The organism is Amycolatopsis solani (genome assembly GCF_033441515.1).
GTDB lineage: Bacteria > Actinomycetota > Actinomycetes > Mycobacteriales > Pseudonocardiaceae > Amycolatopsis > Amycolatopsis solani.
Window position 1 is genome coordinate 1,078,422 of record NZ_JAWQJT010000002.1, and the last position, 57,386, is coordinate 1,135,807.

The window sequence follows — 57,386 nt, forward strand, 5'->3', positions numbered from 1 at the left end:
TCGTCATCACGACGATAAGAGGAGGGCCCATGGCCGACATCGACCGCCGCTTCGGGTTCCGGCACCTGCGGGGCGCCCCGACCGTGCACATCCGCCACTTCCGCCGCGGCAAGCTCGCGCACGACGGCGTGGGGCTGTCGTTCTGGTACCGGCCGCTCACCGCGGTCATCTCGGAGGTGCCCGTCGACGACCGCGAACTGCCGCTGCTGTTCCACGCCCGCACGGCCGACTACCAGGACGTCACCGTCCAGCTCGCGCTGACGTTCCGGATCGAGGACCCGGCGCTGGCCGCGCAGCGGATCGACTTCTCCGTCGACCCGGGCACGGGCCGCTGGCGGGGTGATCCCCTCGCCCAGATCAGCGGGCTGCTCACCGAGAACGTCCAGCAGTACGCCGTCGAGGTCCTGACGCGCACGCCGCTGGAAATCGCGCTGGTCGACGGCGTGAGCGCGGTCCGTGACCGGATCCGCGCCGGGCTCGCCGAGGGCGACACCCGGCTCGCGCAGACCGGCTCGGCCGTCGTCGACGTCCGCGTCGTCGCCATCCGCGCCGAGCCGGAGGTCGAGAAGGCGCTGCAGACGACCGCACGCGAAAAGGTCCAGCAGGAGGCCGACCGGGCGACCTACGAGCGGCGCGCCCTCGCCGTCGAACGCGAACGCGCGATCGGCGAAAACGAGCTGCAGAACCAGATCGAGCTGGCCCGGCGCGAGGAGCAGCTGCTCACCCAGCGCGGCGCGAACGCCCGGCGGCAGGCCGAGGAAGCCGCCGCGGCCAGCCGGATCGAGACCGAGGCGCAGGCGTCGCGCAAGGAACGCCTGACGCAGGTCGAAGCCGACGGCAAGCGGGCGCTCGGCGAGGCCGAGGCGGCGGGCGAGGCCGCGCGGCTGGCCGCGTACCGCGACCTGCCGGAAGGCGTGCTCACCGGGCTGGCGCTCAAGGAACTGGCCGGGAACCTGCCGAAGATCGACAGCCTCACGGTGACCCCGGACCTGCTCGCCCCGCTGCTGACCAAGCTCGGCGTCCGGTCGTGAGCCTCGCCCCGCGCGTCGTGCTGGTGCACCGGCGCACCGAACTCGACGAACTGCTGGCGCGGCACGGCACGCGCGGCCAGGCGGAGTTCTTCCTGCGCACGCGCGGCCGCGACCTCGCCGAGGTGACCGGCGCGGACGCCGCCCTGCGTGCCGCGCTGAAGACGGCGTCGGCGGCCATTCCCCTGGACTGGCGCCGCGGCGAGGTCGAACGCGCGGACCTCGACCGGTTCCTGTTCACGCCGGAGGACATCGTCGTCGTGGTCGGCCAGGACGGGCTGATCGCCAACGTGGCCAAGTACCTCGACGGGCAGCCGGTGATCGGGGTGGCGCCGGCGCGGCCCGGCGTCCTCGTCAAGCACCCGCCGGCCGCGGTGGCGGATCTCGTGCGGGGCACCGGGGACGTCGAGCACCGGACGATGGCGGAGCTCACCGCCGACGACGGGCAGCGGCTGCTGGCGCTCAACGAGATCTACCTCGGGCACGCCGGGCACCAGACGGCCCGCTACCGGCTGGGGGTCGGTGGCGGGCCGCGGGAACGCCAGGCGTCGTCGGGGATCCTCGTCGGGACCGGCACCGGGGCGACCGGCTGGTGCGGCTCGGTGTGGCGCGAACGCCACAGCGGGCTGCGCCTGCCCGGCCCCGGCGAGGCCCGGCTGGTCTGGTTCGTGCGGGAAGCCTGGCCGTCGCCCTCGACCGGCACCGAGCACACCGAGGGCGAGCTGACCGGGACGCCGCTGACCGTGGAGGTCGAATCCGACCGCCTGGTCGCGTTCGGCGACGGCCTCGAAGCCGACACGGTCGCCCTCACCCGGGGCCAGACCGCCACGTTCGTCCCGGCCGCGAAGACCGTGCGGCTGGTGCGGTGACCGCCGGTCCGGCACACCGAGGGGGCGTGCCGGACCGGCGGATCTCACGTGCCGTAGCGGGTTTTGACGATCGACGGCGTGTCGAGGTTGCGGCCCGCGTCCATGCTCTGGGCCAGCCGGAGGTACTGCCCTTCGGCCCACATCAGCGGACCGGCGCTGCCGGTCGGGCGGCCGAGCCCGAAGCACCCGACGTCACCGCGGTCCCAGACCTGTTCGGGCACGAAGTACCCGTCGTTGGCCGAATCCGCCATCGACTTGAGGTACACCGCGGCCGAGCGGCCGTTGGCCAGTTCGTACTGGCCGCGCTCCCCCGACAGCACCGGCCACAGCCGCCCGAACCGCTGGCTCCCGCCGGCCGGCCACCCGTTGCAGGTCGCGGTGCTCTCGCCGTAGTTGTCGTGCGGGTAGCGGTGGAAGTAGACGTCGCCGTTGGGCAGCGTCACCTGCATCGCCGAGTTGCCGTCGGACGCCGCCGCGGTCGGGGCGAGCGAGTTCGCGATCGTGGCGTCCCCGGCCGGGCGGATCCCGAGCCGCACGAGGTCGAGGAAGCCGAAGTCGGTCACGTCGTGTTCGTAGAAGCAGCCTTCGTCGAAGCAGATCGTCGCGCCGTCGTTGGGGTTGCCGGCGCGGTCGAGTCGTTCGTAGTAGGTGTGGCCGCCCCAGTAGCCGGACGTCGTCACCGTCCAGCCGGCCAGGGAATTGCGCCAGGAGTCCGCTGTGGACTCCCACGAGGACGCGCTCGCGGTGTCGCCGTTGGCCCGGGCGATGGCCCCCGCGGCGATCAGCCCGGCGACCTCGGCCGCCACCGACGACGGCGACTTGCCGTACTGCTCCTCCCACCGTTCGGTGGTGTCGGGGCCGGTCGCGACGATGTGGTTCGCGGTCGTCTTGACCTTGGCGTAGGTCGAGCTGTCGGTGAGGCCGGTCAGCCAGGCGAGCAGGATGGCGTCGGCGTCCTGGTCGAGCTGTTCGCAGCAGCCGAGCTGCTGGGCGCTCGCGCCGGCGACGCCGGAAACGGGGCTGTAGCGCGGGAACGAGCCGGCCGGGTAGGTCGTGCCGTCGCCCGCGGTCGGGCTGCCGATCCACTGGGAGTTCCAGAGGAACTGCGCCATTCGCTTGGCCTGCGCGCTGTCGCCGGCGGCCAGCAGGCCGGTCGCCTGCTGGTAGAGGTCGCGGCCCCAGACGCGGTGGTAGCCGTCGTTGAGGTGATCGCCGTTGGTGAAGTTGCCCCACGGCGTCGCCAGGCCCGCGACGCTCGCGCCCGGGTGCTGCTTGTCCTCGGCGGTCTTCAGGGCCATCGCGGCGACGTAGTACGCGCGCCGCCGTTGCGTGTCCCCGGAAACGCTCGCCGGGGCGGGCTTCAGGCCGGCGACGTAGGAGTTCCAGCCACCGCGGTAGGACGCCGAGACGCTGGAGAACCCGCTGCCCAGCGACCCGCTCGCCGCCGAGGACGCGGCGGCCGAGGTGGCGCCGAAACCGAGTGCGACGGTGAAGGTCGTGTCCGCGCCGACCGGGATCTGACCGCATTGGACGACGTTGCCGGTGCCGGAGACGTTGTCGAACTGGTTGGTCAGGTTCTTGTCGGCCCGCAGGTCGGCCAGGCAGTCGCTGGCCGCGCCGGCGTAGCCGTTGTCGTGCGCGGTGAAGCCGGTCGAGACGCGCAAGGCTTGCACGACGGTGGTGGAACTGCCGCCGAACAGCGTCTCGGTGCCGCTCGCCAGCAGGCCGCTGCCGTCCCACCACGCGTTGTCGTTCGCGCCGCCGCCCGCCATCGACGGGTTGGCCAGCAGGTACAGCCGGTAGCTGCCGCCGTCGAGCGACTGGAACCGCGTCCTGGTGACCAGCGTCGAGCGGGCCGGGTCGGTCACGTAGTCGGTGGTGATCCGGTACTTCCCGCTCTTGGCGGTGTTGGTGACGGTGTACTGCAGCGCCTTCTCGTCGGGCATGGTGACGACGTGGTTCGTGTTGTCGCGTTCCAGGTCGACGAAGGTCGAACCGTCGGTGACGACGAACTGCATGTCCTGGGTGTTCGGGACGTCGGCGCGGGGGTAGAAGACCTCGGAGGTCACGCCGTCGGCGACGGTGAACCACACCGGGCTGCCGGCCGTAGTCGAGGTGCCCAGCGCGGACTTGTTGCCGGTCGCCCAGGACGCGCCGCCACCGCAGCAGTCGGTCGCGGTGCCGCTCGCCAGAGCCGTGCCCTGACCGAGCCCGGCGAGCAGCACTGCCACTCCGGCGCAGGCCAGAACCGCTTTCCACCTGATCATTTACGACCTCCGACGGCGTTGTCGTTAATATGTTGTGGGCCGCAACATATTGAGCCACCGCGTGGTGACAAGCAATGTCCGATCGGACTGAACCGATCCAGCCCTCCACCGGACGGCTCAGCACGGACGGGCGCTACCGGAGATTTGTTACCATTGGAACCATGGTGACGAAGACGGCGGTCAGCCCCGCGGCGGAGACCCGCGAGCGGATCCTCAAGGCGGCGGCCGCGCTGCTGGTGGCGGAGGGCCGCGACGGCCTCTCGACCCGCGCGGTCAGCGCGGCGGCCGGCGTCCAGCCCCCGGCGCTGTACCGGCTCTTCGGCGACAAGGACGGCCTGCTCGACGCGGTCGCGGCGTACGGGTTCGACGAGTACCTGACCGACAAGCGCGCGCTGGGCTCGACCGGCGACCCGGTCGAGGACCTCCGGCGCGGCTGGGACCTGCACCAGGAGTTCGGGCTGTCCCGCCCGGAGTTCTACGTGCTCATGTACGGCGACGCCCGCGCGGGCCGCACCTCGCCCGCCGCCCGCGAGGCCGAAGGGATGCTGCGCGAGATCCTCGAGCGCGTCGCGGCCGCGGGCCGGCTGCGGGTGAGCGTCGAGCGCGCGGCCCGGCTGGTCCACGCGACGGGCATGGGTGTCGTGCTGTCGCTGATCGCGACTCCGGAACCGGAGCGCGACCTCGACCTTTCGGCGACGGCGCGGGAGACGGTGCTGAGCCGCATCCTCACCGACGCCGCCGAACCCGCGGGGTCGGCCCTGCCCGAGCGCGCGATCGCCCTGCGCGCGGGATTGCGGGACGCGACCACGCTCACCGACGCCGAGCGGGTGCTGCTCGCCGAGTGGCTGGACCGCATCGCCGACGCCTGATCACCGCCACCGCGGGCGCGGAGGTCGCGAATGACTCATTCGGGACCTCCCACGCCCCGAATGAGTCATTCGCGACCAGCGCAGCGCCCACCTCGGTCCCCCACGCGGGGTAGCCGAGCCGCATCGCCGACCCCGGCCTCCGCCACCCCCGCACGTCTTGAATGAGTCATTCAGGACCTCCGACGACCTGAATGACTCATTCAAGACACCGGCGGGCGCCCGTCACCGGCCGAGGTGGTCGGTCGCGATGTGGCGGGACAGGCGGCGCAGCAGCGGTGCCGCCTCGGCCATGCAGCGGGCCGGGTCCGGCTCCAGGTCCGTCAGCGCGTACGCCGCCGAGATCCCCGCCTCCGCCAGCTCGGCCGGGGACAGCAGGCACCGCCCGGACACCGCGACGCACGGGATCCCCGCGGCCGCCGCTGCGCGCGCGACGCCGGCCGGGGCCTTGCCGGACAGCGTCTGCCGGTCGAGCGATCCTTCGCCGGTGACCACCAGCGACGCTCCCGCCAGCGCGGATTCGAAGCCGAGCAGGTCCAGCAGCAACGCGATCCCCGGCCGCATCCGCGCGCCCAGCACCGCCATCGCCGCGAACCCCACTCCCCCGGCGGCCCCCGCCCCGGGCCGCGACGCGAACTCCGGACCGGCCACCGAAGCCCAGTGCCGCAACGCCGCGTCCAGCGTCTTGACGTCCTCAGGCGACGCACCCTTCTGAGGCCCGTAAACGAAAGCGGCACCCCGCGGCCCGTACAGCGGATTGTCCACATCGCACGCCAGCTCGATGTCCACTTCGGACAATTCAGCCACGTCCAGCGAAGCGACCTGGGCCAACGCCGCGCCACCGAACGGGAGTTCGCGGCCAGCGGCGTCCGAGAGCCGGGCGCCCAGCGCGGTCAGCATGCCCGCACCACCGTCGGTGCACGCGCTGCCGCCCACGCCGAGCACGATCCGGCGGCAGCCCGCGGCCACCGCCGCCGCGATGACGTCGCCCGTGCCCGCGCTCGTCGCCGTGAGCGGTGAAAGCGGGCCGGGCAGCCGGTGCAGCCCGGACGCCTCGGCCAGCTCGACGACTGCAGTGTCCCCGCGGACCGCGTAGGACGCCATCACGAGCGCGCCCGTCGGTCCGCGGGCCGGGACCCGCACCCGCTCGAACCCGGCGGCGACGGCGGCGTCGACCGTGCCGTCGCCGCCGTCCGCCACCGGCAGGGCCTGCACCGCGACGCCGGGGTGGCCGTCGGCGAGGCCCGCGGCCACCGCCGACGCCACCTCGGCCGCGGTCAGCGACCCCTTGAACTTGTCCGGCGCGACGAGGACCTTCACGCGCTCGCCTTGTACGCCCGCCAGTCGCCGACCTCGGTGATGTCCCGCAGGGCCACGTGCGAGGTGTACGGCCGCCGCAGCAGCATCGCGAACGCCGAACTGCCGTCGGTCAGCTCGACCACGCCGAGCTCCAGCTCGTGCGGCTCGGACGGCAGCACCTTGTCGCGCAGGTCGTCCAGCGACACGTCGTAGACCTCGCCGGTCACCTCCGCACCGCCGTGCGAGACCGGGTACAGCGCCGGGCACTGCTCGCCGACCGCGTAGAACCGGTACTTCGCCGCCGTCCGCGCGGCGCCCACGAACGGCGAGCCGGACAGGAGGTGGTGCAGGGGTTCGCCGCGCATCGCGCCGCCGTTGAAGAACATCAGGGCCACGGGATTTCTCCTTAACGGAAGAGGGCTTCGACGCCGTCGACGGCGAAGTACACCGCGAACACCAGCGCCAGCAGGGAAAGCAGCCAACCGGCTTCGCGCCACTTGCCGCGGCCGATCTTGATCAGCACGAACGCGATCAGGCCGGCGCCGACGCCGTTGGTGATCGAGTAGGTGAACGGGATCAGCGCCGCGGTGAGGAACACCGGGATCGTGTAGTCGGGGTCGTTCCACGGGATGTTCCGGCACTGCGCGACCATCATGCCGCCGATGACCACCAGGGCGGGCGCCGCGGCCTGGGCCGGGACGACCCCGGCGAGCGGGGTGAACAGCAGCGTCCCGGCGAACAGCAGCCCGGTGACGACACTCGCCAGCCCCGTCCGCGCGCCTTCGCCGACCCCCGCCGCAGACTCCAGGAAAACCGTGTTCGGCGACGACCCGGTGACGCCGCCCGCGACCGCGCCCGCGCCGTCGACCAGCAGGATCCGGCCCATCCGCGGGACCTTGCCGTTCTTCGACAGCCCGGCTTCGTCCGAAACGCTGGTGATCGTGCCCATCGCGTCGAAGAACCCGGACAGCACCAGCGTGAACAGGAAGACCGTGGCCGCGAGCGCGCCCGCCGAGGCGAACCCGCCGAACAGGTCGATGTGACCCAGGAGCCCGAAGTCCGGCGCCGCGACGACGTGGTCGGGCAGCGCCGGGGCGGTCAGGCCCCAGCCGCCGACGCCGAACCCCTCGTGCAGCACGACAGCGAACACCGTGGCCACCCCGATGCTGATCAGCACCGCGCCCGGGACCTTGCGGGCCATCAGCACGATCATCAGCAGCAGGCCGAAGCAGAACACGACGATCGGCCAGCCGTGCAGGTGCCCGCTCGCGCCGAGGCGCACCGGGACCGTCGTCTCGGCCGAGTCGGGCATCCGGGTGACGAACCCGGCGCTCACCAGGCCGACGAGCGCGATGTAGAGCCCGATCCCGACGGTGATGGCCATCTTGAGCGGCCGCGGGATGGCGTTCATGATCCGCTCGCGGACGCCACTGACCGCCATCAGCACGATGCACACGCCTTCGAGCACGACCAGCCCGAACGCCTGCGCCCACGTCATCGACGGCGCCATCTGGAACGCGACGATGCCGTTGATGCCGAGGCCGGCGGCCAGCGCGAGGGGCGCGTTGCCGACGAGTCCCATGAGGACGGTCATCACGGCGGCGGCCAGCGCCGTCGCAGTGGTCACCTGCGCGGCGGAGAGCCGGGCGCCGGTGATGTCGGCGGAGGCGCCGAGGATGAGCGGGTTCAGCAGCACGATGTAGGCCATCGCGACGAACGTCGTGACGCCGCCGCGGACCTCACGGCCGATCGTGGATTGGCGGGCCCGCAGCTCGAACAGCTTGTCGAGCAGCGAACGCCGTTGCGCGGGTACTTCGTCGACTACGGGGGTGGGAACTTCGGTCTGGGTCATGCGTCCTGCCCTTGCCGGTGGGTGTGCTCGGCCAGGGCCAGGCACCACGCCGTGCCTGGCCGAGCGGGACGTTCGATTCGGTTGTGCTCCGGTCAGCTGGCCTTGTGGGTCAGTAAGCGGTGGGTCAGTAGTCGGTGCGGTCGGCTTTGTCGAGCCAGGCCGCGAACGGCGCGAAACCGTCCTTCGTGGACAGTCGCGTCACGGGTACCGTCCACGTTTCGCGCGGACGGTCGAAGAGTTCGTAGAAGGCCCGGTCGTCGAAGCCGGCCTTGGCGGCGTCGTCGCGGTCGGCGGCGAAGATCACCTTGTCCACCCGCGCCCACAGCGCCGAGGACAGGCACATCGGGCACGGCTCGCAGCTGGACACGAGCACGCAGCCGTCCAGCTTGAAGTCGCCGAGCGCCTGGCAGGCCGCCCGGATCGCGACGACTTCGGCGTGCGCGGTCGGGTCGAGGTTGGCGGTCACGCGGTTGACGCCGGTCGAGACGATCTCACCGTCCTTCACGATCAGCGCGCCGAACGGGCCGCCGCCGTTCGCGACGTTGGTCTCCGCGATGCGGATGGCCTGGTCGAGCCATTCCTGCTCGACGGAAATCGACGTGGTCATCTCAGACTCCAGTGATGTGCTCGGGGCGGATGGGGACGCGCGGCAGCTCGAGGCCGGTGGCCGCGCGGATGGCGTTGGCGATCGCCGGCGTCGCGGAGATCGTGGGTGGCTCGCCGACGCCGCGGACGCCGTAGGGCGCGTGCGGATCGGGACGCTCGAGGACGTCGACGCGCATCGGCGGCATGTCCAGGATGGTCGGGATGAGGTAGTCGGTGAACGACGGGTTCCGGACCTTGCCGTCCTCGACCAGGATCTCCTCCATCACGGCGAGGCCGAGGCCCTGCGCCGAGCCGCCCTGGATCTGGGCGACGACAGCGTCGGGGTTCATCGCCTTGCCGACGTCCTGGGCGCAGTCCAGCTGCACGACCTTGACCAGGCCGAGGTCCAGGTCGACGTCGACCACCGCGCGGTGGGCCGAGAAGCCGTACTGCACGTGCGCGTCGCCCTGACCGGTCTCGGGGTCCAGCGGGTAGGTCGGGCGGTGGTGGAACTCGCGGGTCTCCTCGATGGCGGTCTCCCCCAGCAGCTCGGCCAGGTCGGCGACCACCTCGCCGTCGGCCGCCACGACCTTGCCGCCGACCAGGGACATCCCTTCGGACGGCACCCCGAGCCGCGCGTAGACCGCCTCCGCGACCGCGCGGCAGGCGTTGCGGACGGCGCCGCCGGTGACGTAAGTCTGGCGCGACGCCGAGCTGGAGCCCGCGTCGCCGACGCTCGTGTCGGCCGGGTGCACGCTCACCCGGGTCAGGCCGAGCTCGGTGCGGGCGATCTGCTGCTGCAGCGTGACCAGGCCCTGGCCGACCTCGGCCGCCGCGGTGTGCACCATCGCCACCGCTTCGCCGCCGAGGACCTCCAGCCGGACACGGGCGGTCGAATAGTCGTCGAGGCCCTCGGCGTAGGAGATGTTCTTGATCGTGACGCCGTAGCCGACGCCGCGGACGACGCCTTCGCCGTGGGTGGTGTTGGACGCGCCGCCGGGCAATTCGCGGATGTCGCGTTCCCCGGTGGGCTCGGGTGGCAGCGGCAGGTCGCGCAGCCGCTGCACTAGCTCCGCCACGGGCGCCGGGAAGTCGACCACCTGACCGGTGACCACAGTGGACCCTTCGCTCAGCGCGTTGCGGATCCGCAGTTCCGCCGGGTCCATGTCCAAAGCGGACGCGAGCTTGTCCATTTGGGACTCGTAGGCGTAGGTCGGCTGCACCGCGCCGAGACCGCGCATCGCGCCGCAGGTCGGGTTGTTGGTGTAGACGCCCCAGCCCTCGATGTGCGCGTTCGGCACGTCGTACGGTCCGACGCTGAGCGTGGTGCCGTTGCCGACCACGACCGGGGTCTTGGACGCGTACGCGCCGCCGTCGAAGTACAGCTTCGCCCGGACGTAGACGAGCTTGCCGTCGCGGGTCGCGCCGTGCTCGTAGTACATCTTCGCCGGGTGGCGGTGGACGTGCCCGAAGAACGACTCCAGGCGGTTGTAGCTCATCTTCACCGGCCGGCCGGTGCGCAGGGCGAGCATGCACGAGTGGATCTGCATCGACAGGTCCTCGCGGCCGCCGAACGCGCCGCCGACGCCGGACAGCGTCAGCCGCACCTTCTCCAGCGGGAGACCCAGGGCCTTCGCCGTCTGGCACTGGTCGACGTGCAGCCACTGGGTGGCCAGGTAGAGGTCGACGCCGCCGTCCTCGGCCGGGACCGCGAGCCCGGACTCCGGCCCGAGGAACGCCTGGTCCTGCATGCCGATCTCGTAGACGCCGGAGACCACGACGTCCGCGGTCGCGGCCGGGTCGCCCTTGACGATCCGCTGGTGGCGGACCACGTTCCCGCCCGGGTGCAGCTTCTTCAGGGTGTCGTCGTGCGCGGCGCGCTCGGGGTCGGTGATCGGCTCGAGGACGTCGTACTCGACGACGATCTCCTTGAGTGCCTGCCGCGCGATCTCGGGGTGGTCGGCGGCCAGGATCGCGATCGGCTCGCCCTGGTAGCGGACCAGGTCCGCGGCCAGCGCCGGGGTGTCCTGGTACTTGAGGCCGTAGACGTTCTCGCCGGGCACGTCCTCGTGGGTCAGCACCGCGTGCACACCCGGCTGGGCCAGCGCGCGGGAGACGTCGAGGCGGACGATCCGGGCGTGCGGGTGCGGGCTGCGCAGGGTGGCGCCCCACAGCATGTCCTCGTGCCAGAGGTCCGAGGAGTAGGCGAACTCGCCGCGGACCTTCAGGGTGCCGTCCGGGCGCAGCGGGCTTTCGCCGATGCCGCCGGCGATCGTGTCGTGCAGCTCCTGAGGGGAGCGGGCCGGGGCGCTCATCGGACGGCCTTCTTCGCGGCCGCGTCCCGGACGGCGTCGAGGATCTTCTCGTACCCGGTGCAGCGGCAGAGGTTCCCGGCGAGGGCCTCGCGGATCTCGACGTCGCTGGGGTCCGGGACGCGCTCGATCAGGTCGTGCGCGGCGACGAGCAGGCCGGGCGTGCAGAAGCCGCACTGGACGGCGCCCTGCTCGACGAACGACTCCTGCACCGGGTCGAGGTCGTCGCCGGAGGCCAGGCCCTCGACCGTGACGACCTCGCGGCCCTCGGTCTGGCCGGCCGCGACCAGGCACGCACACGCCGGGACGCCGTCGAGGTAGACCGTGCACGAGCCGCATTCGCCCTGTTCGCAGGCGTTCTTCGAGCCCGGCAGGCCGAGCCGCTCGCGCAGAACGTAGAGCAGGCTTTCGCCCTCCCAGACGTTGTCCGCCTGGCGGTGCTCGCCGTTGACGGTGACGTTCACGCGCACTTCGCGCTCCCTCCGCAATAGTCGGTCCAGGCCCAGGTCAGCGTCCGGCGCGCCATGACCCCCAGGGCATGGCGCCGGTAAGCGGCGCTGCCGCGGACGTCGTCGATCGGCGACGCGGCCGCGGCGACCAGGTCGCCGAAGCGGCGTTTCACCGAGTCGTTCAGCGCCTTGGGGGCGTCCCAGTTCAGCTCGCCGGCCAGGAACTCCTCGGCTTCGAGCGCCCGCCGCGGCGTGGGTGCGGCCGAGCCGACGCCGGTGCCGACCCGACGCTCCGCCGGGTGCAGCGCCAGCCCGAAGGCGGCGACCGCGATGACCATGGCGTTGCGGGTGCCGATCTTGCTGAACTGCTGGGGCCCGGTGGCCGGGGCCAGCAGCACCGACGTGATCAGCTCGTCCGGCTCCAAGACGTTGCGCTTCACCCCGGTGTAGAAGTCCTTCGCCGCGACGATCCGGGTGCCGCGGACCGAGGCGATCTCGACGTCGGCGCCGGCGGCCAGGAGCGCCGGGTGCGCATCACCCGCGGGCGAGGCCGCGCCGAGGTTGCCGCCCACGGTGCCGCGGTTGCGGATCTGCGGGGACCCGACGGTCCGCGCGGCCATCGCGAGGCCGGGCAGCTTCGCGCCGAGCTCGGCGATGATCCGGGTGTACGGCACGGCCGCGCCGAGCCGGATCCGGCCGCCGTCGGTGCCGTGCTCGTGGAGCTCGGCGACGCGGCCGAGGTCGAGCAGGGCTTCGGGACGGCGGTGGTCGAAGTTGAGCTCGACCATCACGTCCGTGCCCCCGGCGATCGGGACCGCACCGGGGGCCGCGGCCTTCGCGGCGAGCGCGTCGGCCAGCGTGGCGGGTCGGAGGAATTCCACTGTGGACGTCCTTTCGGGGCTGCTTCGGGAAGAAGTACACACGCTCGGGTGTGGTCGCGACCACGGCAAAACCCCTGAAAGACGGGTGAATTTACGGCTTCGGTTTGTACTTTCCGACAACCGCCTGCCCCCGGACGCGGAAAGGCCGCCGCACGAGGTCAGGGTCTCGTGCAGCGGCCGTGGTCACGCAGGTGGTCGTGAGTGTTGAGTCGGGTTCTAACCCGACTCAACACTCACGAGCGTCACGCGGGCTCGAACTCCTTGACGGCGTCGAGCGCGGCACCCATGGCGGCGTTGCCCTCGCGTTCGATCATGATCTCCACCAGCACCGGGCGGCTGGTCCGCTCGGCCTCCTTGCGGGCCCATTCGAGCGACGTCCGGATCTCCCCCGGCTCGTGCACGCGGGTGCCCGAGCAGCCGTAGGCCTCCATGATCTTGACGTTGTCCGTGCCGTTCGCGTCGTAGTGGATGTCGACCTCGAAGTTCATGTCATACGGGGTCTCGGCCTGCCGGATCAGGCCGAGGTACTCGTTGTTGAGCATGATCAGCACGAACCCGACGTCGTACTGCGCGGCCACCGCCAGCTCCTCGACGAGGAACTGGAACGAGTAGTCGCCGACCACGCCGACGACTTCGGCCCCGGGCCGCGCCTTCTTGACACCGATCGCGGCGGGGATCTCCCAGCCGAGCGGCCCGGCCTGGCCGCACACCTGGTAGTGCCGCGGCTTGTGCGCCTGCTGGAACTGGCCCGACCAGATCTGGTAGAGCCCGATCGCGGTGACGAAGTACGTGTCCTCGCCGAAGGTTTCGTTGATCTCCTTGAAAACCCGCGGCGCCTTGATCGGCAGGGAGTCGAAGTCGTCGCGCCGGGGAAGCGCTTCCTTCAGCTCCGCGATCCGGCCCACCCACTCACGGCGCGGCTCGGTGGCACGCTTCTCGAGCGCCACCAGCAGCGCGTCGAGGAACTCACCCGTGTCCGAGACGATGCCGAGGTCCGGGCCGAACACCTTGCCCAGCTGGGTGGGCTCGATGTCGACGTGGATGAACTTCCGCTCGCCCCGGTACACCGACAGCTCGCCGGTGTGCCGGTCGCCGAACCGCGCGCCCAGCGCCAGCACCAGATCCGACTCCAGGAAGGCCGCGTTCGCCCAGCGCTGCGACGTCTGGATGCCGGCCATCCCGGCGAACAGAGGGTGGTCCTCGGGGAAGCTCCCCTTGCCCATCAGTGTCACCTGGACCGGGACGTCGAGGCGCTCGGCCGCGGCCCGCAGCCGGTCGCTGGCCTCACCGAGGACGACCCCGCCGCCGGCCAGGATCAGCGGGCGTTCCGCGGCCAGGAGCAGGTCGAGGGCCCGCTCGACCCGCGCGGCGGCCGGCGTCACCCGGGTCACCGGCAGCGGCGAGTCGATCGAGGAGTCCCACTCGATGTCCTGCTTCTGGACGTCGATCGGCAGGTCGATCAGGACCGGGCCCGGCCGGCCGGAGCGGGCGACCCGGAACGCCTCGCGGAAGATCCACGGCAGCTGTGCGGCTTCCTTGACCTGCACCGCCCACTTCGTCACCGGCTTGGCGATCTCGACGATGTCCACCGCCTGGAAGGCTTCCTGGTGCAGCTTGGTCGTCGCCGCCTGGCCGGTGATGCAGATCATCGGGATCGAGTCCGCGTGCGCGGTGTAGAGCCCGGTGATCATGTTGGTGCCGGCCGGCCCCGACGTGCCGATGGCGACGCCGACGTTGCCGTTCGTCCGGGCCCAGCCGTCGGCCATGTGCGTCGCGCCCTCTTCGTGGCGGACGATCAGGTGCTCGATGGCCCGGCCTTGTAGGGCGTTGTACAGCGGGAGGATGGCCGCGCCGGGGCAGCCGAAGACGGTGTCGACGCCTTCGCTTTCCAGGACGTCGACGACCGCTTGCATGGCGGGGATTCTGGGCATGTCACACCTCCGCCGGGACGCGGCCCGACAACTGTTCGACGACCTTCAGCAAGGCCGAGTGGTCCAGGGAGCCGTACCCCATGGCGCGGCCGGCGGCGACGAGCTGGGCGACCAGCCCGGTGAGCGGGAGCGCGACGTCGGCCTGCCGGGCGGCGGCCAGCGCGATGCCCATGTCCTTGTGGTGCAGGTCGATCCGGAAGCCGGGGGCGAACCGGCGCTCCACCATGGACTCGCGCTTGAGTTCGAGGATGCGGCTGCCCGCCAGCCCGCCGGCGAGCACGTCGAGCCCCGTGGCGGCGTCCACACCGGACGCTTCGAGCAGCACGATCGCCTCGGCGACCAGGCCGTAGATCCCGCCGACGACGAGCTGGTTGGCGGCCTTCACGACCTGGCCGGCCCCGTGCGGGCCGACGTGCACGATCGTCTTGCCAAGCGCCTCCAGCACCGGCTTCCCGGCTTCGAAGTCCTCCTCGGCGCCCCCGACCATGATGGACAGCGCCGCCTGCTCGGCCCCGGCCTGACCGCCGGACACGGGCGCGTCGAGGACGCGGATCTTCCTGTCCCGCGCGGCTTCCGCGATCGCGATCGACGTCTCGGGCCGGATCGTGCTCATGTCGATGAGCAGCGCGCCGGGCTCGGCGGCGTCGAGCACGCCACCGGCGGCCAGCACGACCTCCTCGACCTGCGGGTGGTTCGGCAGCATCGTGATCACCACGTCCGCCCCGGTCACCGCGTCGGCGACACCGGTCGCGGCGCGCCCGCCGGCGGCCCGCAGCTTCTCCCCCGCGGCCGGGGTGACGTCGTAGCCGCTGACGTCGTGCCCGGCCGCGACCAGGTGCGCGGCCATCGGCGCGCCCATCACGCCCAGTCCGATGAATCCCAGTTTCATGCTCGTCCCCTTCGGGTGATCGGCAGCCAGTCCAGCGACGCGAGGGTGTCGGGCTCCGGGACGTACTCGATCCCGACGAACCCGTCGTAGCCCGCGCCCTGCAGCTTCGCGAGGTGTCCCTCGATGTCCAGCGAGCCGGTGCCGGGCTGGTGGCGCCCGGGCGCGTCGGCGATCTGCACGTGCCCGATCCGGGCGATGTGCTGTGTCGCCAAGGCGTCGAGGTCGTCGTCGTTGACTGCCAGGTGGTACAGGTCGGCCAGCAGCCGCACGTTGTCGCGCCCGAGGTCGTCGAGCACGGCCACGGCGTCCGCGGCGGTCTTGAGCGGGTAGCGGTCCGCGCCGGAGAGCGGTTCGAGGACCAGCTGCGCGCCGATCTTCGCGGCCGCTTCCGCGGCGGTGGCGAGGTGCACCAGCGCCAGGTCGTCCTGCTTGACGGGGTCTTCGCCGTCGAGCCGGTTGCCGTAGAGCGCGTTGAAGCTGCGGCAGCCGGTGCGCTCGGCGATGCCCAGCGCCACGACGAGGCTGTCGGCGAACTCCGCCTCGCGGCCGAGCCACGACACCAGCCCCCGCTCCCCCGCCGCCATGTCCCCGGCGTAGAAGTTCAGCCCGCGCAGCCGGACGCCGTCGAGGCTCTTCACGAAGGCGTCCACCTCGTCCCGCGCGGGTACGGCGGACTCGAACGGCCACCAGTACTCGACGTCGGTGAAGCCCGCCGCCCGCGCGGCCGCCGCGCGCTCGAGGAGGGGGACCTCCTTGAACAGCAGCGACAGGTTGACGACGTACGGCAGGGAGTGCTCGGGCATCGCTACCTCAAATTTCGCTATCCGGAATTTTTCTTTCGCATATCGAGAATAGCCGCCGACCTGCGGCGCGGTCAACGGCCGAGACGACGAAGGCGCCGCGGCTCGTCGAGCCACGGCGCCTCCGCGTCGGGTGGAGCTACCGGTTCTGGACGTGCTGCCAGCCGAAGCGGCCCTTGATGCAGAGGTTGCCGTGCGTCACCGAGCTCTCGTGCGGCGAAGCCACCTTCACGATCTCGTTGTCCTGGACGTGCAGGGTCAGGGTGCAGCCCACCCCGCAGAACGTGCAGACGGTCGTCGTCGCCGTCTGGCGGGACTCGTCCCACGAACCGTCGGCGCGCTTGTCGTACTCGCGCTTGAAGCTCAGCGCGCCGGTCGGGCAGACCTCCACGCAGTTGCCGCAGTACACGCACGCGCTGTCCGGCAGCGGGTTCGAGAACTCCGTCGAGATCCGCGCGTCGAAGCCCCGGCCCGCCACGGTGATCGCGAACGAGTTCTGCCACTGCTCGCCGCACGCGTCGACGCACTTGTAGCAGAGGATGCACTTCCCGTAGTCGCGGACGTAGAGCTCGTTGTCCACAATGGCCGGTTGGGCGACCGTCGCGGCGTCCGGGCCGAAGCGGTCCGGGTCCGCGCCCGTCTCCGCCAGCCAGCGCGCGACCTCCGGCGTGGTCGACAGGTCCGCCGCCGAAGCGAGGAGTTCCAGCACCACCTTGCGGCTCGTCCGGGTGCGCTCGGAGTCGGTGTGCACCACCATGCCCGGCTCGGCCTTGCGGGAGCACGACGGCACCAGCGTCCGCGAGCCCTCGACTTCCACCATGCAGACGCGGCAGGCGTTCGCCGGTTCGAGGGTGTCGCCGTAGCACAGCGTCGGGATCTCCTTCCCGGCCGCCGCGCACGCGTCGAGGATCGTCGAACCCTCCGGGACGCGCACCGTCGAACCGTCCACGGTGAACTCGACCAGCCGCTTCGGGATCCCGATGTCCACAATGGTCATTGCAGCGCTCCCAGCCGGTCGATGGCGGATTCGATGGCGTTCCAGGCGGTCTGGCCGAGGCCGCAGATCGACGAGTCGCGCATCACCCCGCCCACCTCCCGCAGCAGCGGCCGCTCCTCGGTACCCGCCGCGAGGACGCGCCGGATCGCCTCTTCCTGCCGCACGGTCCCGATCCGGCACGGGACGCACTGCCCGCACGACTCGTCGCGGAAGAACTCCGCGATCCGCAGCAGGAACCCGCCGAGGTCGGCCAGGTCGTCGAGGACCAGCACGACGCCGGAACCGAGCGTCGTCTTCGCCGCCCGCGCGTCCTCCATGGTCAGCGGCAGGTCCAGTTCGTCGGGCCGGACGAACCCGCCGGCCGCGCCGCCGAGCAGGATCGCCCGCAGCGCGCGCCCTTCCGGTACTCCCCCGGCCAAGGCGAGCAGCTCCCGCAGCGTCGTGCCGAAGGGGACTTCGTAGACGCCGGGCCGTTCGACGTTGCCGGACAGGCAGAACAGCTTCGGGCCCGCCGAGGCCTCGGTGCCGATCGCCCGGTACGCGGCCGCGCCCTCGGTGAGGATCAGCGGCAGGTTCACCAGCGTCTCGACGTTGTTGACCACGGTCGGCTTGCCGAACAGCCCCCGCTCGACCGGGAACGGCGGCTTCGTGCGCGGTTCCCCGCGGAAGCCCTCGATCGAGTTGAAGATCGCGGTCTCCTCGCCGCAGATGTACGCTCCCGCCCCGCGCCGGATCTCGATGTCGAACGAGAACCCTTCGTGACCCATGACGTCCACCCCGAGGAACCCGCGTTCCCGGGCCACCTCGATGGCGTTCCGCAGCAGCCGCAGCGCCCGCGGGTACTCGCCCCGCAGGTAGACGTACCCCTGTCGGGCGCCGATCGCGAACGCGGCGATCGTCATCGACTCCACCAGCGCGAACGGGTCGCCTTCGAGCAGCACGCGGTCCTTGAACGTGCCGGGCTCGCTCTCGTCGGCGTTGCACACCAGGTAGTGCGGCCCGGCGGGCTGCGCGGCGGTGGCCGCCCACTTCCGCCCGGTCGGGAAGGCCGCCCCGCCGCGGCCGAGCAGCCCGGCGTCGGTGACCTCGCGGAGCACCGCGGCCTCACCCATCCGCAGGGCGTTCCGCAGCGCCGCGTAGCCGCCCGTCGCGCGGTATCCGTCCACACTGGACGGATCGACGACGCCGACCCGGCGCAGCAGCCGGAGTCCGTCCTTCTGGTGGATCAGCGGCGGCGAACCGTCCGAAGCGGACGGTTCCCGCTGGGCGGCCAGCACCGCCGAAGCACCGGTGGCCGGGGCGACCAGCTCGGTGGTGGCCGGGTCGCCCGCCTGGAACGTCAGCGCCGCGGGGGCCCGTTCGCAGACGCCGAGGCACGGGCTGCGCAGCCACGTGACCCCGTCGCGCGCCTTCCCCGCGGCGCCGACGTGCTCGGTGAGGACGTCGCACACGGTCTCCCCGCCGCGCACCCGGCACGCCAGGTCGGTGCACACGTGCACAACCCGCTCGGGGCGTTCCTCGAGCGCGAACAGCGAGTAGAAGCTGGCCACGCCGTACGCGTCGGCCGGCGGGACGTGCAGCGTCTCGCAAATGAGGTTCAGCGCGCCCTGGCTGATCCAGCCGACCCGGTCGTTGACCGCGTGCAGCGCTGGCAGCAGCTGGTCGCGGCCGCCGCCCGCGAAGCCGGCGACCGCCTCCCGTTCCGCGCGCGACGCGACGGCGTCCAGGAGCTTCAGGTCCACTTCAGACCTCCACAGGCAGCTTGTCGACCCGGATGGCCGCGGCTTTGTACTCCGCGGTCCCGGCGATCGGGCAGGTCGCCTCGATCGTGATGACGTTGACGTCGATCTCGTCCGGGAAGTGGAACGTCATGAACGCAAGCCCTGGCTTCAGGCCCTTGTCGAGCCGGACCGGGGCGACGATCTCCCCGCGCCGCGAAGAGATGCGGACCAGCTCGTCCGGGACGACACCGAGGGCGCGAGCGTCCTCCGGGCACAGGTCGAGCGTCTCGCCTTGCCGGAGCGGAGACGGGAACCCGCCCGACTGGACGCCGGTGTTGTAGGAGTCGAGCCGGCGGCCGGTGGTCAGCCGGATCGGGAACTCCTCGGTGAGCAGGTCGACCGGCGGGCTGTGCTCGATCACCGTGAACGGCGCCGGGCGCCCGCGTTCGGCCGGGTCCTCGGCCCACAGGCGGCCGTGCAGGAACGTCGGTTCCAGCGTGTCCTCGGAGTAGCACGGCCACTGGATCCCGCCGAGTTCTTCGAGGCGCGCGTAGGACATCCCGGCGTGCATCGGCGAGAGCGAGCGCAGCTCGTTCCAGACCTCCTCGCCGCCGGTGTGGTGCCAGTCGTGCCCGAGCCGGCGGGCCAGCTCCGACAGCAGCTCGATGTCGTCGCGCGCGCCGTCCGGTGGGTCGAGGGCCTTGCGGACGCGCTGGACCCGACGTTCGGAGTTGGTGAACGTGCCGTCGCTCTCGCACCAGGCCGCGCTGGCCGGCAGCACGACGTCGGCCAGCTGCGCGGTCTTGGTGAGGAAGATGTCCTGCACGACCAGGTGATCCACATTGGATAGCCGTTTGATCGTGTGCTCGCAGTCCGCTTCGGACTGGACCGGGTTCTCGCCGATGATGTACACGCAGGTCAGGTCGCCGCGTTCCATCGCGTCCAGCATCTGCGTGAGGTTGAGCCCCTTGCGCGGCGGGATCGACGAACCCCAGGCCGCGTCGAACTTCGCGCGCACGTCCGCGTCGAGGACGTCCTGGAAGCCGGGCAGCCGGTCCGGGATGGCGCCCATGTCACCGCCGCCCTGGACGTTGTTCTGCCCGCGCAACGGGTTCAGCCCGGCGCCGTAGCGGCCGACCTGCCCGGCCAGCAGGGCCAGGTTGATCAGCGCCAGGACGTTGTCGGTGCCGTTGTGGTGTTCGGTGATCCCGAGGGTCCACGACAGCTGAGCCCGGTCGGCGCGGGCGTAGGCGTGGGCGAGTTCGCGGATCAGCCCGGCCGGCACACCGGTGGTCTTCTCGGCGACCTCCAGCGTCCACGGCTCGACCGACGCGGCGAACTCCGCGAACCCTTCGGTGGCCCGCTCGATGAACGCGTGGTTGGCGAGTCCGGAGTGGATGATCTCCCGCGCGATCGCGTGCGCGAGCGGGATGTCGGTGCCGACTTCCAGCTGCAGCTGCCGGTGCGCCCAGCTCGCCGTGCTCGTCCGGCGGGGATCGACGACGAAGAGCTTCGCTCCCCGGTGGACGGCCTTGAGCACGTGCTGGAAGAAGATCGGGTGCGCCTCGCGCGGGTTGCCGCCCCAGATCACGATGACGTCGGCGTCCTCGATCTCCTGGTAAGACGACGTCCCGCCGCCGCTGTCGAAGACCCGCGCCAGCCCGGCGACGCTCGGCGCGTGGCAGGTGCGGTTGCACGAGTCGACGTTGTTCGTGCCGATCACCGCGCGGGTGAACTTCTGGGCGACGAAGTTCATCTCGTTGGTCGCGCGGGCGCACGAGAACATCCCGAACGCCTCCGGTCCCTTCGCGTCCAGCGTCCGGCGGATCCCGGCGGCGGCCCGGTCGAGGGCCTCTTCCCAGGTCGCCGGCCGCAGCACGCCGGAGTCGCGCACCAGTGGCTGTGTGAGCCGCACGTACGGCTCGGTCTTCTTGCGCTTCACGGGCACCTCCGGTTTCAGTGCGACCCGACGGGGACGGGCGTCGTGCTGGTGTGGCCGAGCAGGCCGATGGCGGCGTGGACGTGGCGCAGCGCCGGCGCGGGCACGCCGGTCAGCTCCGCCAGTTCGACGACCGCGCCGATGATGGCGTCGGTTTCCAGTGGCTTGCCCGCTTCGAGGTCCTGCAGCATCGACGTCTTGTGGTGGCCGACGCGCCAGGCGCCGTCGATGCGCTTCTCGACCGAGACCTTCGGGTCGCTGCCCGCCGCGCGGGCGATGGCGAGGGTTTCGGTCATCATCGTGGCGACGAGCGCGCGCGTGTCGTCGTGCTCGCACATCTGGGCCATGGTCGCCCGGGTCAGCGCGGACAACGGGTTGAAGGCGACGTTGCCCATCAGCTTGATCCAGATGTCGTCGCGCAGGCCGGGTTCGACCGGCGCCTTGAGCCCGCCGGCGATCATCGCCGCGCTCAGCACCTTGCAGCGCGCGGAGATCTCGCCGTCCGGCTCGCCGAGGGAGAACCGGGTGCCTTCCAGGTGCCGGATCACGCCCGGCTCCTCGATGACGGTCGAGCAGTAGACGACGCAGCCGACGGCCCGCCGCAGCGGGAGCACTGCGGTCACCGAGCCGCCCGGGTCGACGGTCTCGACCCGCCGTCCTTCGAGCGGATGCCCGGCGAGGCCGTGGAAGTACCACCACGGGATGCCGTTCTGCGCGGCCACGATCGCCGTCTCGGGACCGAGCAGCGGTTCGAGCAGGGGCCCGCACGAGGCGTAGGAGTTGGCCTTGAGGCCGAGGAAGACGAAGTCGACTTCGCCGACTTCGGCCGGGTCGTCCGTGACGTGGGGGTGCGCGGTGAAGTCGCCGCGCGGGCTGAGCACGCGGACGCCGTGCTCGCGCATCGCCGCCAGGTGGGCCCGCCGGGCGATCAGGTGCACCTCGGTCCCGCCGCGGTGCAGCGCGGCCCCGACGTAGGCGCCGATCGCCCCGGCCCCGAGAACAGCCACCTTCATGATGTGCCTCCCGCTTCGGTCCAGCACGTGATTGCATACAGTATCCTGGATCCGGGACGCAGACCAGAGGTGGGTGGTTGTCGTAGCCAAAACTCCCGACCGGGTGAGATTTCGGGATTTTGCATACCAAAACCTGTATCCTGACCTCAGATCAGCGCGTTCCTCTCCCCTCCGAGGTGTCCCGTGAGCCAGCCCGCTTCCCCGCTCCAAGACCGTGGCCCGTCCGGCCGCCGCACGGCCAAGGGCTCGCTCAGCTCGACCGCCGCCAAGCGCGTCGAACGGCCGGCGCCGCTGCGGCAGGTCGTCTACGAAGCCCTCGCCGAGCTGATCATCAACCGCACCCTCGAACCCGGTCAGCACCTGGTCGAGGCCGACCTGGCCGAGTACCTCGGCGTCAGCAGGCAGCCCGTCCGGGAGGCTCTGCAGCGGCTGCAGAGCGAAGGCTGGGTCGACCTCCGCCCCGCCCAGGGCGCGTTCGTGCACCTGCCGACCGACGAGGAAGCCGACCAGCTGCTGAGCGTCCGCGGCGTGCTGGAGACGCACTCCGCGAAACTCGCCGCCGGCAACGCGACCCCGGCGGACGTCCGGCGCCTGTGGGAGCTCCAGCAGACCGGCGTCCACGCTTTGCACGCCGAGGACACCGAAGGCCTGGTCGCGGCCAATGCCGCCCTGCACGCGTTCATCACGCAGCTCTCGGGCAACGCCGTGCTGGCGGAGCTGATCGGCCTCGTCGACCGCCGGGTCCGCTGGTACTACACGCCGATCGCCCGGCCCCGCGGGCGGGACGCGTGGAGCGAGCACGACGAGCTGATCCACGCCATCTCCGACGGCGACACCGAAGCCGCGGAGCAGATCATGGCCAAGCACACCGAACGGACCCGCCAGGCCTACCACGAACGCCCGGAGGCTCCCCGATCCTGATTGAGGCAGGACCGGGGAGCGGGCCGGGTCAGCCGGCCGAGGCCGACGGTCGCGCCACCAGCTCGGTTTCGGCGAGCTGGTGGCGCTTCCGGCCGGGCTGGCGCAGGAACAGCGTCAGCACCGCCGAAAGGAGCGCGATGCACCCGGCGAGGACGTACGCGCCGGTGTAGCCCCACACGCTGATGACGCCCGCAGCGAGCCCGCCGCCGCCGACGCCGCCCACGAGTTTCGCGCTGTAGACCAGGCCGTAGTTCGACGCGTTGTTGTTCTCGCCGAAGTAGTCCGGCACCAGCGCGGCGAACAGCGGGTAGAACGCGCCGCTGCCGAAACCGGTCAGGAACGCGAACACCATGAACAGCACCAGGTTGTGCGTGTTCCCGGCGTACAGGACGCCGAACTGCGCGCCGGCCGCGATCACCAGCACCAGCGTGAGCGTCTGCCGCCGCCCGAGCTTGTCCGACGCCCAGCCGACGACCGCGCGGCCGGTGCCGTTCACGACCGCCAGCACCCCGGCCGAGGACGCCGCGACGAACGCGCCGAAGTGGCTCACCTTCGCGAACGGCACCTGGAAGTTGATGCCGAACAGCGAAACGCCGCCGATGATCACCAGGCACACCCACATCAGCGGCAGCATCCCGGTCCGGACGGCCTCCCCCGGCGAGAACTGCTTAACCGCGGGCGGGTTCTTCGCCAGGCCGCCGCGGGACTTCCGGTCGCGGACCCAGTTCAGCGGGTCGACGTCGTTCGGCCACCAGCTCTTCGGCGGATCCTTGAACAGGAACCCGCAGATCCCGACGGCGAGGAGCATGTAGACGCCCATCACGTCGAGGATCACCGAATAGTTGGCCGGGGTGAGGAAAGCCGCGAACACGTAGATGAACGGGACCGCGCCGTAGGCGAACCCGCCGTTGACGAAGCCGGTTCGCGCACCCCGCTTTTCCGGGTACCACTTGCCGACCATGTTGATGCAGGTCGCGTACACCAGTCCGGCGCCGATCCCGCCGAGGACCGAATAGCCCGCGAACGCCAGGGCGAGATTGCCGCTGTGCGAAATCGTGAAGTAGCCGATGCCGCTGCAGACCGCGCCGACGAGCATCGCCGTCTTCGCCGAGACGATGTTCTTCTCCCGCAGCCGCCCGGCCGGGAACGCGACCGCGGCCTGGAACACGGCCCAGACGCTGGCCAGCCAGAACGCGTCCGACAGCGTCCAGCCGTACTTCTCTTCCAGGGTGCCTTCGACGGCGCCCCAGCCGTACTCGAACACGCTGACCGCCATCATGGCGATCCACGGCAGCCAGACCATCCAGCTGCGCGAGCGCCCCATGATGTCGTGCGGTGTTTCGCCTACCCGGTACACCCTTCCGTTGTCGTCGACGATCTCCTGGTAACGAGCTGCAGTCATGAGAGTTCTCTTTCGTCAGCGCTTACCCGTGTCCCTCTGCGTGCCGCGTCAGCCGGTGGCCGGCCGGGCCACGAGCTCGGTTTCGGCGAGCCCGTGGCGCATCCCGCCGGGTTTCCGGCCGGGCTGGCGCAAGAACAACGCGAGCCCCGCCGCGAGCAGGCTCGTGCCGGCCGCCAAGTAAAAGGCCGCGCCGTAGCCCCACCCGTCGATCACCATCTTGCCGAGGCCCGCGCCGACGATGCCCGAAACGAGCTTCGAGCTGTAGACCAGGCCGTAGTTGCTGGCGTTGTTGTTTTCCCCGAAGTAGTCGGCGGTCAGCGCGGCGAACAACGGGAAGATCGCCCCGCCGCCGAACCCGGAAACCATCGACGCCAGCAGGAACAGCGGCATGCTGCCGAGCGATCCGGACAGGTACACCGCGATCTGCGCCAGGCCCAGCACCACGCAGACCAGCAGCAGCGTCTGCCGCCGCCCGTAGCGGTCGGAGATCCAGCCGATCACCCCGCGCCCGGCGCCGTTGATGACCGCCTTGAGGCTCATCGCGAGCGCGACGATGCCGCCCGCGAACCCCATTTCCTTGCCGAACGGCACCTGCGCGGAAATGCCGAAGATGTTCACACCCGCCGTGCACAGCAGGCAGATCCACATCAGCGGCAGCATGCCGGTCTTGAGCGCCTCCCGCGGCGTGAACTGCTTGACCGCGGGCGGGTTCTTCGCCAGCGACCGGCGCACGCGCGGGTCGTCCGACACCTTCAGCGGGTCGACCTGCGCCGGCCACCAGTTCTTCGGCGGATCGCGGAAGAACAGCCCGCTGACCGCGACGGCGGCGGCGAGGAAGAGCCCGACCGCGGGCAAAATGCTGCCGTAGTTGCCCAGGTCCAGGTAGTTCGTGAAGATGAAGATGAACGGGACGGAGCCGTAGGCGAACCCGCCGTTGACGAAGCCCGTCTTCCCGCCCTTCCGCTCCGGGTACCACTTGCCGACCATGTTGATGCAGGTCGCGTAGACGAACCCGGCACCACCGCCGCCGAACAGGCCGAAGCCGAGGTAGGCCCAGAAGACGCTCGGCGAGTAGGCCAGTGCCACGTACCCGAGCACGGTGCCCGCGGCGCCGAGCAGCATCGCCGAGCGGGCGGACAGCCGGCCGCTTTCGCGCAACTTGCCCGCGGGGAACGCCACCGCCGCCTGGAAGAAGATCCAGACGGCCAGCAGCCAGAAGATGTGGGCGCCGTGCCAGCCGTGCGCCGCGGACAGCGTGTCCTCGGCCGAAGTGAACGCGTATTCCGAAGAGCTGATGGCCATCATGGCCACCCAGGGCAGGACGACCATCGTCCACCGGGGTCTGCCCATGATGTCCCGGTCGGACTCGCCGACGCGGTAGGTTCTTCCGTTCGGGTCAGTGATCTCCTGGTAAGTGGCTGCGGTCATGAGAGTTGTCCTTCGTCACCGTTGACTCACGTCCCTCTGCTGCCGTAGTGCGGGTGGATCATCGTCCTTTCCGTGTGCTCGGGCCAGCCCCTGTGGAGGACGTTCAGAGCAGCCCCGCGGCCCGCGCCCAGCGGTACTTCGCGCCGAGCACGGCCACGGGCTTTTCGGTCGTGTACGGGTAGGCGACGACGCCGTGCTCGTACAGGTAGTCACTCGCTTCTTCGACCTCGACGTCACCGGAGAGCGACGCGACGACGGGCTTGTGGATCCCCTTCGCGCGGTACTCCGCGACCACTTCGGACACGAGTTCCGCGAACACCATCGGCGGGGTGACGATGGTGTGCCAGTAGCCGAGGATCAGGGCGTGGACGCGGTCGTCCTCGAGACCGAGGGCGATCGTTTTGCGGTAGGTCGAGGGCGGTTCGCCGCCGGTGATGTCCACCGGGTTTCCCGCCGCGCCGAACGGCGGGATGAACTCCCGAAACGCCGCGTCGAGGTCGGGCGGGATCGCCATCAGGTCCAGCCCGTTGTCGACGCACGCGTCCGACAGCAGCACGCCGGAGCCGCCGGCACCGGTGATGATGACGACGTTCTCGCCCTTCGGCGCGGGCAGCAGCGGGATGCCGCGGGCGTACTCGAGCAGGTCGTTGAGCCCGGGCGCCCGGACGACGCCGCTCTGGCGGAGGATGTCGTCGTAGACCTTGTCGTTCCCGGCGAGCGCGCCGGTGTGCGAACTGGCCGCCTTCGCGCCCTGCGACGTCCGGCCCGCCTTGAGGACCACGACCGGCTTGCGCTTCGAGACGCGCTTCGCCGTCTCCGCGAACGAGCGGCCGTCCTTGAGGTCTTCGAGGTGCATCGCGACGAGCTGGGTGTTGTCGTCCTGCTCGAAGAAGGTGAGCAGGTCGTCCTCGTCGATGTCGGCCTTGTTCCCCACGCCGACGATCGACGACACGCCCATCTTCGCCGAGCGGCTGAACCCGAGGATCGCCATCCCGATCCCGCCACTCTGCGAGGACAGGGCGACGCCGCCTTTGACGTCATACGGTGTACAAAATGTCGCCGACAGGTTTTCCGGCGTGTAGTAGTAGCCGTAGATGTTGGGCCCGAGGATGCGCACGCCGTGCTTGCGCGCGATCGCGACGACCTCGTCCTGCAGCTCGACGTTGCCGGTCTCGCCGAAGCCGGACGGGATGAGGATCGCGCCGGCCGCGCCCTTCTTGCCGACCTCCTCCAGCGCGGCGGGGACGAACTTGGCCGGGATGGCGAAGACCGCGACGTCGACGTCGCCGGGTACGTCGGTGATGCTGGCGTACGCCTTGCGGTCGAGGATCTCGGTGGCCTTGGGGTTGATCGGGTGGATCTCCCCCGCGTACCCGCCGTCGACCAGGTTCTTCATCACCGAGTTGCCGATCTTGCCCGCTTCGGCCGACGCGCCGATCACCGCGATCGACGCCGGCTTCATGATCCGGTTCATCGACGCGAGGATCTCCTCCTGGGTGAACCGGTGCGGCTCCTTCGCCGCTTCCGGGTCGACCAGGATGCGGACGTCGACCGCGGTCGCCCCGCGCGCGGTGGCGAGCACCGGGTTGAGGTCCACTTCGGACAGCTGCGGGAAGTCGGCGACCAGCTGCCCGAGCCCGGTGATGACGGCGGCGAGCGCGTCGCGGTCGACAGGATCCGATCCGCGGACTCCCCGGAGGATTTCCACCGCTTGGATACCGTCGACCATCGACAGCGCTTCGTCGGTCGTCGTCGGCGCGAGCCGGAAGGTGACGTCCTTGAGCACCTCCACCAGCACGCCGCCGAGGCCGAACGCGACGACCTTGCCGAACGTCGGGTCGGTGACCGAGCCGACGATCACCTCCTGGCCCTCGGTGAGCATCTGCTGCACCTGGACGCCGAGGATCCGCGCGCCGGCGTCGTAGGCCTTCGCGTTCTCGACGATCTGCTCGTATCCCGCCCGCACCGCTTCGGCGTCCCGCAGGCCGACGAGCACCCCGCCGGCCTCCGTCTTGTGCAGGATGTCCGGGGAGACGATCTTGAGCACCACCGGCAGCCCGATGGCTTCGGCCTGGGCCACGGCGTCCTCCGCCGAGCCGGCCAGCCGCTCCGCCGGCGTCGGGATACCGTATGCCTCGCACACCGCACGCCCCTCGGGTGCGGTCAGCGAGGACCGCCCCTCGGCCGCCACCTGGTCGAGGATCTTTTCGACCGCCACGCGATCCGCCACTCAGATCACCCCCGCCGCGCGGAACTTCTCGAGCTCCGCCTCGCCGTAGCCGAGCTCGCCCAGCACCTCGTCGTTGTGCTCGCCGAGCAGCGGCGAGCGGTCGATCTCGACCGGCGAGTCGGAGAGCTTCAGCGGGCAGCCGACGGTCTTGAACGCACCGCGTTCCGGGTGCGCCACCTCGACGACCGAGCCGAGCTCGGCCAGGGTCTCGTCCTCGATGAGCTCCTTCGTGGACAGGATCGGGCCGCACGGGATGTTGCAGGCGTTGAGCTTCTCCAGCACTTCCCACTTGGTGTGCTTCTCGGTCCACTCCTCGACGAGCGCGAACATCTTGTCCAGTTTGGACAGCCGGACCTCGGGGGTGGCCCACGCCGGGTCCTCGGCCAGCTCGCCCTTGCCGATCAGCCGGGCCAGCGGGGCCCAGCCGGGTGGCTGGACGATCACGTAGATGTAGTCGTTCGGGCCGCCGGGCGCGCACTTCACCGCCCAACCGGGCTGGCCGCCGCCGGAGGCGTTGCCCGAGCGCGGGACCTCGTCGCCGAACTGGTCGTTCGGGTACTCCCCCAGCGGACCGTGGGCGAGCCGCTGCTGGTCGCGCAGCTTGACCCGGCACAGGTTGAGCACGGCGTCCTGCATGGCGACCTGGACGCGCTGGCCGCGGCCGGTGGAGGTCCGCTGGTACAGCGCGGCGAGGATGGCGGCCACCAGGTGGATGCCGGTGCCGGAGTCGCCGATCTGCGCCCCGGTCGCGGTCGGCGGCCCCTCCTCGAAGCCGGTGGTGCTCATCGCGCCGCCCATGGCCTGCGCGATCACCTCGTAGGCCTTGAAGTCGGCGTAGCGGCCGGGGCCGAACCCCTTGATGGAGGCGTAGACCAGCCGCGGGTTGAGCGCGGCCAGCTTCTCCCAAGGGTAGCCGAAGCGGTCGACGACGCCGGGGCCGAAGTTCTCGACCAGGACGTCCACTCCGGACACCAGCTTTTCGAAGATCTCCTTGCCCTCTGCGCTCTTCATGTTGAGCGTGATGCTGCGCTTGTTGGCGTTCAGCATCGTGAAGTAGAGGCTGTCCACCCCGGGCAGGTCCCGCAGCTGGCCGCGGGTGATGTCGCCCCGGCCGGGGGTTTCGAGCTTGATCACGTCCGCGCCGAGCCAGGCGAGCAGCTGCGTCGACGACGGTCCGGACTGCACGTGCGTCATGTCGAGGACGCGGACGCCCTCCAGTGCCTTACCCATGAGGCCTCCGCTCACTTGTACATGGTCTGGTTCATGGTTCCGGGGGCGTAGACGTCGGGATCGACCCAGACGTTGAGCAGCGAGGGCTTGCCGGATTCGCGGGCCCGCCGCAGCGCCGGCGCGATGTCGGTGGGGTCGCGGACTTCTTCGCCGTAGCCGCCGAGCATCCGGGCGAACTCGTCGTAGCGGACGTCGCCGAGAGTGTTGCCGACGCGCTCGCGCGGCAGGCCGTACTTCGCGGCCTGGCCGTAGCGGATCTGGTTCATCGACGAGTTGTTGCCGACGATGCCGACGAACGGCAGGTCGAACCGCACCAGCGTCTCGAAGTCCCAGCCGGTGAGGCTGAACGCGCCGTCGCCGAAGAGCGCGACGACCTCCTTGTCCGGCCGGGCGTGCTTGGCGGCCATGACGAAGGGGATGCCGACGCCGAGTGTCCCGAGTGGACCCGGGTCCATCCAGTGGCCGGGCGATTTGGGCTGGACGACCTGGCCGGAGAAGGTGACGATGTCGCCGCCGTCGCCGATGTAGATCGAGTCCTCGGTGAGGAACTCGTTGATCTCGTGGACCAGCCGGTACGGGTGGATCGGGCTCGCGTCGGAGTGCTGCAGCGGCAGCCGCTTCTGTTTCGCCTGCTCTTCCACGGCGTGCAGTTCTTCGAGCCACGCCTTCCGGCCGACGGCACCGTTGTCGGCGCGTCCGGAAGCGGCCTCGGCCACCGCGGCCAGCACCTGGCCGGCGTCGCCGACGATGCCGAGGTCGACGTCGCGGTTCTTGCCGACCGTGCGGTAGTCGAGGTCGATCTGCACGACGGTGGCGTCCTTCGACAGCCGTTTGCCGTAGCCCATCCGGAAGTCGAACGGGGTGCCGACGATGACGATCACGTCGGCGTTGTCGAAGGCGTACCGGCGGGAGAGCTGGAAGTGGTGCGGGTCGCCCGGGGGCAGCGTGCCGCGGCCGGCGCCGTTCATGTACGCCGGGATGTTCAGCGTGCGCACCAGGTCGGCGGCGGGCTCGGTGGCCCGCGTGGTCCAGACCTGGCTGCCGAGCAGGATGGCCGGCTTCTTCGCGTGCACCAGCAGGTCCGCGAGCTTCTCGACGTCGGCGGGGTCGCCCGCGTTCTTCGTCGACGCGCGGTAGCGGCCCGCCTCGGGGATCCGCGCCTGGCTGAGCGGCACCCGCGCGTCGAGGACGTCCCGCGGGATCTCGAGGAACGACGGGCCCGGCGCCCCGGCGTAGGCCTCGCGGAACGCCATGCTCACGAGATCGGCGACCCGCGCGGTGTGCGGCACGGTGGCGGCGAACTTGGTGATCGGCGCCATCATGTCCACGTGCGGGAGGTCCTGCAGGGACCCCATCTTGTGCTGGGTCAGCGCGCCCTGGCCGCCGATGAGCAGCATCGGGCTTTCCGCGCGCAGCGCGTTCGCCACCCCGGTGACGGCGTCGGTGGTGCCCGGCCCGGCGGTGACGACCGCGCAACCGGGCTTGCCGGTGATCCGCGCGTAACCGTCCGCGGCGTGCGCCGCGACCTGCTCGTGCCGGACGTCGATGACCTCGATGCCTTCGTCGACGCAGCCGTCGTAGATGTCGATGATGTGGCCGCCGCACAGGGTGAAGATCGTGTCGACCCCTTCGGCCTTCAAGGCTTTCGCCACCAGGTGGCCGCCGGAGATCTCGGCCGGCGCGGGCTCGGCGCCGTTCGTCGCACGGGCACTCTCCCCCGCGGTCGTGCCGGTCGTGGTCAGCGCCATCGCTCAACTCCTCTGGTCCGCCACCGGAGCTCTCTTGTCCGGCAGTCCGTTTCCGGGTCCGCTCATGCCACTGCCGGCGTCCTTCGAGGTCAGCGGCCTCTTCGCGGCAGACTGTAGATTGCATACCGTATGGGGTAGGCATATAGTCACTCCTCGAGCAGCCCGTGTCCAGGGCTATCCGCAGGGTTTTTCCCGGGCCTCGGGCCGGCCCCGCGGACCGTCGCTCCACGCCCTCGCCCTGCCCCGCCGCGGAAAGGACGCCCCCGCATGGACCTCTTCGAACACGAAGCCCGAGAGCTCTTCGAGAAGCACGGCGTACCCGTCCCCCGCGGCCGCGTCGCCGCCGATCCCGCCGCGGCTCGTGCCACCGCCGTCGATCTGGGTGGATCGGTGGTCGTCAAGGCCCAGGTCAAGACCGGCGGCCGCGGCAAGGCCGGCGGTGTCCGCGTAGTGCATACAGCCGACGACGCCGAGCAAGCCGCGGACGACATCCTCGGGATGGACATCAAGGGCCACACCGTCCACCGCGTCCTGGTGACCGAAGCGAGCGAAATCGCCGAGGAGTACTACGTCTCCTTCCTGCTCGACCGCGCCGGGCGGACGTTCCTCGCCATGGCCTCGGTCCACGGCGGGATGGAGATCGAAGAAGTGGCGGCCACCGACCCGGCGGCACTCCGGCGGGTCCCGGTCGACGCACTGGCCGGCGTCGACGCGGCCGAGGTGGCGGCGGCGTTCCCGGCCGGCGTCCGGGCGGAAGTGGCCGGGGTCGTCGAAAAGCTGTGGGAGGTGTTCGTCGCCGAGGACTGCACGCTCGTCGAGGTCAATCCCCTGGCGAGCACGCCGGCCGGGATCGTCGCGCTGGACGGGAAGATCACCCTCGACGACAACGCGGCCTTCCGGCGGTCCGAGTCGTTCGACGGCACCGCCGACGGCGACCCCCTCGAACGGGAAGCCCGCGCGAAGGGCCTCAACTACGTCAAGCTGGACGGCGACATCGGCGTGATCGGCAACGGCGCCGGCCTGGTCATGTCCACTTTGGACGTCGTAGCGGCGGCCGCGGCCGAGGCGGGCGCGCGCGGCCCGGCGAACTTCCTCGACATCGGCGGCGGCGCCTCGGCCGAGGTGATGGTGAACGGGCTGAGCGTGATCCTCGGCGACCCGCAGGTGCGCAGCGTGTTCGTCAACGTCTTCGGCGGCATCACCGCGTGCGACGCCGTCGCGACCGGGATCGTGCGCTCGCTGGACGTGCTCGGTTCGCGCGCGACCAAGCCGCTGGTGGTCCGGCTCGACGGCAACAACGTCGCCGAAGGCAGGCGGATCCTCGCCGAAGCCGCCCACCCCCTGGTCACCGTGGTGGCCACCATGGACGACGCCGCCCGCGAGGCGGCGAAGCTCGCGATCGCGGAGGTCTGACCCGTGGCCATCTTCCTGGACGAGACCAGCCGGATCGTCGTCTCCGGCATCACCGGCTCCGAAGGCGCCAAGCACACCCGGCGGATGCTGGCCGCCGGGACGACCGTCGTCGGCGGGGTGAACCCGCGCAAGGCCGGGCAGCGGGTCGAGCTTTCCGGTCGTTCGCTGCCGGTGTTCGGCAGCGTCGCGGAGTCGATCGCGTCGGCGGGCGCCGACGTCTGCGTGCTGTTCGTGCCGCCGCCGTTCGTCGCGGACGCGGTGATCGAGGCGGTGGACGCCGGGATCGGGCTCGCGGTGGTGATCACCGAAGGCGTCCCGGTGCACGATTCCGCGCGGTTGTGGGCGCACGCGGTCGCCGCGGGCGGGCGGACGCGGATCATCGGCCCGAACTGCCCGGGCATCATCTCCCCCGGCCGCTCGAACGCCGGCATCATCCCTGCCGACATCACCGGCCCGGGCCGGATCGGCCTGGTGTCGAAGTCCGGCACGCTGACGTACCAGCTCATGCACGAGCTGCGGGACACCGGGTTCTCGACGTGCGTCGGCATCGGCGGCGACCCGATCATCGGGACGACGCACATCGACGCCGTCGAAGCGTTCGAAAAGGACCCGGAGACCGACGTGATCGTCCTGATCGGCGAAATCGGCGGCGACGCGGAAGAACGCGCCGCGGAGTTCGTGCGGGCCAACGTGTCGAAGCCGGTGGTCGGCTACGTCGCCGGCTTCACCGCGCCGGAAGGCAAGACGATGGGCCACGCGGGCGCGATCGTCTCCGGCTCTTCAGGTACGGCGGCCGCGAAGAAGGAGGCGCTGGAGGCGGCGGGCATCCGCGTCGGCCGCACCCCGAGCGAGACGGCGGCCCTGGTCCGCGAAGTCCTCGGCTGACATGGAACTCCGTCAGCTGGCGGTGGTGGTGGCGGTCGCCGAAGAGGGCGGCTTCACGGCGGCGGCCCAGCGGCTGCGAACGGTGCAGTCGACGGTGTCGACGGTGGTCCGCGCGCTGGAACGGGACCTGGGCACGCCGCTGTTCCACCGCACGACCCACCGAGTGGCCCTGACCCCGGCCGGCGAGGCCTTCGTGCCCGCGGCAAGGGCGGCGTTGGAAGCAGCCGAGCGAGCCCGGGCGGCGGTCTCCCCGGTGGGCGGGTGCGTGCGGGTCGGGCTGTGCCCGGGTTTGCTGGCGGACTCGCACCGGCTGCTGGCGAAGCTGCGGCACGGCCATCCGGGGTTGGCGGTGGAACTGCGCCGCGTGCGGACCGGGGAGGTGGGGTGCGCGGTGGCGGAGTCCACTGTGGACGTGGTGGTGACGGCGCTTCCGGGCGGCCTGACCACCGCGCACGCGAGCGACCCGGCTCCCGCGGCCGACCGCGCTGCCACCGCCGAGCCGAACACCGCGCGCGCAGGCGACCCGGCCCACGTCGGGCCGGCCGCCACTCCCGCGAGCGGCCCGACTCCCGCGACCGGCGGAACTGCTGTCGCGCCCGCCGCCGGGCCGCGCGCCAGCGATGGCCGCATTTTCGGCGACGGGCTCGTCACCACGCCGCTCCCCGCCGAAGAACTCGTTCTCGCCACCGCTCCCGGCGGCTCGCGTTCCGCTCCCGCGAGCCTGTCCGGGCTTGCCCTCGTCGACTTCCCTCCCGGCTGGGCGATCCGCGATGCCGTCGACCGGGCCTTTCCCTCTCGCCGGGTGACCCTCGAAGTCGACGACCTCGCCGCCGCCGCGGAAATCGTGCGGGCCGGGCTGGCCGCCTGCGTGCTGCCCGCCTCCGCGGCCGCGCGGTTTCCCGAGCTCACCGTCCGGCGGTTCGACCGGCCACCGCCCTGGCAGCTCGCCGCCGTGCACCGGAGTCCGGTGGACGCCGCCGTCGAGGCGGTGCTCGGTCAGCTCGGCTGAAGGCCCAGGCGGTCCGGTCGCGTGTAGACGTTCATGGACGTGCCCCGCAGGAACCCCACCAGCGTCAGCCCCAGCTCCGCCGCGAGGTCCACCGCCAGCGACGAAGGCGCCGAAACCGCGGCCAGCAACGGGATTCCCGCCATCGCCGCCTTCTGCACGAGCTCGAACGACGCCCGGCCGCTCACCATCAGCGCCGTGCCCGACAGCGGCACCTCACCGCCGCGGGTGGCCCAGCCGACGACCTTGTCCACCGCGTTGTGGCGGCCGACGTCCTCGCGCAGGCAGCGCAGCTTCCCGTCCGCGTCGAACAAGCCCGCCGCGTGCAGGCCACCCGTGCGGTCGAAAACCCGTTGCGCCGCGCGGAGTTCTTCCGGCAGACCGGCCAGCGTCGCCGGGTCCGCCGTGAACGGGTCCGCCGCGATGGGCCAGGTGACCGTAGTGCGGACCGCGTCCAAACTCGCCTTACCGCACAGCCCGCACGACGAAGTCGTGTAGAAGTTCCGCTCCACCGAAGCGTCCGGCGGGGCCACGCCCGCGGCCAGCGCCACGTCGAGGACGTTGTAGGTGTTGCTCCCGTCGGCCGTCGCGCCGGCGCAGTAGCGGATCGACCGGATGTCGGCGGCCGCGCGGACCACCCCTTCGCCGACCAGGAAGCCCGCGGCCAGGTCGAAGTCGTCGCCCGGGGTCCGCATCGTGATCGACAGCGCCTGGCCGCCGACCCGGATCTCGAGCGGCTCCTCGACGGTGAGCGTGTCCGGCCGCGTCGCGCACGCGCCGTCGCGGACGCGCAAGACCGGGCGCCTGCTGGTCATCCGCCCCACGTCAGGCCGCCGGCAACAGCGACTCGGGACGGCCCGGCTGGGTCAGCCGCCCCGACAGCGCCCCGGCCGCCAGGCTCAGCACGCCGGCCACGGCGAACGCGCCGGCGAACCCGTGCGACGCCACCACGAGCGCGGCCAGCCCGATCCCGACCACGGCACCGGCCGCCTTCGCGCTGTAGAGAACGCCGAAGTTCTGCGCGACCGACTCCTCGCCGAAGTACTCGCGCACCAGGCCGACCAGCAGCGTGTAGCAGCACCCGTTGCCGAGTCCGGCCAGCGCGGCGCCCAGCAGCAGGCCGGCCGCGTACCGGTGCTCGCCCGAAGTGAACAGCACGAACTGCGCGAGCCCGCCCGCGACGAGCGCGAAGCGCAGGATCCGGTGGCGGCCGAGCCGGTCGGCCAGCCGCCCGATGAGGACGCGGCCGCCGCCGGTCGCCGCGGCAAGCACCGCCACCGCGGCTGCCGCGAGCCCGGGTCCGCTGCGTTCGGCGACGAACGTGGCCAGGTACGCCAGGTCGAACAGCAGCACGGCGGCGGCGAGCACGACCACGAGGTACAACGCGCGGGTCGCGGCGCACCGGAGGAGTTCCGCCGGCCGGTAGTGCCGGACGGCCGGCCGCCGGTTGTGCGCCCGGTCCAAAGCCCAGGCACGCGGCTCCGGCGTGGCGGGCCACCAGTGCCGCGGCGGGTACCGCAGCACCGCACCGCAGCCGGCGATCACGACGAGCACGAGAGCGGCGGTCACGTCCAAGAGCACTGCTCTCGCAGTGGGCAGCGCGGCGGCGAGGACGACGAACGGCACGCTCCCGAACGCGAAAGCACCGCTCACGATGCCCGCGCGGGCGCCGGTCCGCTCCGGGAACCACGCGAGCACCGCGCCGACGCACGTCGCGTACACCAGACCGGTGCCGAGCCCGCCGAGCACGGAATAGCCGAAGAACACGGTGAGCAGGCTGCCCGCGTGGCCGAGCGTCACGAGTCCGGCGGCGCACAGGACCGCGCCGGCGGCCATCGCGGCCGGCGCGGGCAGCACCCCGCGTTCCCGCAGCCACGCCGCCGGGAAAGCGACCCCGGCCTGGCAGATCGCCCACACCGCGAAGGACAGCGCGATCCCGCCGAACGTCCAGCCGTGCGCCTGGCTCAGCGCCGGGACGATCGCGCCGAAGCCGTACTGCTGCACCCCGGCGGCGAGCATGGCCGCGGCCGCCAGCCAGGTGACCCACGTCCGCGACCTGCCGAGCAGCTCCCGGTCGGACTCGCCGACGCGATACCGCCGGCCGTAGACGTCCCGGAGTTCGCGGATCTCGGCCATGGCGACCGCCTCCTCGCCGCAGAATGCAGATTGTATGCAGTATGCGGTAGACAGCGTGCTGAAGCAAGAAGGCGGCCCGGTGGCCATCGAGGGAGGAGGCGGCCACCGGGCCGGTGCTCCGACGCGGTACCGGCCGCGCGGAGCACTGACATTCTGGCCACCGAGAGCACCGCCGACAAGCTTCGACACCCACCGGACCGGGTCCGGCGTCCACAACGAACACTTACGGACGCACGAAAACGCCCCGATGTGACGTCGGGTGCGGTGATCGCACTCGACGTCCCATCGGGGCGTCCGGACGGGAACCCCGCGGACGGGGCGGGCGGCGCGCACGCACCGCGACGAATCCGCTACCCGGCAGGGGTGCCGCGCGGGTTCAAGACTTCTTGCGCGGGGCCCGCTTGCGCGCCGGCTTGGCGTCGGCCGGCTCGGCCGCCGCGGCCTGGTCGGCCTCGAAGCCGGCGATGATCTCGCTGGAGAGGCGGCCACGTTCGGCGACCTCGTAGCCGTTGGCCTGGGCCCACTCGCGGATCTGCCGGTTGCGCTCGCGATCGGTGCCCGAGCCGCCCGAGCCGGACAGCGACTGGCCGGTCGCGAGGCGGACCTTGCGGCCGCCGATGCGCCGCGCGGCGCCGACGTAGCGCGCGAGTTCGTCCCGCAGCGCGGAGGCGTTGTCCTCGGACAGGTCGATTTCGTAAGTCACCCCGTCGAGACTGAAGGGGACGGTCTGCGAAGCCTCGCTCCCGTCGAGGTCGTCCACCATCTGGACCTGCACCCGTTGCGCCATGGTTCGTCGTTCCTCATCTTCTCCAGAACACGGTCGGACAGACCCTAACCTGTCGAATCACGTCCGGCACGCGCGACACCCGTCAAGCGTCCACAATGGCCCGCCCGGGCGAGCGGGTCGCCCGGGTACAGAGTGACCGCAACGGAGTCGAAATGGGCTGGATCTTGCCCGAAAATCAATTTTGTGATATGCTCGAAATCAAATCGGTATCATCAGGTTGTGACCAAGCCCGAGTTTCCCGGTAATGCCAGCCGGACCGCCTTCACCGCGGCCGCCGCGCGCGCGGCGCATTTGCTCGTCGACAGCGAACCCTACCTCTTCACCGACTCCTTCGCCGCCGCACTCCTCGGCGATCGGGCGGAGGAACTCTTGGCGTACCACCGGCTCCACGGTACCCACCCGGTCCTCGCGGGCGCCCGCGCCGAGGTGCTCTGCCGTAGCCGGTTCGCCGAAGAGCGGCTCTCCCATTCCGGTATAGACCAGTATCTGATTCTGGGTGCCGGCCTCGATTCGTTCGCGTATCGGGCCGCGCCCGGCCGTTTCCGGGTGTTCGAGGCCGACCACCCGGCGACGCAGGCGGTCAAGCGGGAACTGCTCGCCGCCGCCGGGGTCGCCGAACCGGCTTCGGTCACCTTCGTGCCGGTCGACTTCGCGGCGGATCCGCTCCGGGAACGGCTCGTCCAGAGTGGACTGGACCTGTTTCGCCCCGTGTTCGTGAGCTGGCTCGGTGTCACCGTGTACCTGACGCGAGAGGCGATTGCCGCCACATTGACGGATCTCGGCCGTTTCGCGCCGGGATCGGAAATCGTGGCGGATCACCTGCTTCCCGCGGAACTGCGCGACGCCGCCGGAAACGGTTACGCCGAAGCGGTCGGCCCGGTCGCGGCGGAAGGGGGCGAGCCGTGGCGCACGTTCCTCTCCCCCGCCGAGTTCGCCGATCTCCTGGCCGCGGCCGGTTTCGAAGTCCTCGAACAGGCCGGGCAGCGGGAGAGCGTCCCCGCGCGGCTGTGGGACCGCACCGACGCGCTGCGGCCCGTCGCCCTCTCCGCGCTGACGCACGCCCGCCGCACCGGCTGACCGCCTGGGTGTTCAGTCCGGCAGCATCGGCACTTCGAGGTCGTCCGGGCGGCCGAGCAGGACCGCGCGGGTGACCGCGGCCTTGCCGAACCGGTCCCGCACCGCGTCCAGCGCGCTGTCGAGCTCGGTCGCCCGCTGCCGTTCGAAGGGCAGGGAGAGCTGGAACGGGTCGTCGTCGGCCAGGTTGGACAGCGCGGCGCCGAGCAGCGTGATCCCCCGGTCGGCGATCAGCGGCAGCGCGGCGGCGAGCAGTTCCCGCGCCGCGGCGAGCAGCACGCCGGTGCCGGCCGTCGGGTCGGCCAGCGTGTGCGAGCGGGTGGCGCGTTCGAAATCGGCGAAGCGCAGGCGGATCGTCACCGTCCGGCAGACGCGGTGGGCCGCCCGCAGCCGGCGGGCGATCCGGTCGATCAGCGCCACCAGCACGACGTCGAGCTCGGCCGGGGTCCGCCTGCCGCGGCCGAGCGACCGCTGGGCGCCGATCGACCGGCGCCGCACCCCGACCTCGACGCGGCGCGGGTCGCGGTTGTGCGCGAGGGCGTGGAGGTGGCGTCCCGGACCACGGCCGAGCAGGCCGTCGAGGTCCACCTGCTCGGACGTCGCCAGCTGGCCGACCGTGGTGATCCCCCGCGCGTGCAGCTTCTCCGTGGTGACCTTGCCGACGCCCCAGAGCGCCGAGACCGGCAGCGGGTGCAGGAACTCCAGCTCGCCGTCGTGCGGCACGACGAGCAGGCCGTCCGGCTTGGCCACCCGGCTGGCGACCTTGGCGAGGAACTTGGTCCGCGCCACCCCGACGGTGATCGGCAGCCCCGCCCGCTCGGCGACGGCGGCGCGGAGCCGTTCGGCGATGTGGCTCGGCCGCCCGCCGATCCTGGCCAACCCCCCGACGTCGAGGAACGCTTCGTCGATCGAGATGCCCTCCACCCACGGAGTGGTGTCGTGGAAGACCTCGAACACCGCGCGGCTGGCGGCCAGGTACGCCGACATCCGCGGCGGCACGACGACCGCCTGCGGGCACAGCCTGCGGGCCTGCGCGCCGCCCATCGCGGTGCGCACGCCGTACGCCTTGGCCTCGTAACTCGCGGCGAGCACGACCCCGCCGCCGACGATGACCGGCCGTCCTTTCAGCGCCGGGTCGTCGCGCTGCTCGACCGACGCGTAGAACGAGTCGAGATCGGCGTGCAGGATGGGCCCCTCGTCGGTCATAGAACACATGTTCGCATAACGGAGCGCCGAAGTCCGCTCACCCGTCCGTCGCGAAGGGCGTGCCGCCGGTCGACACTGAGCGCTTTTCCGGTTGTCCGGCGTCCGTGGCCGCGCTCACACTCGGACCATCGAACGACCCGACCCTGGGGGCGACATGACCGAGAAGTGCCGGTGCGGAGACCACCACGCGTGGGCCGCGCCGAACCCCGAAGACCGGCCCGCGGCCGCGCGGCAGCCGCTGCTGGCTTCGACACTGGCGCGCGAGGACCGCGTGGAGGACGACGGCGGGCTCGACCCGACCGACCGCGTCACCTGCCGCACGCACCGCCGCTGGCTGCACGACTGCGTGTCGTCCCCGGTGCACACGAACCCGGCGATCGGCTACCGCTGGTGCCGCCGCTGCGACCACCAGGCGCTGGTCGCGGTCGACGAACTGGCCGGCGAGGTGACCATCCGCTGCGGGCTGTGCGGGCGCGTCCCGCGCAGCCGGGCCAACGAAGAGCTCGTCGAGCTGTGCCGGCGCAGCCTGTCCCTGGCCCGCGCGGGCCGGTTCCCGGAGGCCGCCGTCGCGTGACTGCCATGATGCGGGGGTGCCCGAACCCGGAACCACCGCACTGGTGATCCTGCTGCCCGCCGCCGAACCGATCCTCGACGCGGCCAGGCGGGTCGACCCCGCCCTGGTCCGCCCCGGCCTGCCCGCCCACGTGACGGCCCTCTACCCCTTCCTCCCGGCGGACGGCGCGGTCCTCGAAGCGACCCGCGAGCTGGCGGCGACGTTCTCACCGACCGACGTACCCCTCACGGACTTCGTGACAGCACCGGGTTTCGCGGCGATCCCGGCACCCGCGCTGCAGCCGATCACGGACGCGGCGTGCGAAAGGTGGCCGTCGGTCCAGCCGTACGGCGGCCGGTTCGGCCCCCGGCCGGACGCGCACGTGACGGTGGCGATGGGTGGGGACGCGGAGGTGCTCGAGCGGGTGGCGGCCGAGGTGCGGCCGCTGCTGCCGGTGCGGGATCGGGCGGTGGAGTTGCAGTTGGTCGCGTTGACGGACAGGGGCTGGGAGCCGCGGTTGACGGTGCCGTTCGGGGGCTGACCGGATCGGGGCGGTGGGCGTATCGGTTTGTACGCCGCCCGGCGGCCGGTGCGCCGATCGCCGCATTCAGCCCACCGCCGCTGGAACCGGGACCGGGCGGCGCACCCGTCTCGACCGTTCGGCGCGGCTCGGCGTTAGCGCGGGCTCCGCTCGGGCGTTGGGGTTCCCTCCAGCTTGCGGTAGGCGCGGGCGATCGCGCGGAGGCGGGCCACGTCCGCGGCGAACGGTTCGTCCGGGGCGGGCAGTGGCTGGGTCTCGCGGGGTTCGTCCGGCAAGTCACGGACCAGGCGCGCCGCCGCTGGGGGTGGGAGGTCCGGGGTGGCGCCGGCCAGGATCAGGCCGTCGTTGGTTTCGCTCATCGCCGTCAGCAGGCGCTCGCGGCGGGACGGGCCGCCCGGGTCGATGCGGGCGATCTCCGGGTAGCGCCGGGTCAGGTGGGCACGCAGGGGGCGGAGCAGGCGCAGCGTCCGGGCGTCGCGGCGGGCCGCCGCCAGGCCCGGGACCGCCGGGATCGTCAGGCCCAGCACGATCAGCAGCACCGACACCGCCGGGAAACCGACGTCCAGGGTGCACGGCAGCGTCGAGAACGGCCCGCGGCACAACGCCTTCGCCGGGTGGTCGGCCTGCAGCGCGGTGATCGTCGCGACGACCTTCCCCGCGAGGTACGCGAGCGCGAACGCCGACGCCAGCAGCAGCAACGCCAGTCCGGCGCGCAGGGCGCCGCCGCTCGCCCGGATCGTCACCGCCGCCACGATCCCGATGTCGATGACCGCGAGGCCCAGGTACACGGTGTAGGTGAAGACGTAGACGACCAGCGTCGGGTGGGTGCGGTACAGCTCGTCGAACAGGCCGATCCCGACCGGCAGGTCCGGGGTGCTGAAGAACATCACGGTCAGCAGCGTCAGCGCGACGCCGAGCGCGACCAGCCGGGTGCGGCGGCCGCGGTCCCGGGTGCCGCTGATTTCCGCGACCGTCAAGCCGATTCCGTACGCGGCGACCATCGTCGCCAGGTTCGACAGCAGGCGGCCGAGGCTCGGGTAGATCGTGCTCTCGAACTGCTGTGCCCGGTTGGACAGGAAGCAGAACGCGGCGCCCAGCGCGATGAGCGAGACGGCCAGGCCGGCGCCCGCGCCGGTGCGCCGCGCGCGGACGGCGCGCCAGATTCCGACGGCGAGCGCGAAGACCCCGACCCCGAGGAACAGAATGTCGATCACGGGAGGCGACTATCCCAGGAGTGCCGCCAGCCGCCTAGCCTGGTCGGCCGCCCGGCCGGACGCGCCCGGCTGAATGGCGGGTGGCCCGCTGGTCGCCGCGCTCATCAGCAGGACGGCGATCAGCTCCGCCTCGTACTCCTCGGTGCCGCTCGTGACGCGGGTGAGCAGGTGCGACAACGCCGCCGGCGCGAGGTCCGGCGCGAGCTCGGCGGCTTCGGACTCGGCCATCAGGCAGGTGCCGGTGTGCGCGCACAGCATGTGGGCGAGCTCGTGGGCGATGATGTGGTCCTGGTGCAGCGCCGACGTGTGCTCGGTGTAGGCGATCAGGTCGTAGTCGGGGCGCGGCTGCCAGGCCCCGGACGGCTGCCCGGGCCGGTAGGCGATCGGGACGAGGTCGATCTCGCGCCCCCGCCACGCCTCGAGCCGGTCCACCCAGCCGTTCATCGACCACGGCCGCGGCAGCGGGACGGCGGCGAGCACCGTCCGGACGCGGTCCCGCGCCCGGTCACGGAGGTCCGGCAGACCGTGCTCGTCGATGGGTCCTCCCCGCTCACCGGGCGCCAGCCGGCTGCACCGGGGCGCGATCACGGACGAAGTCATCCTAGCCGACCGCGGTGGTTCACTCGGGCTTCCGGCGCCGGCCTTCGCGGCGGCGCGTGTCGTCGTAGCTGCCGAGCTGGTCGAGCAGCGCCGTCACGGTTTCGCGGTCACGCGGCGAGAGCCGCATCGCGCGCTGGGCCAGGTTCCGCGCCTCGGTGTCCCGCCACGCCACGACGTCCTCGACCTGCTGATCGATCTGGCCGGCGACCTCGTCGTCGAAGAAGTAGGTGACGGGCACCCCGAAGAACTGCGCGAGCGCCTGGATGTGCGAGCGCTTGGGGTCCTTGCGCGCGCCGACGGCCAGCTGCTGCACGTGCGTCGCGGACATCGAGACGCCGGTCTGGTCGGCGACGCCGGTCGCGATCTCCCGGTAGGAGTACGGCTTGCGGTCCGGCGGGTGCACGGTCGCGATCAAGTGCGCCAGCCGTTCGGCGAAACTGCGCCCTTCGCTCACCACACACCACCCTCAGCCGTGAAACGTGACACCGGCCAGCTTAGCTGTCCCGAAAACTTGACACAGCCCGTCCCGGAAAGACTACGATACCTCCGTTCGGTGTTTCGGAAACACGACACAGAACCCTGGGTGGCGCTGCGGCCGCGGGGTGACTCACGTGGCCGCTGGGGGTGGCCACGCGCCTAACTCCGCGTCCGCCGCGCGATCCTTGCCGTGGGAGTGGCCGCCGCGTTTTCGGGCACGCCGAGGAAAGTCGCCGCATCGGGCGCGCGGGCACGGCCGGACCGCCCCGGACCCCCTGATCCCCGCCTGACGCGGCGGGTGACCCCTCGACGAGAGGAGCCACCCGCACAACGTTACGACCGGTAGACGCCGAACTCGTACAGCGAATAGCCGTAAGCGGTGCCGCGCTGGGTGGCGTTCACCCGGACGTACCGCGCGGTGGCCGAGACCGCGATGTCGTCGGCGCCGCCGTCCCCGGACGTCGTCCCGTACACGCTGCGCCAGTTCGCCGCGTCGTCGCTGACCTGGATTTCGTAGGCCTTGCCGAACGCCGACTCCCACACCAGCTGGACGTGGTCGAACGCCTGGCGGCTGCCCAGATCGACCTGCAGCCACTGCGGATCCGCCCACGCGCTCGCCCAGCGGGTCGCGGTGTTCCCGTCGGTCGCGGCCTGCGGCGGGTACGGCGCGCCCGGGCCGTCGGCCTGGTACGTCGAAGCAGTCGTCGCGGCGCCGCGAGCCAGGTTCGTCCCCGGTACCGGCGGCGCGACCACGCGCAGCGAGCGCGTCTCGATGCCGACGTTGCCGTGGCCGTCCCGGGCGTAGAGGTAGATCTTCCAGACGCCGAGCTGCTGGGGTGCGGTGACGGTGAACGTCCCGTTCCCGGTGAACTGCGCGGGGATCAGCCCGGCCGCGTCGTTGATGTACTTGCTGTTGTACCCCATGGTGTACGCGATCGGGTCACCGTCCGGATCGGACACCGCCGCGGTCAGGGTGAACGTGGCGCCCGCCGGGACGTCGGTGCTGCGGCTGAGGTTCATCGACGAGATCACCGGCGGCGTGTTGCCCCCGGTCTGTCCACTGTAGAGCCTGCGGACGGCGTACCAGGACAGCCGCTTCTCGTTGCCGGTGGTGATGTTGAACCAGACGCCGCCGAAGTCGCCCTCGGTGCCGTAGTGGAAGAGCGTCGCGCCGAGCGCCACGCCCGGGTGCGCCAGCACGCAGTTCCAGGCGTTGACGTAACCGTCGCGCTTCTGCTGGTCCGTCGGCTCGGTGGGGACGCCGTTGACGTCGTTCGGCACCTCCCACTCGCCGGCCGGCCCGGTCTCGGTGATGATGTACGGCTTGGTGTAGCCACCGGCGAGCCAGTCCTGCTTGACCTGGCAGACCTGGGCGTAGGAGTTGACGGAGTACAGGTCGAGGCTCGGCGCGTACGCCTTGTAGTACGGCCAGGCCCCGGTCCACGCGTCGGTCGAGGTGACCGGGTGGTTCGCGTCGATCGCGTGGATGGCCTGCGCCGCCTGGTCGACGAACCGGGTGTAGGCGATCCGGTTCTGCTCCAGCTGCGTGCCGGAGTAGCAGTTCTGCATGCCGAGGATCGACTCGTTGCCGACGTTCCACATCAGGACGCCCGCGTGGTTTTTGTATGCAGTAACCCATTTCTGGATTTCGGCGAGCATGGTGTTCTTGTAGTTCGTATCCGTCGTGTAGTCGACGCACCCGCCACTGCCCGGGCCGCCGCCCGGTTGCAGCCAGAAGCCGCTGACCACCTTGATGCCGTTGGCCGCGGCGGCGTCGAGCAGCGGCTGCGTGGTGCCGTCGGTCCCCCACGTGCGGACGGTGTTGACGCCGATCGCGTGCAGCTCCGGCATCCGCGCGGCGGCTTCGCTCACCGGCGGGCCCCAGGTCAGGCCCTTCACGGTCCACGGGATACCGTCGACTGTCAGCTGCCAGTTGCCCTGCGCGCCGGTCACCCGCGTGACGCCGGGCCTGTTCTGCGCCCCCGGGGTGCCGCTGACCTGGAACTCCCACAGCGAATAGCCGTAGCCGCCGACGCGGTGCGTGCCGTAGAGGCGGACGTACCGGCCGTGCCCGCTGACCGCGAGATTTTGTATCCCACCGACCGCGGTCGTCGTACTGTATACAGTCTGCCAATTCGCGGCATTGTCCGAAACCTGGATTTCGTATGCAGTCGCGTAGGCCGACTCCCAGTTCAGGGTCACCTGGCTGATGTCGGCGGACGCGCCGAGGTCGACCTGCAGCCACTGCGGGTCGCTCCAGGCGCTCGCCCACCGCGTGCCGGGGTCGCCGTCGACGGCCGCCGACGCCGGGGTGCCCGCGCCTTCGGAGCTCGACGCGGTAACCGGTCTGCCTTGGGAAAGCACGGTGGCGGCGTGCGCCGGGGAGGGTCCGGCGAGCAACCCCAGCACCAGCAGGGCCACCAGCGCCGGGACGGCACGGAGGAGCGACGGTCGGTCCACGATGACTCCCGTACGACAAGGGGACGGAGATTGGAGAGCGCTCTCCGGCGCGATCGATGGTTCGGCACCGCGGCCCGCGTTGTCAAGGATCTCGTCTCGAACCGGACAATGGCTGCCCGCGGCGTGATCCGGGTACTCCTTGACACGGCGGCACTCGGGTGCGCATGCTCTTGGAGAGCGCTCTCCCATCCTTGGCACCTCACCGTGGAGGACCCTTGGCAACGAAAGCCGCGCTCCTCGCCTGCACCGCCGCCACCGTGCTGGCAGGCGCCTTCCTGACCGCGGCCACCTGGTCGCCCGCCGGAGCCGACGACCTGGTGACCCACCACGAATTCCAGGTCAACTGCTCCCCCAGCCACCACCAGCCGGACGACCCGATCGTCTTCCCGGGCCTGCCCGGGGCTTCGCACGACCACACGTTCATCGGCAACAAGACGACGAACGCCGCCACGACGCTGCAGTCGCTGCAGGCCGCCGGCGTCGGGAACACGACGTGCCTGGCCCCGGACGACCTGTCCGCGTACTGGTTCCCGACCGTCTACAACGGCAACGACGTGGTGCTGCCGAACTTCGCGCAGGTCGTCTACTACAAGTCGGGCATCCTCGACTACACGAAGGTGGTGCCGTTCCCGCCCGGGCTGCGGTACGTGGCCGGCAGCGTCACCGCGACGCAAGACGAGTTCCAGCACGCCCCCGGCGCGATCGAGGGCTGGGAGTGCGGGGAAAGCTTCCACAACTGGGACATCCCCGTGCAGTGCGTGGCCGGCAGCCAGCTCAACATCCGTTACCAGGCACCGAGCTGCTGGGACGGCGTCCACCTGGATTCGGCCGATCACAAGGGGCACATGGCCTACCCGGACCGGACGACGCTGACCTGCCCGGCCGACCACCCGGTCGCGGTGCCGATGCTCGAGTTCAAGATGGCGTTCCCGGTCAGCGGGAACATGTCCGGGGTGCACCTGGCCAGCGGACGCGGGTACTCGTGGCACTACGACTTCTTCAACGCGTGGGACCCGCAGACCCTGGCCGCGCTGGTGACCCACTGCATCAACGGCGGCCTGCAGTGCGACCCGCGCGGGTACGACCTCTACAAACCCGACCGCGGCACCGTGCTCGGGCCGAACTACCGGTTGCCCGGCCGCCCGTGAGAGGGCCGGCACTGGGGGCGGCGGTGGTGGCGCTGATCCTGGGCGGGTGCGCCACCACCGGCCCCGCCCCCGGGCCGGCCGCCGGACCGGGCACCGCCGCCTTCAACCCGACGGACGTCGCCTGGCTGCAGCTCGTGGTGCCGATGACGGCGAACGCCCTCGTCGCGGCGCGAATGGCCCCGGACCGCGCCTCGAGTACCGCGGTGCGGGCGGCGGCCAGTGCGGTGGTGGCGCCGTCGGAGCGCCTGCTGAAGCGCTTGGAGTCGGCCCGCGACCGGGCCGGGCTCCCGGCGTCCGACCTCCACAGTGGACATCGGATGCCGGGCATGGTCACACCGGCCGACCTGACGGCGTTGCGCACCGACGGCGGCGCCGAGTTCGACCGCAGGCTGATCGCGCTGCTGCGGGCGCACGCGGCGCAGGTCGTGGTGCTCGCACGAGGTGAGCAGACGTCCGGGGCGGATCCGGAGACCCGGGCCCTCGCCGGGGAGCTGAGCGCCGAAGGAGCCCGCGAAACCGCGCTCCTGCCCACCGTGGCCTGAAGGGGACTTTCCTCGCATCAGATGCCAGGAAAGTCCCCTTCAGCGCGTCACATGCCAGGGCGCCGGAGGCTCAGTACGTCACGGTGAGCGGGGCCCGGCCCGGGCGGGCCGGGGCTTTCACCGTCAACGTCTTCGTGGCCGCGTCCCAGGTCCACGCCGACGACGGGGCCCACCCGCCGCCGACCTTGACCCGGCTCGGGGCCGCGGCCACGCCGACGAACTTCACCGTCCACTCGCGATCGGACACGCGGTACCGGCCCTCTGGCGGCGCCACCGTCACCGTGCGGGACCCGCCCCGCTCGGCGTAGGTGATCTTCGTCGTCGAGCTCTTCGCCGACGAAGTCCCGTTGTCCTCGTACAGCGAGAAGGACCCGGATCCGCCCGGCGCGACCGTCACCGTCACCTTGTCCAGCGGGCTCTGGACGTCGTTGGCCACGTCCGCGGTCCGGGTCGCGGTGATGCCGCCGCCGCGCAGGAACACCGGCATCGTGCCGAGGTCCGACGTGACCTGCTGCGTCGTGCCGCCCGCGTAGGTCTTGCCGCTGAAGTAGTCCGTCCACTGCCCCGGCGGGAACCAGACCGACGTCGTCGCCGAGGTCCCCGGCGACGTCACCGGCGCCACCAGCAGGTCCGGCCCGTAGAAGTACTCGCTCGAAGCCGCCGTGTACGCGGCCGGCTCGTCCGGGTACTCCAGGTACGTCGGCCGCACCACGGGAACGCCCGTCGTGGCGGCCTGCTGGGCCAGCGTGTAGGTGAGCGGCACGAGGTTCTCGCGCAGGTTCAGGAACTTCGTCGCCGAAGCCTTGGCCGCGTCGCCGTACTGCCACGGGAGCCGGTCGCTGTGGTTGCTGTGCAGGCGGTCGATCGGCTGGAACGTGCCGAGCTGCACCCAGCGCGCGTACAGGTCGTCGGGCAGCTTGGCCGTCTGGTGCTGCTGCCCGCCCGAGGTGTAGGTCTCGCTGCCGCGCAGGCCCGTCGTGTCGTTGTGCCCGCCGATGTCGTGGCTGATCGCCGACATCCCCGTCGCGGCCGACTCGGCCGGGGTGATCCCGACCTCCATCCGCAGCGTGCCCCACGTCGACGACGTGTCACCGGTGAAGTGCAGCGTGCTGCGCTTGTCGGCCCACGGTCCCGTCGACAGCCCGGTCGGGCCGCCATAACCGCCGGCCTGCAGCGAGCCGTAGGCCCGCGAGGTGACGAAGCCGCGGCCGGTCGCCGGGGCGGCCAGGTCGGCGTACTGCTGGTTGATCCACGCGTCCGGGGTGACGCCGGGCAGGCTCGACTTCGAGGCGTCGCAGCACCAGTCCAGCCACCAGAAGTCGTTGCCCTGCTGCATCATGCCGGCGTGCAGGTCGAGGTAGGCCTTCAGCTGGTCCGGGTCGCCCCAGTCGAAGACGTAGCAGTCGGTGCCGCAGCCGGACTTCGCGAGCTTGCCCTTCGCCGTCGCCTGCGCGCGGGCGAACTGCGGGTCCGAGCCCATGATGCTCGGGTGGGTGTTCAGCGTGTTGTGCAGGCCCTGAGCCTTCGACCACGCGAAGAACCCGGCCGGATCGGGGAACTTGTTCGTGTCGATCTGCCAGCCGTTCCAGGTGTCCGGTGCCTTGAAATCGGTGTCGGTGACCAGCACGTCGAGCGGCACGCCTTCGCTGCGGAAGCGCGGCAGGATCGTGTCGCGGTAGTCGGCCGCGGTGCGGTCGATGTACTCCGAATACCAGACGCCGTACGCCCAGCGCGGCAGGAGCGCGGGCGGCCCGGTCAGCGTCGCGAGGTCGCGCAGCCCGGCCTTGTAGTCGTGCCCGAAGGCGAAGACGTAGCCGTCCTGGTACGGGCTCCCGCCGTGCGACGGCCGCTGGGTCACCTTGCGGGCCGCGGTGTCGTACAGCGCCGACGGGCTGTCGTCGAGCAGGTACCAGCCGTCCTGGTGCAGGAGTCCTTCGGTGAGCGACGGGGTGCCGTTGTCGCCGTTCACGCCGTCGAGGCCGCGCCGGTAGCCGCCGAGCGCGAGGTGCGGCTGCGGGGCCGCCGCGCCGGTCGCCGCGACCGCGACGGTGTCGATGTTGACGTGGCAGCTGGTGTCGTCGGGGCAGCCGAGCACGACGTCGTTCGCGCCCGCCTTCAGGTCGACCGGGACCGACGCGGTCTTCCACGCGTCCCAGTTGTCGGTCACCGGCAGGCTCAGCGTGCGCGTGACGCCGTTCGTGGCGACCGACGCGGTCCGCGTCTCGTGGCGCCCGTCGCCGCCGGTGCCGTTGGCGTACCGGACGTGCAGCTGGTACGTGCCGGCGGTGGCGACATCGGTGATCCGCTGCGTCAGCGACGATCCCCGGTTCAGCTCGGCGACGAAGCCGCGCCCGGCGTAGCCCGGGTGGTCGGTCGCGACGACGGCCGAGCCGGTCCGCAGCCCGGCCTCCGCCTCGCAGCTCACGCCGGCCGGGCAGCCGGTGAAGGCGCGGGCCGACGCCGGCGGGAAGGCCGCACCGGCGGAGAGCACCGCGAGGGCGTCGACGTTGACGTTGCCGGAGTCGACCGCGGTCCGCTGCAGGCGGAGGCTGTGGTGCCCGGCGCCGAGGGTCAGCGGGACGGACGCGACCGCCCAGGTGTCCCAGTCGGCCGTCACCGGCAGGCTGAGCTGCTGCGGCGCGCCGCCGTCGACCGAAACGCTCAGGGTGCGCGTGACGTGCTGGCCGTCGCCGCCCTGCCCGTTGGCGTAGCGGGCGGCCACGGAGTAGGTCTCGGCGGCCGTGGCGTCGACGTCCGCGGTCGCCGAGGTGCCGGCGCTTTCGAAGCCGGCGAGGAAGCCTTCGCCGGTGTACCCGCGGTGGTCGGTGGCGACGCCGAGCCCGTCGGCGGTCAGGTCTTCGGCCTCGCACAGCGCGCCGGTCCGGCAGGTCAGGTGGCGCCAGGGCGCGGCGAGCACCGGCGTCGCGCCGGCGGTCGTGCGCACTTCGAGGTTGCCGCCGTCGAACGGGCCCGAGTCCAGCCGGTAGGTCAGGGTCGTCGCGCTGGTCCGGATCGTGAGCACGCCACCGGAGACCGTCGAGGTGTACGGCGTCGGCGTGAACCCGGTGCGCCCGACGGCGTTGAAGGTGGCGGCGTCGGTGAACCGGCCGTCGCCGGCGTACTCGGTCCGGATGACCGTCGGGGACAGCACCTGGAAGCGCGCGTTCCCGGCGGTGACGGTCTGGCCCCGCGGGGCAGCTGTGGCGGGGGTCGCGACGGTCACGGTAGCCGCGGCGACGGCGACCACGCACGTCAGCCTGAGGGCTCTCGCTGTTCTCGTCCGCACGGCGGAACTCCGTTCCGGTCAGGGGACCACGGTTTTACAACGTTGGAAAAGCCGGTCCGATCTGAGCACAGCGCGGGGTGCGATGTCCAGACCAGTACGCGGAACTGTCCGGACAGATCATGAGGTGAACGCAGCGCTCACCCGGAGTCGCGGACCACCAGTTCCGGGTCGAAGATCACCGACTCCGCGCGCAGGTCCGGGTCGGCCATCCGGTCCAGGACCATCCGGGCCATCGCCGCGCCCATCGCCTCGACCGGCTGGCGGATCGTGGTGAGCCGGGGGCGGCAGCTCAGCGCGACGCGGCTGTCGTCGAAACCGACCACCGCGACGTCGTCCGGGACGCGACGGCCGGCTTCGCGCAGCACCGTCAGCGCGCCGTACGCCATCAGGTCGTTCGCCACGAAAAGCCCGTCCAGCGCGGGTTCCTCGGCCAGCAGGCGGTCCATGGCCCGTTCGCCGCCGTGCTCGGTGAAGTCGCCCTCGGCCACCGCCACGTACGCGTGGCCGTGGCGGGCCATCGCGTCGCGGAAGCCGGCCAGCCGGTCCTGGCCCGCCGGGGTGCCCGCCGGGCCCGCGATCGTGGCCACGCGCCGGCAGCCGCGCGAAACGAGCCGCTCGGCCGCGAGCCGGGCGCCGTCCTGGTGGGCGACGTCGACGTAGCACACCGGCGCCGGCCGGGTGGGCCGCGCGAACAGCGCCGTCGGCACGCCCGCGCCGGTCAGCATCTGCGGCAACGGGTCTTCCGCCGGGTGCAGCGAAATCAGCAGGACGCCGCTCACCTGCTCTTGCCGGAGTTTGGGGACCAGCTTCGCGCGCTCCTCGTCGCTGTCGACCAGCATCAGCAGCGGGTGCAGCCCGTGCGGCCGCAGGTGGGAGACGACGCCCTCGACGACGCGGCCGAAGAAGGGGTCGCCGAACACGCCGCCGGTGAACGCTTCGACGTGCCGCTCCGGCTCGGACACCACCAGCGCGATCCCGCCGGTGCGCCGGGTGACCAGCGAGCGCGCCGCCCGGTTCGGGACGTAGCCGGTGTCGGCGATCGCGCGCTCGACCGTCTCGCGCAGCTTGGGGTCGACGTTGCGGACGCTGTTCACCACGCGGGACACCGTGGCCCGGGAGACGCCGGCGACCCGCGCGACGTCCTCCAAGGTGGGCGGCTGCGTCGTCACCCGTCCTTTGTAGCACGCTGTGAGAGCGCTCTCCCAGTGCCGCGCCGATGACAAATGTCATGACGGCCCGGTGCGGGACGGCACTGCCCCGCGGGCGGCCTACGCCGGAGCATTTCCGGCATGACCGCCACGACCCGTTCCGCCGGTTTCCGGCCCGTGCTGCTGCTCACCGGCGCCTACGCCGCGCTCTCCGTGCTCACGCTCGCCGTGATCGTCCTGTTCCGGCACCACCCGGCGCTGGTGACCGACGCCGTCTGGGTGCGCGCCACCCTCGTCGTCGCCAGTTCGCTGCTGACGTTCGCCTTCGCCCGCAGCGCCGCGCGCGGCTCGCGGAAGGGGCTGCTGCGGCTGCGGATCGTCTCGGCGGTGATGCTCGTGGCGATCGTCGTCATCGTCGCGCTGCCCGGGCTGTTCCCGCTGTGGCTACGGGTCGAACAGGGCGTCTGCGGCCTGCTGCTCCTCGCCGTCACCGTGCTGATCACGCGACGGCGTTCGCGGTAGCGTCCCGGTGGTGGACGGGACGAGCGACGTGCAGCGCTGGGTGCGCGGCTGGCGGCTGCGGCTGCTCGACGCGGGCATGCTCGTCTACCCGGCGGTGACGCTGGCGGGCGTGCTGCAGCACTCGGCGGGCACCACGGCGGTCGTGGGCTGCGGGATCGTGGCCGCCTTCGCCGCCGGGTACCTCCTCGCCGCGGCCGCGGCGGCCCGCCGGGCGACACGGCCGTTCTGGGTGCTCACGAGTGCGTGCGCCGTGCTGTTCGCCGCCGCGCTCCCCTTCGCCCACGCCGACGCGTTCTTCCTCGCCGCCGTCGTCCTTTCCCTCGCGGTGCCCCGGCTCCCCCGGCGCGTCGCGGTCGTCCTGGTCGCGGCCTCCGCGCTCGCGGCCGTCGTCGTGCCGTGGCCGGGCGGGCCGGGCTGGACGCAGGCGGTCGCGCTCGTGTTCACCGTGCTCGTGGTGGGCGCGTTCGCCGAAGCGATCCGCGCCAACACCGCGCTGGTCGCGGCCCGCGCCGAGGTCGCGCGGCTGGCGTCCGAGGCCGAACGCGCCCGGATCGCCCGCGACCTGCACGACCTGCTCGGGCACTCCCTCACCGCGATCACCGTGAAGAGCACCCTGGCGCGGCGGCTCGTCGACGCCGACGGCGCCCGCGCGGGTGAGGAGATGACCGCCGTGGAAACCCTGGCCCGCCAGGCCTTGACCGAGGTCCGCGCGGCGGTGTCGGGCTACCGCGAAGTCTCGCTCGCCGGCGAACTCGCCCGCGGCCGCGAGCTGCTGCGTGCCTGCGGGGTCACCGCCGACCTGCCGACGGCCACCGACGTCGTGGTGCCCGCGCACCAGGAACTGTTCGGCTGGGTGGTGCGGGAGGGGCTCACGAACGTGGCCCGGCACGCGCGCGCGAGCCGGTGCGCGGTGACGCTCTCGGCGTCCACTGTGGAGGTTCTCGACGACGGCGTGGGTGGCCCGGCCGCGGGCGGTTCCGGGCTCGCCGGGCTCCGCGAGCGCGTCACGGCGGCCGGCGGGGTGCTCGACGCGGGGGCGGCGGACCCGCGCGGCTGGCGGTTGCGGGTGACGGTGTGATCCGGCTGCTGCTGGCCGACGACCAGGAACTGGTCCGCCAGGCGCTGTGCGCACTGCTCGCCCTCGAGGACGACTTCGAGGTGGTCGCGTCGGTCGGCCGCGGCGATGAAGTGGTCGCCGCGGCCCGTGCGCACCGCCCCGACGTCGCGTTGCTCGACATCGAGATGCCGGGCCTCGACGGGCTCGCCGCGGCGGCGGTGCTCGCCACGCAGGTGCCGGACTGCCGGGTCGTCATGCTCACGACGTTCGGCCGCGCCGGCTACCTGCGCCGCGCGATGGAGGCGGGCGCCGCCGGGTTCGTCGTCAAGGACGCGCCCGCCGAGGTGCTCGCCGGCGCGATCCGCCGCGTCCGGGCCGGCGAGCGGGTGGTGGACCCGGCCCTGGCCGTCGCCACGCTGGCGGCCGGCGAGTCCCCGCTGACCGCCCGCGAACGCGACGTCCTGATCACCGCGCGGACCGGCGCGACGATCGCCGAGATCGCGTCTCGGCTCTACCTGTCGGAAGGCACGGTCCGCAACTACGTCTCCGCGGCGATCACCAAGACCGGTGCCCGCAACCGCGTCGAAGCGGTCCGCATCGCCGACGACCGGGGCTGGCTCTAGGCGTTTTCGTCGAACGGGATGCCGGCCGGCTTGGCCTTGGCGAGGTTGCCGGTGAACTGGCCGTCCTTGATGCCGAAGGTCGCGCTCCCGAAGTCGGCCTGGGTGAGCTTGTCCCGCAGGCCGGCCGGGTAGCCGTCCCAGCCGACGGGGGCCGGGTACTGCCAGGTGCCCTTGTGGTTCTCGGGCGGGTCGTCGTTGCCGTTGGCCGCGCGGAAGCAGTGCGTCGAGCCGCCGTCCTTGTGGTAGACGACCTTCGCGTGCGTGCCTTCGAACCGGAGGCTCGCACGGTCGTGGACGGCGAAGCCGCCGTGCTGCGACGTGGCGACGTACTCGACCTGGTTGTCCTTGACCCAGACGACGACGTGCTCCCAGTCGTGCCGGTGCCCGGCGCTGCCCGGGCCGAGGGAAGCCTGGTCCTTCTCGAAGTAGAGGGTGAACATGACGGCGCACCAGCCGTTGTTGCACTTTTGGCGCGAGTAGGAGTTGGTGTTGTCGAGGTCCCAGGAGTCGCGGCAGTGGCCGTTGGTGTCCCCGCCCAGGGACAGGCCGGGCGCGATCGTGCCGTCGGGGCCGATCGCCGGGGTCGGGTAGCAGCCGTCCTTGTCGTAGTCGAAGGCCGGCTGGAACGTCTTTTCGAAGTCGGACGCGGACGCCGGGAGCGCGCCGGGCGGGTCGGCGTACGCGGTCGCGGGGAACAGCGCGGAGAGGGCCAGCGCGCCGGCGGCAGCGGCGGCCAGTGCGCGGGAACGGTACGCCATCGCGGACTCCTCGGTCGGTGATTTTCCCACCAGGCTCGCGGCCGTTTTCCGGATCCGCAACCGTGCCGCGGCGAGTGTGCCCGGCTGCCGCCTTCCGTGGGGCACGAACGCGCAAACCTGGTTCCGCGGCCGGCGCGCGGCTAGGTTGGGAGGATGCCCGAACCGATCCTGATCTCCATCGCCGCCGCACTGGCGGCGAAGGGTGCGACCGGCCTGTACGACCTGGTGAAACGCAAGTTCGCCAAGAACCCCGCGGCGATCGCGGAACTGGAGGCGGCCGCGTCGGCACCGTCCGGCACCCAGCCCATCCGGGCACTGGCCGAGCGGCTGCAGTCAGCGGGGGCGGAGGACCGGGAGTTCGCGGAGGCGCTGCGAACGGAGTGGGAGAAGCTCCCGGAGAGCCGGGTGACGTACGGCGGCGTGCACAATTCGGTGACCGGGAACGTCACGGGGAAGGTCATCCAGGCCGGCGACGTGCACGGCAACATCACCCTCTGAGGCGCGCCTTCCGTGGAGCAGGAGCCGGCGACCGACGCACCTCAGCCCCGCAACCGCGCCTCTGCGGCGTCCCAGTCCCCGGTGCCGGACGGCTCGTAGCGCCGGATCTCCTGCGTCTCCCGCACCAGCACCCGCATCGACGCCAAGTCAGGGAGGTCCTCCCCCAGTGCCCGGGCCTGCACCAGCACGTTCCCCAATGCCGCCGCCTCCACCGGGCCGGCCAGGACCGGGACGCCGCACGCGTCCGCCGTCGACTGGCAGAGCAGCTCGTTGCGCGCTCCGCCGCCGACCAGGTGGACCACGTCGACGCGGCGGCCGGTCAACCGCGCGGCCTCGCGGATCGTGCGGCGGTGCGCCAAGGCCAGACTGTCCACAATGCACCGGACCATCGCGGGCCGGTCCGCGGGAACAGGCTGGCCGGTGGCCGTGCACGCTGCCGCGATACGGGCGGGCATGTCGCCCGGGGGCAGGAACTCCGGGGCGTCGATGTCCACCACCGCCGCCAAGGCCGGGGACGCAGTCGCGGCTGAGAGGAGCGGGGGAAGGTCCGAAATGGACCACGTGCGCAGCGTCTCCGACAGCACCCACAGGCCCATCACGTTGCGCAGGAAGCGGATCATGCCGTCGACGCCGCCCTCGTTGGTGAAGTTCGCCGCCAGTGCCGCGTCGCTCAGCTCTGGCGCAGGCAGCTCCAGGCCCGCCAAGGACCACGTGCCCGAGGAGATGTAGGCGAAGTTCGTACCCGGGGACGCCGGGACCGCCACCACCGCCGACGCCGTGTCGTGGGAGCCCACCGCGATCACCGGGAGTCCGGAAAGCGAGGCGGCCGTGCCCACCACCGTGCCCGGGTCGCGCAGCGGGGGCAGCAAGCCGGGCGGGATGCCGACCCGTGAAGCCAGGGAAACCGCCCACTCCCGCTCGCGGACGTCGTACAGCTCGGTCGTCGACGCGTTGGTGCGCTCGGCGCCGATCGAGCCCGTCAGCCAGTAGTTCAGCAGGTCCGGGATCAGCAGCATGGCCGACGCCGACGCGAGCCGGTCGCCTTCGGACACCAGCTGGTACAGCGTGTTGAACGGGAGCTGCTGCAGGCCCGTCACGTCGTACAGCTCGCGCGCGGACACCGTCGCCGCCACCTTTGCCGCGATGCCGTCGGTGCGCGAGTCGCGGTAGCAGACGGGGTTGCCGAGCAGGGCGCCGCGGTCGTCCAGAAGCCCGTAGTCGACGGCCCACGAGTCGATGCCGACGCCGTCCACCGCGCCGGCGTCGCGGATCCCGGCCAGGGTCTCGCGGTAGAGCCCCAGCACGTCCCAATACCACGCCGGCCCGGCGCGGACGCCGCCGTTCGGGAAGCGGCGCACCTCCTCGAGGGCCAACGTCGAAGGACCGGCGGTGCCGGCCATCACGCGCCCGCTGGACGCGCCGAGGTCGACGGCCGCGACGCGTTTCAAGGGCGCACCACGGTCAGCTCCAGGCCGAGCAGGTCCGCGACGGCCGTCAGCTCGGCGACGCGGTGGCCGGTCCCGAGGGCCCAGTGGTGCGCGATGCCGCTGGCCGACCAGGCGTCGGTCCACTCGCCCGGGTCGCAGCCGAAGTCGACGCGGGACGTCGTGTTGCCGATGCGCAGCAGCGGTCCCGGAACCACCGTGCCTTCGGACGCGATGAGCGAGAACGTCCCGTCGCGCCGCTGGCCGAGGCCGCACAGCGTGACCGGGCCGGGCTTGACGTCGAACTCCACCGACACGCCCCAGCCGCGCTTGCCGTGGTAGACGCCGAGGCCGCGCAGCAGCGGCTTGCGGGCGCTGATCCCGAGGTGCGCCGGGCCGTCGTGACCCATCTCGACGACGCCGTCGCGGAAGTTCAGCGCCTGCAGCTCGGTGAACGAACCGCCGGCGCCGAGCCGGTCCATGACCAGCATCGCCAGTGACGTGCGCAGCTCGTACTCACCGACCGCGGGGATGCCGCGCGCGGTGAGCAGGGACGCGCCGAGGATGAAGCCGGCCCCGACGCGTTCGTGCGCCTCGCCGTCGAGGCCGCGGTGGTAGTACGCCAGCGAGTCGAGGCCGAAGTCGGCGACGAGCTGGTCGAGCGCCACCGAAACCCGGGCACCCCACGCGAAGTCTTCGTCCACGACGGACTCGTCCACAGTGAACACTTCGCGGGCCAGCTCGACGCGCGAAGCCGTCTCGAAGTCGGACACCTTCTCGACCCGCACCCGCAGGTCGTCCACCTCCAGGATCTCGACGTGCCCGCCGAACTGGGCCGAGACCAGGGTCGGGTCCGTCGAGACGTCCATCATGCCCGGGTAGAGGTGCCCGAGCAGGCCGTGGCGGCCGTGCCGCAGCGCCGCCCGCACCCCGGCCGCCTTGATCCACCGTTCGATCCGGGTCCAGGCCCGCGGGTCTTCCAGGTACCCGGACACCGAACGGAATTCGACGCCGAGGCGGCGGAACGCGTTGGCCATCTCCGGCAGCGGGCACGCGCCGCAGTAGGCCAGCCAGGCGCCGGTGTCGAAGGATTCGTGGTCCATCGACTCGGTCGGCTGCAGGTTGAGCATCAGCACCGGCGCGCCCGAGCGTTGCGCGACCGGGGCCAGCATGCTGGACGTCAGGTACGTGGTGAGGAAGCCGATGATCAGGTCGCACCCGGCGACGCGCAGCTTCTCCGCCGCCGCCGCGCCTTCGGCCGCGTCCGAGACGAACCCGGCGTCGACGACCTCGCAGTCCAGTTCGGACAGTCGCGAAGCGACCCGGCGCGCCGAAGCTTCCAGCTGGGGCAGCAGCGAAGGGAACTGCGGC

49 protein-coding genes (1 of these 49 only partly in view) are annotated in these 57,386 nt (G+C 71.8%); 16 read left to right on the plus strand and 33 right to left on the minus strand.

Annotation, left to right across the window (positions count from 1 at the left end):
* The first annotated feature begins 29 nt into the window (after positions 1 to 29).
* Both SD460_RS25595 and SD460_RS25600 read left to right on the plus strand, forming a co-directional pair.
* The gene (locus SD460_RS25595; protein WP_290058792.1) at positions 30 to 1,031 is read left to right on the plus strand and encodes an SPFH domain-containing protein; all 1,002 of its coding nucleotides are present in this window, start codon (positions 30 to 32) and stop codon (positions 1,029 to 1,031) included.
* Positions 1,028 to 1,897, plus strand: a complete 870-nt coding sequence (locus SD460_RS25600; protein WP_318306830.1) for an NAD(+)/NADH kinase — start codon at positions 1,028 to 1,030, stop codon at positions 1,895 to 1,897. The genes SD460_RS25595 and SD460_RS25600 overlap by 4 nt, the downstream gene beginning before the upstream one ends.
* Before the next feature lie 44 nt (positions 1,898 to 1,941).
* Here the strand turns inward: SD460_RS25600 and SD460_RS25605 are convergent, their stop codons facing one another.
* The gene (locus SD460_RS25605) at positions 1,942 to 4,164 is read right to left on the minus strand and encodes a glycoside hydrolase family 15 protein (protein WP_290058790.1); all 2,223 of its coding nucleotides are present in this window, start codon (positions 4,162 to 4,164) and stop codon (positions 1,942 to 1,944) included.
* A gap of 161 nt (positions 4,165 to 4,325) precedes the next feature.
* On the opposite strand from SD460_RS25605, the gene SD460_RS25610 reads away from it, so the two are divergent.
* Positions 4,326 to 5,033 (plus strand): TetR/AcrR family transcriptional regulator, encoded by a 708-nt coding sequence (locus SD460_RS25610; RefSeq protein WP_290058789.1) that lies wholly within the window; start codon positions 4,326 to 4,328, stop codon positions 5,031 to 5,033.
* Positions 5,034 to 5,255: 222 nt separating this feature from the next.
* Here the strand turns inward: SD460_RS25610 and SD460_RS25615 are convergent, their stop codons facing one another.
* The 14 genes from SD460_RS25615 to SD460_RS25680 form a co-directional block, all read right to left on the minus strand.
* Positions 5,256 to 6,350 carry a glycerate kinase gene (locus tag SD460_RS25615; protein WP_318306831.1) on the minus strand — a complete coding sequence of 365 codons (1,095 nt, stop codon included), beginning with the start codon at positions 6,348 to 6,350 and terminating at the stop codon, positions 5,256 to 5,258.
* Positions 6,347 to 6,724 (minus strand): allophanate hydrolase-related protein, encoded by a 378-nt coding sequence (locus SD460_RS25620; protein ID WP_290062993.1) that lies wholly within the window; start codon positions 6,722 to 6,724, stop codon positions 6,347 to 6,349. The genes SD460_RS25615 and SD460_RS25620 overlap by 4 nt, the downstream gene beginning before the upstream one ends.
* Positions 6,725 to 6,735: 11 nt before the next feature.
* A complete protein-coding gene (locus SD460_RS25625) occupies positions 6,736 to 8,181 on the minus strand; it encodes an NCS2 family permease (protein WP_290062992.1) in 1,446 nt (481 codons plus the stop codon).
* A gap of 124 nt (positions 8,182 to 8,305) precedes the next feature.
* Complete coding sequence (locus SD460_RS25630) at positions 8,306 to 8,788, minus strand: nucleoside deaminase (protein WP_290062990.1); 483 nt, start codon at positions 8,786 to 8,788, stop codon at positions 8,306 to 8,308.
* A gap of 1 nt (position 8,789) precedes the next feature.
* Positions 8,790 to 11,081, minus strand: a complete 2,292-nt coding sequence (pucD, locus tag SD460_RS25635; RefSeq protein ID WP_318306832.1) for a xanthine dehydrogenase subunit D — start codon at positions 11,079 to 11,081, stop codon at positions 8,790 to 8,792.
* Complete coding sequence (locus SD460_RS25640) at positions 11,078 to 11,548, minus strand: (2Fe-2S)-binding protein (protein WP_290053246.1); 471 nt, start codon at positions 11,546 to 11,548, stop codon at positions 11,078 to 11,080. Before SD460_RS25640 ends, pucD begins: the two co-directional genes overlap by 4 nt.
* On the minus strand, positions 11,539 to 12,408 hold the full coding sequence (locus tag SD460_RS25645; protein WP_318306833.1) for an FAD binding domain-containing protein: 870 nt from the start codon (positions 12,406 to 12,408) through the stop codon (positions 11,539 to 11,541). The genes SD460_RS25640 and SD460_RS25645 overlap by 10 nt, the downstream gene beginning before the upstream one ends.
* Positions 12,409 to 12,650: 242 nt before the next feature.
* On the minus strand, positions 12,651 to 14,339 hold the full coding sequence (gene gcl, locus SD460_RS25650; RefSeq protein ID WP_290053242.1) for a glyoxylate carboligase: 1,689 nt from the start codon (positions 14,337 to 14,339) through the stop codon (positions 12,651 to 12,653).
* 1 nt (position 14,340) lies between these two features.
* The gene (locus SD460_RS25655) at positions 14,341 to 15,228 is read right to left on the minus strand and encodes a 2-hydroxy-3-oxopropionate reductase (protein WP_290053241.1); all 888 of its coding nucleotides are present in this window, start codon (positions 15,226 to 15,228) and stop codon (positions 14,341 to 14,343) included.
* Positions 15,225 to 16,031: a hydroxypyruvate isomerase family protein gene (locus tag SD460_RS25660; protein ID WP_290053232.1), complete on the minus strand. Its 807-nt coding sequence runs from the start codon at positions 16,029 to 16,031 to the stop codon at positions 15,225 to 15,227. The genes SD460_RS25655 and SD460_RS25660 overlap by 4 nt, the downstream gene beginning before the upstream one ends.
* Positions 16,032 to 16,167: 136 nt before the next feature.
* Positions 16,168 to 17,025 (minus strand): 2Fe-2S iron-sulfur cluster-binding protein, encoded by an 858-nt coding sequence (locus SD460_RS25665; RefSeq protein ID WP_290053230.1) that lies wholly within the window; start codon positions 17,023 to 17,025, stop codon positions 16,168 to 16,170.
* Positions 17,022 to 18,767, minus strand: a complete 1,746-nt coding sequence (locus tag SD460_RS25670; RefSeq protein ID WP_290053228.1) for an NAD(P)H-dependent oxidoreductase subunit E — start codon at positions 18,765 to 18,767, stop codon at positions 17,022 to 17,024. The genes SD460_RS25665 and SD460_RS25670 overlap by 4 nt, the downstream gene beginning before the upstream one ends.
* 1 nt (position 18,768) lies before the next feature.
* A complete protein-coding gene (locus tag SD460_RS25675; RefSeq protein ID WP_290053227.1) occupies positions 18,769 to 20,688 on the minus strand; it encodes a molybdopterin oxidoreductase family protein in 1,920 nt (639 codons plus the stop codon).
* Positions 20,689 to 20,702: 14 nt separating this feature from the next.
* Positions 20,703 to 21,698, minus strand: a complete 996-nt coding sequence (locus SD460_RS25680; RefSeq protein ID WP_290053226.1) for a 2-dehydropantoate 2-reductase — start codon at positions 21,696 to 21,698, stop codon at positions 20,703 to 20,705.
* 183 nt (positions 21,699 to 21,881) lie between these two features.
* Between SD460_RS25680 and SD460_RS25685 the strand changes: the two genes are divergently transcribed.
* Positions 21,882 to 22,619, plus strand: a complete 738-nt coding sequence (locus SD460_RS25685) for a GntR family transcriptional regulator (RefSeq protein WP_290053224.1) — start codon at positions 21,882 to 21,884, stop codon at positions 22,617 to 22,619.
* Positions 22,620 to 22,647: 28 nt separating this feature from the next.
* Here the strand turns inward: SD460_RS25685 and SD460_RS25690 are convergent, their stop codons facing one another.
* From SD460_RS25690 to SD460_RS25710, 5 genes are all read right to left on the minus strand, one after another.
* Positions 22,648 to 24,021, minus strand: a complete 1,374-nt coding sequence (locus tag SD460_RS25690; RefSeq protein ID WP_318306834.1) for an OFA family MFS transporter — start codon at positions 24,019 to 24,021, stop codon at positions 22,648 to 22,650.
* A 48-nt stretch (positions 24,022 to 24,069) separates the two neighbouring features.
* Positions 24,070 to 25,449, minus strand: coding sequence for an OFA family MFS transporter (locus SD460_RS25695; protein WP_290053220.1), 1,380 nt, complete (start codon positions 25,447 to 25,449; stop codon positions 24,070 to 24,072).
* Positions 25,450 to 25,552: 103 nt separating this feature from the next.
* Positions 25,553 to 27,679, minus strand: a complete 2,127-nt coding sequence (locus SD460_RS25700) for an acetate--CoA ligase family protein (RefSeq protein WP_290053219.1) — start codon at positions 27,677 to 27,679, stop codon at positions 25,553 to 25,555.
* On the minus strand, positions 27,680 to 28,909 hold the full coding sequence (gene frc / locus SD460_RS25705; RefSeq protein ID WP_290053216.1) for a formyl-CoA transferase: 1,230 nt from the start codon (positions 28,907 to 28,909) through the stop codon (positions 27,680 to 27,682).
* 11 nt (positions 28,910 to 28,920) lie between these two features.
* Positions 28,921 to 30,657, minus strand: a complete 1,737-nt coding sequence (locus tag SD460_RS25710) for a thiamine pyrophosphate-binding protein (RefSeq protein WP_318306835.1) — start codon at positions 30,655 to 30,657, stop codon at positions 28,921 to 28,923.
* Positions 30,658 to 30,924: 267 nt separating this feature from the next.
* On the opposite strand from SD460_RS25710, the gene sucC reads away from it, so the two are divergent.
* From sucC to SD460_RS25725, 3 genes are read left to right on the plus strand one after another with little or no spacing between them, the layout of a single operon-like run.
* Positions 30,925 to 32,070: an ADP-forming succinate--CoA ligase subunit beta gene (gene sucC, locus SD460_RS25715; RefSeq protein ID WP_290053211.1), complete on the plus strand. Its 1,146-nt coding sequence runs from the start codon at positions 30,925 to 30,927 to the stop codon at positions 32,068 to 32,070.
* A gap of 3 nt (positions 32,071 to 32,073) precedes the next feature.
* On the plus strand, positions 32,074 to 32,955 hold the full coding sequence (gene sucD, locus SD460_RS25720) for a succinate--CoA ligase subunit alpha (RefSeq protein ID WP_290053208.1): 882 nt from the start codon (positions 32,074 to 32,076) through the stop codon (positions 32,953 to 32,955).
* Position 32,956: 1 nt separating this feature from the next.
* Positions 32,957 to 33,964, plus strand: coding sequence for a LysR family transcriptional regulator (locus tag SD460_RS25725; protein WP_290053207.1), 1,008 nt, complete (start codon positions 32,957 to 32,959; stop codon positions 33,962 to 33,964).
* Here the strand turns inward: SD460_RS25725 and fdhD are convergent.
* The 3 genes from fdhD to SD460_RS25740 form a co-directional block, all read right to left on the minus strand.
* The gene (gene fdhD / locus SD460_RS25730; protein WP_318306836.1) at positions 33,952 to 34,785 is read right to left on the minus strand and encodes a formate dehydrogenase accessory sulfurtransferase FdhD; all 834 of its coding nucleotides are present in this window, start codon (positions 34,783 to 34,785) and stop codon (positions 33,952 to 33,954) included. The two genes, SD460_RS25725 and fdhD, sit on opposite strands and share 13 nt — an antisense overlap.
* Before the next feature lies 1 nt (position 34,786).
* Positions 34,787 to 36,097 carry an OFA family MFS transporter gene (locus SD460_RS25735; protein ID WP_318306837.1) on the minus strand — a complete coding sequence of 437 codons (1,311 nt, stop codon included), beginning with the start codon at positions 36,095 to 36,097 and terminating at the stop codon, positions 34,787 to 34,789.
* 376 nt (positions 36,098 to 36,473) lie between these two features.
* A complete protein-coding gene (locus SD460_RS25740; protein WP_290053202.1) occupies positions 36,474 to 36,884 on the minus strand; it encodes a histone-like nucleoid-structuring protein Lsr2 in 411 nt (136 codons plus the stop codon).
* 219 nt (positions 36,885 to 37,103) lie between these two features.
* Here SD460_RS25740 and SD460_RS25745 point away from each other — a divergent pair, with 219 nt between their 5' ends.
* Complete coding sequence (locus SD460_RS25745) at positions 37,104 to 37,961, plus strand: class I SAM-dependent methyltransferase (RefSeq protein WP_290053200.1); 858 nt, start codon at positions 37,104 to 37,106, stop codon at positions 37,959 to 37,961.
* Positions 37,962 to 37,973: 12 nt separating this feature from the next.
* On the opposite strand, the gene dinB is transcribed toward SD460_RS25745, so the two are convergent.
* Positions 37,974 to 39,164: a DNA polymerase IV gene (gene dinB, locus SD460_RS25750; RefSeq protein WP_290053198.1), complete on the minus strand. Its 1,191-nt coding sequence runs from the start codon at positions 39,162 to 39,164 to the stop codon at positions 37,974 to 37,976.
* A gap of 154 nt (positions 39,165 to 39,318) precedes the next feature.
* On the opposite strand from dinB, the gene SD460_RS25755 reads away from it, so the two are divergent.
* Both SD460_RS25755 and SD460_RS25760 read left to right on the plus strand, forming a co-directional pair.
* Positions 39,319 to 39,738, plus strand: a complete 420-nt coding sequence (locus tag SD460_RS25755; RefSeq protein ID WP_290053195.1) for a hypothetical protein — start codon at positions 39,319 to 39,321, stop codon at positions 39,736 to 39,738.
* A gap of 16 nt (positions 39,739 to 39,754) precedes the next feature.
* Entirely contained in the window at positions 39,755 to 40,258 is a 504-nt protein-coding gene (locus SD460_RS25760; protein ID WP_290053193.1) for a 2'-5' RNA ligase family protein, read from the plus strand.
* Between the two features lie 134 nt (positions 40,259 to 40,392).
* On the opposite strand, the gene SD460_RS25765 is transcribed toward SD460_RS25760, so the two are convergent.
* From SD460_RS25765 to SD460_RS25780, 4 genes are all read right to left on the minus strand, one after another.
* Positions 40,393 to 41,472 (minus strand): hypothetical protein, encoded by a 1,080-nt coding sequence (locus SD460_RS25765; protein ID WP_290053191.1) that lies wholly within the window; start codon positions 41,470 to 41,472, stop codon positions 40,393 to 40,395.
* Positions 41,473 to 41,481: 9 nt separating this feature from the next.
* On the minus strand, positions 41,482 to 42,072 hold the full coding sequence (locus SD460_RS25770; RefSeq protein ID WP_290053189.1) for a hypothetical protein: 591 nt from the start codon (positions 42,070 to 42,072) through the stop codon (positions 41,482 to 41,484).
* Positions 42,073 to 42,091: 19 nt separating this feature from the next.
* Positions 42,092 to 42,526: an XRE family transcriptional regulator gene (locus SD460_RS25775; RefSeq protein ID WP_290053188.1), complete on the minus strand. Its 435-nt coding sequence runs from the start codon at positions 42,524 to 42,526 to the stop codon at positions 42,092 to 42,094.
* Positions 42,527 to 42,882: 356 nt separating this feature from the next.
* The gene (locus tag SD460_RS25780) at positions 42,883 to 45,009 is read right to left on the minus strand and encodes a discoidin domain-containing protein (RefSeq protein WP_318306838.1); all 2,127 of its coding nucleotides are present in this window, start codon (positions 45,007 to 45,009) and stop codon (positions 42,883 to 42,885) included.
* 215 nt (positions 45,010 to 45,224) lie between these two features.
* Here SD460_RS25780 and SD460_RS25785 point away from each other — a divergent pair, with 215 nt between their 5' ends.
* Both SD460_RS25785 and SD460_RS25790 read left to right on the plus strand, forming a co-directional pair.
* Entirely contained in the window at positions 45,225 to 46,157 is a 933-nt protein-coding gene (locus SD460_RS25785) for a DUF1996 domain-containing protein (RefSeq protein ID WP_290053182.1), read from the plus strand.
* A gap of 23 nt (positions 46,158 to 46,180) precedes the next feature.
* On the plus strand, positions 46,181 to 46,699 hold the full coding sequence (locus tag SD460_RS25790) for a DUF305 domain-containing protein (protein ID WP_318306839.1): 519 nt from the start codon (positions 46,181 to 46,183) through the stop codon (positions 46,697 to 46,699).
* Between the two features lie 70 nt (positions 46,700 to 46,769).
* Here SD460_RS25790 and SD460_RS25795 read toward each other — a convergent pair whose 3' ends face one another.
* Both SD460_RS25795 and SD460_RS25800 read right to left on the minus strand, forming a co-directional pair.
* Complete coding sequence (locus SD460_RS25795) at positions 46,770 to 49,946, minus strand: TIM-barrel domain-containing protein (protein ID WP_438860846.1); 3,177 nt, start codon at positions 49,944 to 49,946, stop codon at positions 46,770 to 46,772.
* 176 nt (positions 49,947 to 50,122) lie between these two features.
* Positions 50,123 to 51,154 carry a LacI family DNA-binding transcriptional regulator gene (locus SD460_RS25800; RefSeq protein ID WP_290053176.1) on the minus strand — a complete coding sequence of 344 codons (1,032 nt, stop codon included), beginning with the start codon at positions 51,152 to 51,154 and terminating at the stop codon, positions 50,123 to 50,125.
* Between the two features lie 120 nt (positions 51,155 to 51,274).
* On the opposite strand from SD460_RS25800, the gene SD460_RS25805 reads away from it, so the two are divergent.
* From SD460_RS25805 to SD460_RS25815, 3 genes are read left to right on the plus strand one after another with little or no spacing between them, the layout of a single operon-like run.
* Positions 51,275 to 51,655 carry a hypothetical protein gene (locus SD460_RS25805; RefSeq protein WP_318306841.1) on the plus strand — a complete coding sequence of 127 codons (381 nt, stop codon included), beginning with the start codon at positions 51,275 to 51,277 and terminating at the stop codon, positions 51,653 to 51,655.
* Positions 51,656 to 51,665: 10 nt separating this feature from the next.
* Positions 51,666 to 52,733 (plus strand): sensor histidine kinase, encoded by a 1,068-nt coding sequence (locus SD460_RS25810; protein WP_318306842.1) that lies wholly within the window; start codon positions 51,666 to 51,668, stop codon positions 52,731 to 52,733.
* Entirely contained in the window at positions 52,730 to 53,335 is a 606-nt protein-coding gene (locus SD460_RS25815; RefSeq protein ID WP_318306843.1) for a response regulator, read from the plus strand. Before SD460_RS25810 ends, SD460_RS25815 begins: the two co-directional genes overlap by 4 nt.
* Here the strand turns inward: SD460_RS25815 and SD460_RS25820 are convergent.
* The gene (locus SD460_RS25820; protein WP_290059280.1) at positions 53,332 to 54,093 is read right to left on the minus strand and encodes an NPP1 family protein; all 762 of its coding nucleotides are present in this window, start codon (positions 54,091 to 54,093) and stop codon (positions 53,332 to 53,334) included. The genes SD460_RS25815 and SD460_RS25820 overlap by 4 nt on opposite strands.
* Before the next feature lie 153 nt (positions 54,094 to 54,246).
* On the opposite strand from SD460_RS25820, the gene SD460_RS25825 reads away from it, so the two are divergent.
* Positions 54,247 to 54,591: a hypothetical protein gene (locus tag SD460_RS25825; protein ID WP_290059281.1), complete on the plus strand. Its 345-nt coding sequence runs from the start codon at positions 54,247 to 54,249 to the stop codon at positions 54,589 to 54,591.
* 41 nt (positions 54,592 to 54,632) lie between these two features.
* Here SD460_RS25825 and SD460_RS25830 read toward each other — a convergent pair whose 3' ends face one another.
* On the minus strand, positions 54,633 to 55,991 hold the full coding sequence (locus SD460_RS25830) for a rhamnulokinase (protein ID WP_290059294.1): 1,359 nt from the start codon (positions 55,989 to 55,991) through the stop codon (positions 54,633 to 54,635).
* 44 nt (positions 55,992 to 56,035) lie between these two features.
* Positions 56,036 to 57,386, minus strand: the 3' portion of a protein-coding gene (locus tag SD460_RS25835; protein ID WP_290059282.1) for an L-fucose/L-arabinose isomerase family protein. The gene runs 71 nt beyond the window's last position; only the last 1,351 of its 1,422 coding nucleotides appear in the window; the start codon falls outside the window, past its right edge; its stop codon occupies positions 56,036 to 56,038.

Excerpts from the sequence above, each read along its gene's own strand:
- SD460_RS25595 (WP_290058792.1), top strand. The coding sequence starts at position 30 with ATGGCCGACATCGACCGCCGCTTCGGGTTCCGGCACCTGCGGGGCGCC.
- SD460_RS25605 (WP_290058790.1), bottom strand. The coding sequence starts at position 4,164 with ATGATCAGGTGGAAAGCGGTTCTGGCCTGCGCCGGAGTGGCAGTGCTG.
- SD460_RS25610 (WP_290058789.1), top strand. The coding sequence starts at position 4,326 with ATGGTGACGAAGACGGCGGTCAGCCCCGCGGCGGAGACCCGCGAGCGG.
- SD460_RS25625 (WP_290062992.1), bottom strand. The coding sequence starts at position 8,181 with ATGACCCAGACCGAAGTTCCCACCCCCGTAGTCGACGAAGTACCCGCG.
- SD460_RS25630 (WP_290062990.1), bottom strand. The coding sequence starts at position 8,788 with ATGACCACGTCGATTTCCGTCGAGCAGGAATGGCTCGACCAGGCCATC.
- pucD (WP_318306832.1), bottom strand. The coding sequence starts at position 11,081 with ATGAGCGCCCCGGCCCGCTCCCCTCAGGAGCTGCACGACACGATCGCC.
- gcl (WP_290053242.1), bottom strand. The coding sequence starts at position 14,339 with ATGCCCAGAATCCCCGCCATGCAAGCGGTCGTCGACGTCCTGGAAAGC.
- SD460_RS25655 (WP_290053241.1), bottom strand. The coding sequence starts at position 15,228 with ATGAAACTGGGATTCATCGGACTGGGCGTGATGGGCGCGCCGATGGCC.
- SD460_RS25660 (WP_290053232.1), bottom strand. The coding sequence starts at position 16,031 with ATGCCCGAGCACTCCCTGCCGTACGTCGTCAACCTGTCGCTGCTGTTC.
- SD460_RS25665 (WP_290053230.1), bottom strand. The coding sequence starts at position 17,025 with ATGACCATTGTGGACATCGGGATCCCGAAGCGGCTGGTCGAGTTCACC.
- SD460_RS25680 (WP_290053226.1), bottom strand. The coding sequence starts at position 21,698 with ATGAAGGTGGCTGTTCTCGGGGCCGGGGCGATCGGCGCCTACGTCGGG.
- SD460_RS25690 (WP_318306834.1), bottom strand. The coding sequence starts at position 24,021 with ATGACTGCAGCTCGTTACCAGGAGATCGTCGACGACAACGGAAGGGTG.
- SD460_RS25695 (WP_290053220.1), bottom strand. The coding sequence starts at position 25,449 with ATGACCGCAGCCACTTACCAGGAGATCACTGACCCGAACGGAAGAACC.
- frc (WP_290053216.1), bottom strand. The coding sequence starts at position 28,909 with ATGGGTAAGGCACTGGAGGGCGTCCGCGTCCTCGACATGACGCACGTG.
- SD460_RS25710 (WP_318306835.1), bottom strand. The coding sequence starts at position 30,657 with ATGGCGCTGACCACGACCGGCACGACCGCGGGGGAGAGTGCCCGTGCG.
- sucC (WP_290053211.1), top strand. The coding sequence starts at position 30,925 with ATGGACCTCTTCGAACACGAAGCCCGAGAGCTCTTCGAGAAGCACGGC.
- SD460_RS25725 (WP_290053207.1), top strand. The coding sequence starts at position 32,957 with ATGGAACTCCGTCAGCTGGCGGTGGTGGTGGCGGTCGCCGAAGAGGGC.
- SD460_RS25735 (WP_318306837.1), bottom strand. The coding sequence starts at position 36,097 with ATGGCCGAGATCCGCGAACTCCGGGACGTCTACGGCCGGCGGTATCGC.
- SD460_RS25740 (WP_290053202.1), bottom strand. The coding sequence starts at position 36,884 with ATGGCGCAACGGGTGCAGGTCCAGATGGTGGACGACCTCGACGGGAGC.
- dinB (WP_290053198.1), bottom strand. The coding sequence starts at position 39,164 with ATGACCGACGAGGGGCCCATCCTGCACGCCGATCTCGACTCGTTCTAC.
- SD460_RS25755 (WP_290053195.1), top strand. The coding sequence starts at position 39,319 with ATGACCGAGAAGTGCCGGTGCGGAGACCACCACGCGTGGGCCGCGCCG.
- SD460_RS25770 (WP_290053189.1), bottom strand. The coding sequence starts at position 42,072 with ATGACTTCGTCCGTGATCGCGCCCCGGTGCAGCCGGCTGGCGCCCGGT.
- SD460_RS25805 (WP_318306841.1), top strand. The coding sequence starts at position 51,275 with ATGACCGCCACGACCCGTTCCGCCGGTTTCCGGCCCGTGCTGCTGCTC.
- SD460_RS25820 (WP_290059280.1), bottom strand. The coding sequence starts at position 54,093 with ATGGCGTACCGTTCCCGCGCACTGGCCGCCGCTGCCGCCGGCGCGCTG.
- SD460_RS25825 (WP_290059281.1), top strand. The coding sequence starts at position 54,247 with ATGCCCGAACCGATCCTGATCTCCATCGCCGCCGCACTGGCGGCGAAG.
- SD460_RS25830 (WP_290059294.1), bottom strand. The coding sequence starts at position 55,991 with ATGGCCGGCACCGCCGGTCCTTCGACGTTGGCCCTCGAGGAGGTGCGC.